The sequence below is a fragment of the Ruegeria sp. E8 genome (genome assembly GCF_056533985.1).
This window is the reverse complement of the sequence record NZ_JBQFOY010000003.1, coordinates 57,672-115,342: the sequence shown is the minus strand read 5'-3', so window position 1 is coordinate 115,342 and position 57,671 is coordinate 57,672. Positions and strand designations below refer to the sequence as shown.

Here is a 57,671-nt window from a genome sequence, read left to right as displayed (position 1 = left end):
GGTATTTCCGTTCCGAGTGAGCATGTGTCAGAAGCCCCTTACAGTGTCTCTCAGGCCAAGCAGGCAGCCTCATCTCTTTTGACTGCACACGCTCGTCCGACGGCTTTGCTTTGCGGAAATGACGTCATCGCACAGGGCGCATTATTCGCGGCCCAGAGCCTCAATTTGAAGGTTCCTGACGACTTGTCCATCATCGGCATAGGGGATTTCAAAGGATCAGCGGATGTTGAGCCCGCGCTTACAACCATTCGCATCCCGGCAGAAACCATCGGAAAACTCGCTGGTGAGATGTTCACCGACTACATTACCTCAGACGAGTCTGTACCCTTTAGAATTTGCTGTGAGTTAGAGCAAGTCGTTAGAGGTACAACAAGTCCGGCGACAATTCGTTAGGTCATGTCGACAAATGACGCAGCCAGAGGTGGATTGATATGATGTCAACGAAGCCGAGGGTTCGCCCTGCGCCAGAATTGGCGATAGACGCTGGACCATTTACCGAATTCATCGGGCAGGTCGCGCCGGGGCCCCAGTTCGGGCGATCCAGAAAACCCATCAAGGACAATGCAGTGTTTGGTGGGTTTGCGTCAATTCCTGCTCCGCCGGGGAAAAGCTGAGTTTACGGGCTGTGGCCTCGAAGGCATTGATCTGATGCAGGGGGATCGGGTGCGGCATTTTCATTCTTTTTTGATTGATTTCCTTTCACCATTTCCGCCTTTCTTCATTAGTTCAACTGCGCAACACTCGTTTTACGACGAATGGGGAATAATCTGTGAGAAAGCACATACTTGCATTGGGTGGAGACGGGATTGGCCCCGAAATCCTCGAACAAGGACTGCGTGTTGCCACCTGTCTGGCTGAGCGTGCCGGGTACGAGCTTTCGGTGAGGCAGGGCCTGCTGCATGGCGCGTCGTGGGATGTACATGGCACGTTTTGTACCGACGAGGTGCTGGAACAGGCGCGTGCTGCTGACGCTGTACTGGTCGGGGCGGTGGGCGGAGCGCAATGGCATAACATCCGCGTTCCCGGCGGGGCAGAACGCCAGGACGGGCTGATGTACCTGCGTCACCATTTGAAGACCTATCTGGGATTGCGACCGTCACGTGCATGGCGGCCACTGTTGGGCAAAACTCCGTTTCGGGCAGGTTTGGCAGACAAGGCCGATGTGCTGATTTTACGCGAGATGTGCGGCGGGGCGATGTTTACCACGACGCGCGGACAACGGGATGTAAACGGCATTCGGCAGGGTTACGATCTGATTGCTTACGATGAAGTCGAGATTGCCCGTTTTGCACATGGCGGCTTTCAACTCGCACGCAAGCGACGCGGACGGTTGGTCAGCTGTGACAAATCCAATGTAATGGAAAGTTACAAACTTTGGCGCACCGTGGTGACAGAGGTGGCGCAGGACTATCCAGACGTTGCTTTCGAAAACATGTTCGCAGACAACTGCGCCTATCAGTTGATGATGCGTCCCCATGACTTTGACGTGGTGATTGGCTGCAACCAGTTGGGCGATATTCTGAGTGATTTGACAGCAGTCTATGCGGGGTCGCTGGGTATGTTGCCGTCGGCCTGTCTGTCAGCAAGCCCTGATGAAGGGCCGGTTTTTGGCATGTATGAAAGTACCTCGGGCTCTGCGCCGGACATCGCAGGACAAGGGATCGCCAACCCGATCGGAACGATCCTGTCTGTGGGAATGATGTTCACCCATAGTTTTGGCCTGCCGCAATTCGAGGCGCAGATCGAATCCGCCGTTGAAGACGTTTTGCAAGGCGGCCTGTTGCCTCCTGATCTGGGGGGCACGGCGACAAGTGCAAATGTGACCGACGCCATTCTGGAAAAGCTCAGACCTTGACCGCCTATGATTATGTCATATCGGGCGGAGGTTCGGCGGGTTGTGCGTTGGCCGCGCGGTTGGCCGAAGATCCCTCGGTCTCTGTCTGTCTTGTGGAAGCGGGTGGCAAGGGGCGCGATCTTTTCATCAGGATGCCCGCAGGCAATGGTTTTGTCTTTGGCAATCCCCGGCTTGACTGGGGTTACACATCTGTTCCTCAACAAGGATTAAACGGGCGAACGATTTACTACCCGCGCGGCAAGGCTCTGGGCGGGTCGTCCATCGTCAACGGCATGATCTATATGCGCGGAGTAGCAGCCGACTATGACGGTTGGCAGGTGCCCGGCTGGTCCTATGCAGATGTGCTGCCCTATTTCCGCCGGTCCGAAGGATCGCGTGACCGGCAGGATGCCTGGCATGGAACTGACGGGCCGCTCAAGACCGAACCTGCACGGAATTTTGGGGAGGTTGAGCAAGCCTTTCTTGAGGCGGCCTTCAATGCTGGTCATGCGCGGATCGACGACTTCAACGGACCGGTGCGAACGGGTGCGGCCCGTAATGACAGCACTGTATCGAAGGGTGTTCGACAGTCGGCCGCGATCTCTTATCTGGCTCATCCGTCACGCAATCTGACGATCCGGACGCAAACACAGGTAGCGCGGATTGTGATCGACAATGGCAAGGCCGTCGGGGTGGAGACGCTTAACGGAGACGTCATTCATGCAGAACGCGAAGTGATCGTCTGCCAAGGGGCTTTCGGCACACCGCAATTGTTGATGCTGTCAGGCGTCGGACCAGCGGACCATCTGGCCAAGCATGGGATTGGCGTGGTCGCAGACCTGCCCTCGGTCGGGGCGCATCTGTCGGACCACCCGGATGTGCCTATGCAATGGGGATCGGATCGGCTGGACCTGAGCCATGCGAAGTACCAGCGGCTGGACCATGCGGCGCGGCTGATGGCGCACTGGCTGTTCAATGGCGGGGGGCCCGGAGGCGGGGCGCTCTTCTCGACCGTACTGTTCCACGCTTTCGACGATCCGGATCTTCCCGAGCTTGAGGTGTTCATGACTCCGATGGTGGTCGAAGAAAACCTTGGCGATGGCACGAATGAAGACGCGCCCTTGCTACAGCGCCTTGGGCGCAAGCTGTTGGTGCGGGGTCGCAAGATGGCCTGTCCCGGTGTGCAGATCGACATCAACCTCGAACGCCCTCACTCCGAAGGCTCTGTCCGGTTGGCCACCGCCGATCCGCGCGCACATCCGCTGATCGATCCGAACTACTTTGCCGACCCTCGCGACCTGTGCGTGCTGAAACGCGGTGTTACGGTAATGCGCGAGGTCATGGCGCAGGACCCGATCAGCCGGATTGTGACAGGTGAGATGGGTCTATGGAAAGACGCGCATTCCGACGAGGAGATCACGTCAGCCATCCGCAGCACCGCCTATACAGGCCACCATCCCGCCTGCACGGCCCGCATGGGCGATGTGCTGGACAACGAGCTTCGCGTGCATGGGGTGGAAGGCCTGCGCGTCTGTGATGCGTCGGCGATCCCCAGGCAAATCACTGGAAACCTTTATGTAACGGTGATCATGATGGCGGAAAAAGCAGCTGATATGATCCTGGGCCGCCCACCCCTGACACCCGAATACCCAACGGAGCCACTGACATGAGCAAGATCGCCACCTACAGGTACTTCGCTGACAACGAATGGTTCGAGCCCGTCGAGGGCGGCTATATCGATAGCGAAAACCCCGCCAACGGGCGGGTTTGGGCACGTGTCCCGAATTGTGGTCAGGCGGATGTGGACCGTGCCGTAGCTGCGGCGAAGTCGGCGTTCTACGAAGGCCCCTGGGGGCGGATGCAACCGGCGGAACGTGGCCGGTATCTGCGGCGGATCGGGGACGTGATCTCGAAACATGCCGATCGGTTGGGTGAGATCGAGACACAGGACAACGGAAAGCTGCCTTCGATGATCACCCCAGGTTTGCGGGAAGGTGCGTGGCTGGTGGACAGTTGGCATTACTACGCGGGGCTTTGTGACAAGTTTGAGGGCCGCCTGATCCCCGCCGAAGCGCCAGACATCCACAACTACGTCAAATGGCAGCCCTTTGGTGTTGTGGCGCAGGTGTTGCCGTGGAATTCACCGCTCGGCACGTTGTTCGTCAAGCTCGCCCCCTGCCTGGCAGCTGGCAATACTGTCGTTATGAAGCCCTCGGAGCAGTCCAGTTGTTCGACGCTGGAACTGATGGAGGTGCTGCTCGAGGCCGACCTCCCCCCAGGGGTGTTGAACGTGGTCACGGGCTATGGGGAAACCACTGCCGCGCCGATGATCGAACACCCCGACGTGCGCATGGTCAGCTTTACTGGGGGCACAGGCGGTGGACGTGCGGCTGCCATCACGGCTGCAAAGGGCGTGAAGCCGGTTGTAATGGAGTTGGGTGGCAAGTCCCCGCAGATAATCCTGCCGGATGCGGATCTCGATCTGGCGGTGAATGGCGTAGCAGCGGGCATATTCCCTCCTGGAGGGCAAAGCTGCATTTCTGGCTCTCGCATTCTGGTACATCGCGATGTCAGCCAGGCGTTCACGGATCGTCTGGTCGAGGTGGTGAAAAATGCCCGCGTGGGTGATCCAATTGACCCGTATACCCAGATTGGCCCCATCGCCAATCGCCCGCACTATGAAAGCATCCTTGCCAAGATCGACGCCGCCGAAAAAGCGGGCCACAAGATGCTGCTGGACGGTCGCAAGGCATGCCGCGACGAGGGCTATTACATTGGCCCCACCATCTTTGCCGATGTACCCAACAGCGCCGATCTGGCCCAGAATGAGGTCTTCGGCCCCGTCGCAAGCACCGAAATCTGGGACGACGAAGATCGGGTGATCCAAATCGCCAATGACACAGTCTATGGCCTCGCCGCCGGTATCTGGACGCGCGACGTGGCCCGCGCCATGCGCATGGCTGACCGGATCGAGGCGGGCACCGTCTACATCAACAACTACTTCAACGCCGCCACTCAGTCACCTGTCGGAGGGTACAAGCAATCCGGCTATGGCCGCGAAAATGGATGGGAAGGAATGCGCTGTTTCCTCCAGACCAAATCTGTCTGGCTGAGCACAAATCCGCGTCAACCCAACCCGTTTGCCAATTGAAGAGGAAGCTCATTCGGAATGAAACCGTCCGCAACGCTCGACGGAGCCGAAATAGCGCACATAATCTGCAAAGCCCAATTGTCGCCCGGAATCTACCGATTTCGTCAATTCTCGCGGTTGGCAATCTGAGCTTGAAGCGATCGCACTTCCAATTGGCCGACCCAAAACTTCGAAACAGAGCCCGATGCCTTTATGTCTCCTGAACCTCGGTCAATTGTTTGGGGCTAACCTTACTGGGTGATCCGGAAACATACACTTCCTCGACAGCGCGGTCGTCTCCCATCATCTGCAGAACAAACAACTCTTCTGCAAGACACCCCACACGGTCCATGCGCAATGCCATGGCAGGCGTGCTTCGCGCGTTAAGAACGACGATATCCGCCTCGGTTCCGGGTTCGAGATTTCCAATTTTATCTTCCAGCCCAAGAACGCGCGCATTTCCGAGCGTTGCCCAGTGGAAGGCTTGTAGGGGATGCAGGGCCAACCCTTGTAATTGCAGGATTTTGTAACCTTCGTTGAGGGTCTGGAGCATCGAATAACTTGTGCCTGCACCAACATCTGTCGCGATCCCGTTTGTGATCCCGCGTGCACTCAGACCTCCGTGATCAAACAGACCGCTGCCAAGGAACAGGTTGGAGGTTGGGCAGAATACGGGATGTGCGCCGGTTTCCGCCAGAGCGTCGATTTCACGCGGCTCCAGGTGAATGGAGTGCCCAAGCAATGTATTGCGACCCAAAAGGCCGTAAGACTGGTAGACGTCAAGATAGTCGCGCGCCTGCGGGTAAAGCTGTTTGGTGAAGGCAATTTCATCTTTGTTTTCCGACAGATGCGTCTGGACGTGGCAGTCGGGATGTTCCTGCACGAGGGCTTGCGCCATCGCCATCTGTTCCGGCGTGGACGTGATCGCGAACCGAGGCGTGATGACGTAGCCGTTGCGGCCCTTACCATGCCAGTCGGCGATCAGAGCCTTGGTGTGATCATATCCGGATTTCGGTGTGTCCTGCAGACCCTCGGGTGCATTGCGGTCCATCAGAACCTTGCCGCCAAGCATGCGCATGTTTCGCCGGGTCGCTTCGGTAAAGAAGGCGTCCGCCGACGTCTTGTGGACCGAGCAATAGGCAACTGCGGTCGTGGTGCCGTGTGTGACAAGCTGATCGAAAAACGCCCGCGCCATGTACGCGCTGTGTGCTTCCGAGGCAAACCGGGTTTCTTCCGGGAAAGTATAGTTGTTGAGCCAGTCCAGCAGCTGTGCCCCCCACGAGGCGATAACCTGCACTTGCGGGAAGTGAATGTGTGTGTCGATGAAACCAGCCATCATCAGGTGCGGGCGATGGTCCGTTACTGGAACATTCCCGGCTTTTGCGCTGATCTCGGTAAAGGGGCCGGTATCCTGGATGATCCCGTCCTGAATCAGCAGGGCACCGTCTTCAAGATAGGTATATGCATTGGAATCTTCGCCGCTCTGGGGTTCATGATGAAAGGTCAGCAGACGACCGCGCAGCAATCTCTGGGTCATGAAGGGTCTCGTTTCTACGGTTGGGGCAGGGAGGGGCAGCCATGGGACTGCCCCTCTGAGGTTCAGGCCTGTTGTGCAGGTGAATCGTCGTCGATCAGATCAGGCTCATCCGGTACGATGACACGGTGTTCGAGATCTTCTTTGGGTGCGAACATCGGGTAGATGTAAAGGAACGCGCCGACGATTAGGTAGCCTATGGTGATCCCGTCGAACTGAGGCAGCTGCAGCGTGTAGGAATGGATGATCCCTACGGACGACATCAGCCCGCCTGCGACCGCAAAAGCCCCAGCTGTCCGAAAGCGCCCATCGATCACGTCGGCCACGATGGCGCCCCAGACCAGACCGGTGATGATGGCCCCCTGGCTCAGGGCAAGGTGGCCTTCGTAATGGGCCCCCTCCATGAGAAGGGCTGCGGTCAGACCGTCATCCCCAAGTGAGGGCAAACCTTCGACACCGCTGCTGCGCAGTGCGTTCATCAGCGACCCCCATTTGACCATCAGGAAGGCCGAGATATGAGGCAGGATCGCAAAGGATACCGCAGCCATATGCATGGGCTTGACGGCCCAGGCGGTATTGGTGATCAGGCTGACGGCAACGAAAACCAGTACGGGCGCGGCGGCGGCGATCGGGATCAGGCCAGCAAGGAAGGACAGGAACCCAAGGAAGGCGGCAGCAGCGATCACGACGGCTACGCCGACGATGTAGCCTGCATGTGCATCCAGCCGCTTGTAGGCCGGATGGCCGATGTAAACGGTCGTTGGGAAAGGTGAGCCAAACAGCGCGCCCAGCATCGTGCCTGCACCATCCGTCACCTGACACAGTCCAACCGGGTAACGGTCACCCGCCGCTTCGGCTGATTCCACGTTGTTCATCGTTTCGATGAAGTTGTAAATCTGCACCGGGATCAGCACCAGAAACAGCTCGGGATTTGCGAACAGGTACTGCACGCCAGCGATAAGGTCACCGAAATAGGGGATCGGCGGGTAGAAGCCGATTCCGCTCACGTCGATTTTGGACTCGCCAAGGACAAGGGCAATCACGGTACCGGCAGCAATTGCGACCAGACCTGCAGGGACGTTGCCCGGCAGGCGGAAGCGACCGATCAGGCCCCAGAGGATAAACAGCAGCGACGTAAACCCGATGATGGGGTGCTCGAATATTTCGGCCAGCGGCACGGAGCCAATAAAGACCAGGGCGATGCCGCAGAGCGTACCCAGCATCCCGGCGCGGGGGGTGATCCGCTTGAGGTAGGGTCCTACAATGGCCCCCAAGGCCGCGACGATGCCGCCTATGAACCCAGCCCCGATGCCGACCTGCCAAGCAAGCATGGGATCGTTGGTTGCCCAATAGATGGGGCCGATCACGCCGAACAGGTAGACGAACATAACCGGCGTCGAGATGCCGTAGGGCAGGGCGGTTACATCTTTGCCCTGTTTGTTAGCCAACCATTTGGCGAGATATGCGTAAACAGCGACACCGGCCAGAATAGCGATGGCAGCGCCGGGGACAATGCGGCCAAAGACGATTTCGGCAGGCATCTGAAACACGAACTGGCAGACCCCGGACAGGATCAGCAAATTTACAAGGTTGTCCGTAAACAGCGCCCAGAAAGCGCTGAAATCGCTGCGGCTAAACAGCTTGTAGTCGTAGGTCCTCCCGTCCATGACGGTCTCCTCCTCTGATGTGACCGGAATTGCCCGACAGATGTCAGGCCGTTCTCCCTTTCCGGTCGTGGTGTTGGCCCAACTGGGGCGCCTGGTTTGCCCCGGTCGGGGCGGTCGCGGCAGTTTCAGAGGTCAATTCAGCCATCACCTCGGCCACCACGAAGGCGGCGATGACGCTGGGCCGCTTGTCGCGGCTACCGCTAGCCCCGATGGGGCATTTCAAATGTTCGATAGACTGTCCGTCACAGTGTTTGTGTGCCCAGTTCCTGAGCTTTACCCGCTTGGTGGCGGATCCGATCATTCCCACATAGGCGGCGTCCTGACGTTCCAGTGCAGCGGATGTCAGCAGGAAATCCAGCCCGTGATCATGGGTGTGGATGATAAAGGCACTGCCCGCAGGCGCGTGCCAGATTTCGGATTCCGGGATGGCACTGACCCGGGTTTCAACATGCGCCGTGCAAAGCTCGACCTCTTCGGGCCGGGTGTCGACGAGGATGCAGCGCACCGGCAGGTGCTGAAGCTGATTGGCCAGGGCGCGCCCCACGTGACCCGCGCCCATGACATAGACATGGGGCAAAGCCTCTTCGCGCTGGGCTGCACGTTCTGATGCGGCCCACTTGTCGGAGGCCCGCATACGGGTCAGTTTCAATTCGACCCGTCCACCGCAACACTGCCCGATTTCCGGGCCAAGCGGCACATCCAGATCCTGATGCAATACCCCGTCGCGCAGCATGTCACGCGCAGCGTTGATTGCCATGAACTCCAACTGGCCGCCGCCGATGGTTCCCCACAGCGCTCCGGCTGCCACGAACATTTCTGTCCCCTCATTGCGCGGCGAGGATCCACGCACGCGGGTAAGTGCGACGCGGATCACGCTGTGCTGCGCGGACAGGAATTCGCTCAGAGACGCCGGGGCAGCCATGGCTCAGGGACCCTCTTGCAAGCGCGCAACAGCCATCAGGACACGCTCGGGCGTGGCCGGGGCGTCAAGACGGGGGCATTCCCTGTAGTCAGCGACAGAGGCTACGGCCATCGACAGGGCCTCGAACACCGAAATCCCCAGCATGAAGGGCGGTTCGCCAACTGCCTTGGAGCGTTTGATGGTCAACTCGCGGTTTTCCGACCAATCGGCAAGGTTCACGTTGAAGATGCGCGGGCGGTCTGACGCGAGCGGGATTTTGTATGTCGAAGGAGCGTGCGTGCGCAGACGACCCGCATCGTCCCACCAAAGCTCTTCAGTGGTTAGCCATCCCATACCCTGAATAAAGGCACCTTCGACCTGACCCTTGTCGAGAACGGGGTTCAGCGACCGGCCAACGTCGTGCAAAATATCGGTGCGTTCAACCTGATATTCGCCCGTCAGAGTGTCAATCGTTACCTCGGAACACGACGCGCCATAGGCGTAGTAATAGAACGGACGCCCTTGGCCTTTGGCCCGGTCCCAGTGGATTTTCGGGGTTTTGTAGAAGCCGGCAGCCGACAGCTGCACCCTCGCCAGATAAGCCTGCTTGATGAACGCATCGAAGGGCAGCACCTCTTGGCCGATATGTACCTGATTGGCATGGAAAGTCACTTCCTCGGGTGCGGTATTCCAGTTCTCAGCCGCGAATTTCACCAGACGCTCTTTGATCTGCTCGACAGCGTTCAGCGCCGCCATGCCGTTCAGATCCGTGCCGCTGGAGGCCGCAGTGGCCGAGGTATTGGGAACCTTCTCGGTCGTTGTTTTGGTAATCTTGATCCGGCTGAAATCGACCTGGAAAGCCTCGGCCACGACCTGCGCGACCTTGGTATTCAGGCCTTGCCCCATTTCGGTGCCGCCGTGGTTCAGGTGTATCGAGCCGTCATTGTAGACATGCACCAACGCGCCAGCCTGATTGTACCAGGTCGCTGTGAAGGAAATACCGAATTTGACAGGCGTGAGGGCGATCCCCTTTTTCAAGATCGGTGACGTCTTGTTGAACGCGATGATGTCCTGACGGCGTCGACGGTATTCCGAGGTCTCTTCCAGCTCTCCGACCAGTCGATCGAGGATGCTGTCTTCGACCTCTTGATGATACGGGGTAATGTTGCGGTCTTCGGTGCCGTAGAAATTGGCTTTACGCACATCCAGCGGGTCTTGTCCCGTGGCATAAGCAATTTCTTCGATTATCCGTTCCGCGGCGATCACGCCTTGCGGGCCGCCAAACCCGCGGAAAGCAGTGTTCGAAACAGTGTTGGTTTTCATCGGGAGGCTGTTCAGGCGCACATTGGGATAGAAATAGGCGTTGTCAGCGTGGAACAGCGCGCGGTCGGTCACAGGACCGGAGAGATCCGCCGAGAACCCGCAGCGTGCGGCAAAGTTCCCCTCAACCGCCTGAATACGGCCCTCGTCGTCAAAGGCGACATCGTAGTCGATCACGAAGTCATGGCGTTTACCGGTGGCCGTCATGTCCTGATCCCGGTCGGGGCGGATTTTCACAGCGCGGTTCCACTTTTTGGCAGCCATGGCGGCGACGGCGCAGAACAGGTTCATCTGGCTTTCCTTGCCGCCAAACCCACCACCCATACGACGTACATTGACCACAACGGCGTTGGACGGCACCCCAAGGACATGCGCGACCATATGCTGGGCTTCAGATGGGTGCTGGGTCGAGCAATGCACGATCACATCATCGTCTTCGCCAGGAACGGCAAAGGCGATATGCCCTTCGAGGTACATATGATCTTGACCGCCAACGCTCATGCGCCCCTTGATCCGGTTGGATGCGGCCGCCTGAGCAGGGGCGACGTCACCGCGCTCCAGCTTAAGTGGTGCTGTAACGTACGGGTACCCGGCGTCCTGCGCGGCAATCGGATCCAGCGCATGGGGGAGGGGTTCGTATTCGATCTTTGCCAGCTCCGCAGCGCGACGTGCAACATCGCGGGTTTCGGCAATCACGGCAAACAGGGGCTGGCCGTGAAACTGAATGGCATCGGTCGGGAAAACCGGCTCGTCATTCAGATGTGTTGGGCTGATATCATTTGCCCCCGGAACATCGTCTGCAGTCAGAACCCCGACAACTCCGGGCGTTTTCAGCACCTCGGTGAAATCGATGCCCGCAAGCTTGGCGTGCGCTACGTCAGAGACACCGAGATAGGCGTGTAGCGCGCCTTCCGGCAGTGCAATGTCGTCGGTATAATCGGCCTGCCCCGAGACGTGCTTGATCGCACTGTCATGGTTTACGTTGGTGTGGGCCGATCCAATGATGGAAACGTTGTCTTTCATCTTGTCGTCTCCTGATTAAGCGCAAGCCAGTTGAACGGGGGTGTCGGTCTGGGCGTCGTTTTCAAGGAAGAACCGGCGCAGCAGGTTTTGTGCGGTCAGCATTCGGTAGTCAGACGAGGCGCGCCAATCGGTCAGAGGAGAGAAATCCTGCGCCAGCGCCGCAGCGGCGGCTTCAAAGCTCTCGCGTGCCCAGGGCTGACCGTTCAGCACCGCCTCGGCAGACGATGCACGCTTGGGCGTGGCGGCCATGCCACCGAATGCGATGCGCGCATCGCTGATGGTGCCGTCCGTGACCGTCATGTGGATGCCGGCCGCCACTGAGGAGATATCTTCGTCTCGACGCTTGGAAATCTTGTAAGCCGCGTCAAGATCGTTCGGCCCGGGCAGCGGCACACGGATACTTGCGACAAACTCATCAGGTTGGCGGTCCTGTTTGCCATAGTCGATGAAGAAATCACTCAAAGGCAGCGTCCGGCTTTCGGAACCGCGCCGCAGCGTGAGTTCTGCGCCAAGCGCGATCAGAACCGGCGGCGTATCCCCGATGGGGGAGCCGTTTGCGATGTTCCCGCCAACAGTTCCCATATTCCGCACCTGCCACCCTGCGATGCGATCCCAGTAGGAGGACAGGTGTGGCAGGTGTTCCGACAGGAGTTCCTGGCAATCGGTGTAGCTGGCACCAGCACCGATCAGGAGGAGGGAACCCTGTCTTTCGACTGTTTTCAGGCCTTCGAGATGACCGGTGAAAATGGCAGGCCCGATGTTGCGCAGGAATTTGGTGACCCAAAGACCCACATCCGTTGCCCCGGCCACAATTGTGGCATTCGGGTAGGCTTGCAGGCACTCGGCAAGATCATCAACGCTGGAGGGGATAATGCTCAGGTTGTCCTCAGGGCCGGACACGACGCGACGCCCATCCTTAAGCGCGGCCAGACGTGTGGTCATGGTTTCGCGTTCGGTATTCAGGTGATCCGACGCAGGCGTGCCATAGCGGCTGACGGCAACGGCGGCGCGGATGATCGGCTCATACCCGGTGCAGCGGCACAGGTTGCCCTGCAAAGCGGTTTCAACCTGCGTTTCGGTCGGTTCGGGTGTCCGCATCCAAAGGGCGTAAAGTGCCATGACGAAGCCCGGCGTGCAGAACCCGCACTGGCTGCCGTGATGATCGACCATGGCTTGTTGAACCGGGTGCAAACGGCCGTTGGGACCAGAGAGGTGTTCGACTGTCACGACATGACATCCGTCGACGGAGGCAAGAAACCGGATGCACGCGTTTACCGGGCTATAAGTCAGACCAGCGTCGCCAAGTCGACCGACCAACACGGTGCAAGCCCCGCAGTCACCTTCAGCGCAGCCTTCCTTTGTGCCGGTCAGTCGGCGCTCCAGCCGCAAAAAGTCCAAGAGCGTTTGGTCTGCTGATACGTTCGGGACGGACACATCCTTGCCATTGAGGATAAACTGGATGTTGGTGCGATGCGTCATGGAATTCTCCCTCTGCCCTGCCTTCCGGTGGGTGATCGGGGGAACCATAGAAACTGGAATTGAGTCTGAAAATCGTCGGAAACGGCAAATACTTTCAACAAAACGTTGAAAAAGAAACTGTCGTAGCGCAGTCTTTCCGTATCAGGAGGATCGAATGTCGTATATCGAAAGCCTGCGTGTCTTTGTCCGGGTTATGGAGCTGGGCAGTATCACCTCCGGCGGGCGGGACCTGCGGTTAACGCCTGCGGTGGCAAGCAAACGTCTGAAAGAGCTTGAGAACCATCTGGGCGTGCGGCTGTTCAACAGAACAACCCGGTCGATGACTCCGACCGAAGTGGGAACAATTTTCTACGATGAAGCCAAGGCCGTTCTGGTGGCACTGGATCATGCCGAAGCGCGTGTCGCCAGTTTTTCAGATGCCCCCCGTGGTGCCATCCGCATTACCGCACCACTGGGTGTCGGACGGAGAATCGTTGCACCATTGGTCCCGGAGTTTTCGGATCTCTACCCTGAGACAGAGATTCGCATGCGTTTGTCCGACCGGAAAGTGGACATTCTGGCCGACGGGCTGGACATCGCATTTTTTATTGGTGAGCCCGGCGACTCCACGATGAAGCTGCGTAAGTTCGCGGATTGCGATCGTGTCTTGTGTGCTTCTCCGCAGTACCTATCGCAAGTTGGTATGCCCAAGACACCCGACGACTTGCTGTACACGCCCCACAACTGCCTTTTGTTGCGGTATCCGAGATCTCCCGAATACTATTGGACGCTCCGTACGGACATGGGCCCGCGAAAGCTTGAAGTTCGCGGCAAATACGATGCAGATGATGGTGATGTGCTGACGGATTGGGCCCTGGCGGGCAGGGGGATCGTCAACAAACCGCGCTTTGATGTGCGCGAGTATCTCGAAGATGGTCGTTTGGTCGAGGTGCTGCCCCAGACGCCTCCTTTGCCAACGATTTTCGGATGCCTTTACCCGCACAAAAAGCTTCAGGACCCTAAGGTGCGTTTGTTTGTCGAACATATTGCGCAACACAGCAAACGGTTTTTTCTTAAGCACAAAGCAAAAAACCGGGCGTCATAACCCGGTTTGCAGCCATCAGTTCGGCGATCGCGCGTATCTATTGGTCCCTGACTTCACGCACCCATGCAATGATGGTTTGACGCGCTTCTTCATCCATTTGAACCGCAGCTGGCGGCGGCATTGCATGGCTGATCCCGGCTTGCAGATAAATCTGATCGGCATTGCGGGCAACGTCGCCGGGGGTTTCAAGATACACCTTCTTGGGGGCCCATTTCATAGTGCCATATACGGGCTCTCGTGCATGGCACATCGAACAGTTTCCAATAACCGTGTCATATGCTTCTTCGAAACCGGCAGCCGAGGCAAATTTTTCCTCATACGGCGTAAGTTCTCGCGCTTCGGCATCCTCCCAGGTTTCCGTGGGCCTCACCGAAGAAAGCCAGGCGATCACAACCATGAGAACAACGGTAACCCCCCAAGTCCAGTGCGGGCCGGTTCCTGTCGCGTGCATCGTGTTGAAGTAGTGGCGGATGGTGACGCCTGTCAGGAAGATCAGGCTGGCGATGATCCACGAATATTCAGTGCCAAAGGCCAGAGGATAGTGGTTTGCGAGCATCAGGAACACGACCGGCAAAGTCAGATAATTGTTATGCGTGGAGCGTACCTTGGCGATCTTGCCGTATTTGGCGTCAGGCGTGCGACCAGCCTTGAGGTCCTCGACCACGATCCGCTGGTTCGGCATGATCTGAAAGAACACATTGGCCGTCATGATCGTCGCGGTAAACGCGCCAAGATGCAAAAGTGCTGCGCGGCCCGTGAAGATCTGGTTATAGCCCCAGGACATGATCACGAGGATCACAAACAATAGCAGCATCAGAACGGTTGGGTGATCGCTGAGCTTGGATTTACACATCTGATCGTACAGCAGCCAACCAATGGTCAACGATCCGCCAGAGATCAGAATACCCTGCCACAGCGTCAGGTCCGCTTTGGTTGGATCAAGCAGGAACAGCTCACCACCGACCCAGTAGATGATCATCAGCAGCGCCGCACCCGAAAGCCAGGTCGTGTAGCTCTGCCATTTGTGCCAGGTCAGATGCTCGGGCATCCGCGCGGGCGCGACCAAGTACTTAACGGTGTGATAGAACCCGCCGCCATGTACTTCCCATTCCTCGCCATAAGCCCCGTCCGGCAGGGCAGGGTTCGGCTTAAGCATGAGGTCCAGCGCGATAAAATAGAAGGACGCCCCAATCCACGCCATCGCGGTGATCACATGCAGCCAGCGGACGGAAAAGGCGATCCACTCCCACATTACGGCCAGGTCATACATGGCTTTGCTCCTGAGATTCTTTAGTTCCGGCATACTCTATGCGAGACTGTTTTATTCTGGTATTGCTGGTAAAGACCAAGCAGTATCAAAAAATGCAAAAAAATGTCCTATTTTGATAACATCAGAACCTTTGTCCGGGTCTACGAATTGGGCAGCATGTCTGCTGCGGGTCGTGACTTGCGGGTTTCACCGGCGGTAACGTCGGCGCGCATATCGCAATTGGAAGAACATCTTGGTGTGCGCTTGTTTCAGCGCACGACACGCAGCCTGACGCCGACCGAGCAGGGAAAGTCATTTTATCGCGGCGCGGCAGAGATACTTGAAGCGGTTGATCGCGCCGAAGCTCAGATTGTCAACATTACGGAGAACCTGAAAGGGTCGCTTTACGTCGCAGCGCCATTGGGTGTCGGTCGACGATTGATAGCACCGCAGGTGCCAAAGTTCCTTGCCGAGTACCCTGAGGTAAATGTCAGGCTAAGGCTGACGGACCGAAAGGTGGATCTGACCACTGAAGGTCTGGATCTGGCATTCTTTCTTGGTCAGCCAGAGGATAGCAACTTGCGTATTCGCAAGATCGCGGATGTTGAAAGAGTGCTTTGCGCGTCGCCTAAATACATCAAAAAACATGGGATGCCGGAAAGCGGCGATGATATTATCGCCGACCAGCACGAGTGTCTCAATTTGCGGTTTCCGGGTGCGACCGAATTTCAATGGTTGTTGAAAACCGATACGGGACCAAGGCGGTTCCGTGTCGCTGGGCGATATGAGTCAGATGACGGCGATGTGTTGACGGATTGGGCGCTGGGCGGTCATGGTATCGCTTTGAAACCGATATTTGAGATTGCGCAGCATCTTAGGGCCGGAAATCTGGTTCCAGTGGCAGAAAAAACGCCACCAGAACCAATTCAGATGGCGTGCCTGTTTACACACCGCCGGATGCAGGACCCCAAAACGCGGCTGTTCATGGATTTCATCATCGAACGCATTCGATCATCGATTGTCGCATCAAATACGCCTTGATGGGCCACTCAGCTGCCGCGATAGGTCGAGTACCCAAAGGGTGAAAGAAGCAGCGGTACGTGGTAATGCGAGTGCTCCGACATCCCAAAGCGGATGGAGATGACGTTCAGAAAACGTGGGTCTTCAGGTGGGGTGCCAGAGGCATCGAGGTATTCTCCGGCATGGAAGATCAGTTCGTACTCGCCCGTTGAAAACTCAGCTTTGGGCAGAATCTGTTCGTCGGTCCTGCCGTCGTCATTTGTGACCAGAGTTTTCAGCAATGTCCGTTCTGAACCTTCAATGCGAAACAGCTCGATTTTCAATCCCTCGGCAGGGCATCCCCGCGCGGTATCTAGAACATGGGTTGTAAGGTAACCGGTCATTTGCGCTACTCCTCAAGTTATTCAGGTTCTAATCTGTTTTCTTCCCAGGGGGCAAAGACTGTCTATTCGAAGCTGTTTTTTGTATTTTTTGAAAAACATCTCAGATTGTCTGGGGTATTGATTAAAAGAAGAAGAAGGAAATAGATGTGACGCGCTATCCACGAGACATGACCGGCTATGGTGGGCAAGTGCCTAAAGCCAACTGGCCAAATGATGCCAAGATCGCGGTTCAGATTGTATTGAACTATGAAGAAGGCGGCGAAAATAACGTTTTGCACGGCGATGCCGCGTCCGAGGCGTTTTTATCCGAGATCACTGGTGCCGCCCCGTGGCCGGGGCAGAGGCACTGGAATATGGAGTCGATCTACGAATATGGCAGCCGCGCCGGGTTCTGGCGCGTGCATCACCTTTTGCAAGATCTACCAATTACCGTTTACGGCGTTGCCACGGCTTTGGCCCGTGCACCTGCACAAGTTGCCGCGATGAAGCACGCAGGATGGGAGATTGCCAGCCACGGTCTGAAATGGATTGAACACAAGGACATGGACGCAGAAGAAGAGCGCGCCCAAGTCCGGGAAGCGATCCGGCTGCACACCGAGGTCACGGGGCAGCCGCCGCGCGGTTGGTACACGGGTCGCTGTTCGATGAATACGGTCGATCTGGCCGCTGAGGAAGGTGACTTTGCCTACATCGCTGACGACTACGCCGACGATTTGCCGTACTGGACCAAGGCTGGCGGCAAGGATCAATTGATCATGCCCTACACGCTGGACTGCAACGACATGCGCTTTGCGATCCAGGCGGGTTTCACCAACGGAGAACAATTCGAAAGCTATCTGAAGGACAGCTTTGACATGCTCTATGCCGAGGGTGAGGCTGGCGCGCCAAAAATGCTCTCAATCGGATTGCATTGCCGTTTGATTGGTCGACCGGGTCGCGCCATGGCGCTGAAACGGGCGCTGGATTACTTCAGGAAACACGATGGCGTCTGGTTTGCGACGCGCGAACAAATTGCCGATCACTGGGCGAAGGAGCACCCTCCGATGCAAGGTCTAACCCCGTCTGAAATGGACCGGTCGACATTTGTGTCCGAATTCGGCGGTGTGTTTGAACACAGCCCATGGATTGCCGAAGGTGCATATGATCTGGAGCTGGGCCCGACGCATGACAATGCCGCTGGTGTTCACAACGCGCTGGCGCGGATGTTCCGCTCGGCCTCTGACGAACAACGCCTTGGTGTTCTGACCGCCCACCCGGATTTGGCGGGCAAGCTAGCCGCGGCTGGACGTCTGACCAAGGAAAGCACAGCTGAACAGGCCGGTGCAGGTCTGGACATGCTGACCGATGAAGAGCGCGCAACATTCACAGCGTTGAACGATGCCTACACAACCAAGTTCGGCTTTCCCTTCATCATAGCCGTCAAGGACAATACCAAAGCCAGTATTCTGGACGCTTTTCACCGTCGCATCGACAGCGATCGCGAAACGGAATTTGCCGAGGCCTGCCGCCAGGTCGAGCGGATTGCTGAATTGCGTCTGGTTGAGAAGTTCGCTGAATGACAGCCGTACTGAAACTCCGGCCCCTGACCGCTGAGGCATTTGTGCCGTTTGGCGATGTGATCGAAGTGGCCGGTCGGGTGGATAAACTCATTAATCAGGGTAAGTGCGCTCGGTATCATGATCGCGCAGCGCTGGATTTCCATGACGGACGCGCCGGAATTAGTGTGTTTCAGTCCGAGGCGTTCAGTCTGCCGATCAAACTGGAAATGGTCGAACGCCACCCGGATGGCAGTCAGGCCTTTCTGCCTTTGTCCGATAAGCCTTTTGTTGTGGTTGTCGCCCCGGACCAAGACGGCAGGCCCGGGCAGCCCATCGCCTTCAAAACATCGCCCGGACAGGGCGTGAATTATCACCGCAACACGTGGCATGGCGTACTGACCCCACTTCATGCGCCCGGACTTTTTGCGGTGGTCGACCGAATTGGAATCGGGCCCAACCTCGAAGAGCATTGGTTCGAAGAGGCTTTTATAATCACGGAATGAGGTACGTGGCCGGAAGAGGAGCCGGTTCGCGACCTACTAGGGAGGAAAAACTAAATGTCAGATGCATCCATCGGAACGCCGGAACAACTCCGCGATCCGAATTACACTCCGCCACTCATAAAGGCGGTGCCACTTGGAATTCAGCATGTGCTGGCGATGTTCGTGTCCAACGTCACGCCAGCCATTATCGTTTGTGGCGCGGCAGGGTTTGGGTTCGGTTCGAACAGCCCGGATTTTCCGCAGATGATCTACATGATCCAGATGTCGATGTTCTTTGCGGGCGTCGCCACGCTGTTTCAGTCCATTGGCGTGGGTCCTATTGGCGCGCGGTTGCCGATCGTGCAGGGGACGTCGTTTGCCTTCATCCCGATCATGATCCCGCTGGTGGTGGGAAAGGGCGTTGATGCCATCGCCGTCCTGATGGGCGGTGTTGTCGTCGGCGGCTTGTTCCACGCTTTCCTGGGGCTGTTCATCGGGCGTATTCGCTTTGCGCTTCCGCCTCTGGTTACGGGTCTTGTGGTGACCATGATCGGTCTGGCGCTGGTTAAGGTCGGCGTCCAATACGCCGCCGGTGGTGTGCCTGCTATTGGCACCGAGGAATATGGCTCGGGCCTCAACTGGTTCATGGCAGGCATCGTGATTGTCGTAACGCTTGGGCTGAAGTTCTTTGCGCGGGGAATGCTGTCGGTGTCGGCTGTTCTGATCGGCCTGCTCGTCGGTTATGCTGTGGCGTTTGCTCTTGGTCAGGTCAATTTGGGCAACGTTGGTCGTGCTGCCTCGTTCGCGCTGCCGAACCCACTGCATTTTGGCATCGAGTTCTCGGTAGCGGCCATCATTGGTTTCTGTGCGATGTCCTTTGTTTCCGCTGTCGAAACCGTTGGCGACGTATCCGGTATCACTAAAGGCGGTGCGGGACGCGAGGCGACCGACAAGGAGATTCAGGGCGCGACCTACGCCGATGGTGTCGGCACCGCGATCTCTGGTCTCTTTGGTGCATTGCCAAACACTTCGTTCAGTCAGAACGTCGGCTTGATCGCCATGACCGGTGTCATGAGCCGAATGGTCGTTACCATCGGGGCGCTCTTCCTGATCGTGTGCGGCCTTGTTCCGAAAATTGGCGCGATTATTTCGTCGATCCCGATCGAGGTTCTTGGTGGCGGTGTCATCGTGATGTTCGGAATGGTGGTTGCGGCAGGTGTCTCGATGCTTTCGGACGTAAACTGGAACCGCCGAAACATGGTGATCTTTGCAATTTCCCTGAGCCTTGGTTTGGGGTTGCAGCTGGAACCTGGTGCTCTTCAGTATCTACCCGGTACATTTAAGGTTCTGGCGACTTCGGGTATTCTACCTGCTGCAGTCATCGCCATTATCCTGAACTTGGTGCTTCCCGAAGAGCTTTCTGACGAAGCCACGGAAGAGGTTTCAGGCGGTATGGCAGGGCATGGCTTGGGCTCCATTGGAAAAGACGATCACGTCTGATGAAACATGGCCGGTCCCTCGCAAGGGCCGCTGCAAAAGATTCAAAGCGGCGCGCTTTTGCGCGCCGCTTTTTTTGTTACAGAACTTTTTCGCCGGGGTTTAATCTGCAGCCGTACGTGTCGGTTCGAAACAGGCTCGGTTGTCACTGTTCTCCGCTAAAAGTCGACCTTGATTGCGATCCCTTTCTGAACGGCAAGGTCGACCACGGAGGCAGCGACCGCAAGATCCTGAAGACCTACCCCCGTACCATCGAACAGGGTGATCAGATCGTTCGATGTCCGGCCCGGGTTTGTGCCGTTAATGACCGCGCCAAGCTGGGCCACATCGCTTTCCTTAATCAGGCCTTGTGCCACAGCGTGCTGTGCTTCGCCAATGGTAACGGATTGCGCCACTTCGTCAGTAAAGACACTTGCCTTGGCCAGCAGCGCTGCTTCCACCTCTTGCTTGCCCTTTGTGTCTGTACCCATACAGGCGACATGCGTTCCCGGGCTGACATGATCCGCCATCAGTGACGGTGCAAATGCTGAGGTGATTGAGATGATCACATCGGCCTCTTTCATCCCATCCAGCGCAACCGCTTCAAAGGGAACGCCGGATTCATTGGCGACCTTCTCGATATTCGGCAGCATCTCGGGGTGGTAGTTCCAGCCGATGACCTTTTCCAAGGCCCGCTGCTCCAGCGCCGCGCGCAGCTGAAAGGCGGCCTGATGGCCCGCTCCGATCATGCCGATAACCTTGGCGTCCGCACGGGCGAGGTGCTTGATCGAAACGGACGATGCCGCTGCGGTGCGCAAGGCCGTCAGAAGATTGCCGCCGACCATCGCCGAAGGTTTGCCGGTGTCGGGATCGAAAAGAAATACGGTGGACTGGTGATTGATCAGCCCGCGTTTTTCCAGATTGTTCGGCCAATAGCCACCCGCTTTCAGGCCAAGCGTCAGCCCCGCGCGGTCAAACCCGCCCTTGAAGCCGTATAGAGCGTCTTCATGCCCGATGGCTTCGCGCACGACGGGAAAGTTGTAGGCGTCGCCGGACGCCATTGCGGCAAAGACCTTTTCAACGGCATCAAAGGCCGCTTTACGGGTCATGAGGTCAGCGATTTCACGCTCGGGTACGATCAACATGTATTGCTCCGTTCAGAATTCGTGCGCCCGTGTGTCTTCCCGAAGGGAGGGAATACACACGGGCGGCTATCCGGCTACGTTCGTGCCGAACCTTCCTGTTTTGTGTTCGTCGGGATCAGTATGCGCGGCCACGCGCGGACACGGGCCAGACGGCTTCGACCTTGCCATTGCGGACGCCAACATACCAATCGTGCACGTTTGCCGTCGGGTCGCAGTGCCCTGGCACCAGCTTGAGCTTGTCGTTGACCTTGAGCGCACCGTCCGGGTCCATGACGACGCCATGCTCGTCGGAACATTTGATGTACTCGACATCATCGCGCCCGAAGACAACCGGCAATCCGCTGTCGACCGATTGCGCCTTGAGGCCCGCATCGACGATGGCCTTGTCCGCCTTGGCGTGGCTCATGACGCTGGTCAGGATGAAGAAGGCGTTTTCCCACTCGCCCTGATCGATCCGATTGCCGTCTTTGTCCAGGATGCGGCCGTAGTCGGCATCCATGAAGGCGTAGGACCCGCACTGAAGTTCATTATACACGCCCGAGTTGGACTCGAAGTAATAGGAGCCGGTGCCACCGCCCGAGACCAGCTCGCACTCGATGCCTTCGGCCCTCAGGCCCTCAACGGCGTCCTTTACCATCGCGATCGCGGTGTCGAGCTTTTCCTTGCGCGCCTCGTAGCTGTCGAGGTGCTGCATCGCACCCTGATAGGCCTGGATGCCGGTGAATTTCAGGTTTTCGGCAGCTTCGACCGCCTTGGCGATTTCAACTACGTCCTGCGTCGTCGTCACACCGCAGCGACCGGCGCCACAGTCGATTTCGATGAAAACTTCCAGCTGCGTTCCGTGATCGACGGCCGCGCCCGAAAGGTCCGCGACATTGTCCAGATCATCAACACAAACGATGATGCGGCTGCCCAGTTTCGGCAGGCTGGCAAGACGGTCGATCTTGGCCGGGTCACGCACCTGGTTCGACACCAGAACATCCTTGATGCCGCCGCGCACAAAGACCTCGGCCTCCGAGACTTTCTGGCAGCAGACACCGACGGCACCGCCGATTTTCTCCTGCAGTTTAGCCACGTCCACCGACTTGTGCATTTTCCCATGCACACGGTGACGCATGCCATGGGCTTTGGCATAATCGCCCATCTTCTTGATGTTGCGCTCAAGCGCGTCGAGATCCAGGATCAGGCTGGGGGTCTGGATATCTGCTTCATCCATTCCGGGCTTGGCCGGAATGTCATAGCCTACTTCGAATTGGTCGAGATTGGTCATATCTTTCATTTCCGTCTTCCTATGTCGGGATTGATGTCTGTTGGTTTGCGGTCAGGCGTTCAGCCAGGGCAGCTTGTCCAGATCGACATTGCCCCCGGTTATGATCAGACCGACCCGCTTGCCTTTGAACGCGTCCGGGTTCTTCAGAACCGTGGCCAGCGGTACGGCCGAGGATGGCTCCATCACGATCCGCAGGTGTTTCCACGTCAGCTTCATCGCATCGATGATCTCTTGTTCTGAGGCGGTGTAGATTTCCGATACGTGGTTAGACACGAAGTGCCAGGTGAGGTCTTTCAGCGGAACCAGCAGCCCGTCGGCAATGGTCTTTGGCGCATCGTCGGCTATGATGTGACCTGCCTTGAAACTGCGATAGGCGTCGTCAGCCTGTTCGGGCTCAGCTGCGATAATCGCGGTTTCCGGGGCCAGTGTGGAGAGGGTCAGGCAGGTGCCGGACACCATGCCGCCGCCACCGATAGGGGCGACAACCGCATCCAGACCGTCGGTCTGTTCAATGAACTCGCGCGAACAGGTGCCCTGTCCGGCGATCACGCGCGGATCGTTGTAGGGGTGGACGAAATCCCCACCCGTGGCGGCCTGAACCTCGGCAAATGTTGCTTCGCGGGATGAGGTGGAAGGTTCACATTCGGTGATCTTCCCACCATAGCGACGAACCGTGTCTTTCTTGGCCTGCGGTGCCGTGCGCGGCATCACCACGTTACAGGGAATTCCACGTTTCATCGCCGCATAGGACAGGCACGAGGCATGGTTGCCCGAAGAATGGGTCGCGACGCCTTTTTTTGCCTGTTCTTCGTCGAGGCCGAAGACAGCGTTGGTAGCGCCGCGAACCTTGAAAGCACCCGGTTCCTGAAAGTTCTCGCATTTGAAGAACAGTTGTGCCCCGGTCAGCTCATTCAGGTAGTCCGAAGTTCGGACCGGTGTGCGGCGGATAAATGGTTCAATCCTTTCATGCGCCGCGAGCATGTCCTCGTACGTTGGGATGTACATGTTGCAATCCTTCATCATGCAGCGTCCTTCTGAACGGCAGCTGGATGACCGCGATAGTATTCCTGTGCAGCAGCCACACCGGAGCCGAGTTGGATATTCAGACCCAGGTCGGCCATGCACATTTCCGCGGTGGCGATCCCGGACAGAGCCATGACATCCGTCAGGCTGCCAAGGTGTCCGATCCGGAAGACTTTGCCTGCGACTTCGCCGAGGCCGACACCAAACGCGACGCCGTACTTATCTGCCGCATGCGTAACGATATCGGTTGCATTGAAACCGTTGGGCGTGCGGATCGCGCTGACAGTGTCAGAATACACCGACGGGTTGGTCGCGCAAAGCTCCAGCCCCCAGGCACCTACGGCGGCGCGAACACCTTCGGCAATCCGATGATGCCGGGCAAAGACGTTTTCCAGACCTTCACTCAGCAGCATATCACAGGCCTGGTTGAGGCCATTCATCAAGCCAACTGCGGGCGTATAGGGATAAGCGTTGTTGGCATAGCCCTTCGCCATGTCATGCACATCAAAGAATGTGCGGGACAGAGTGCCTGTCTTGGTCGCCTCCATCGCCTTCTGGCTAAAGCCGACAATGGCCAGACCCGCAGTCAGCATGAACCCTTTTTGCGAACCCGTGACGGCAACATCGACCCCCCATTCGTCAAAACGGAAATCCATGGACGCGATCGACGACACGCCGTCAACAAACAGAAGCGCCGGGTGCTGGGCCGCATTAAGAGCCCTGCGCACGGCAGCAATATCAGACTTCACGCCAGTCGCCGTCTCGTTATGCGTGGCAAGAACAACCTTGATTTCATGGTTTGTGTCGGCGGCCAGAATCTCTTCGTAACGATCGGCTGGCAGCCCTTCGCCCCAAGGGGTTTCGACGATTTCGACATTCAGACCGTGGCGCTGGCACATATCGATCCAGCGGTGGCTGAACATGCCATTGCGCGCCGCCAACACCTTGTCACCAGGGGACAATGTGTTGGTCAGTGTGGTTTCCCAACCGCCGGTTCCGGTCGAAGGAAAGATGAAAACCTCGGCGCTGTCGCTTTTCAGAATTTTCTGCACACCCGCGCGCGCAGGATGCAGGATCTGCCCGAACAGCGGCGAACGGTGGTCGATCGTGGGCATATCGCAGGCCTTGCGCAGGCTTTCAGGGATATTGGTCGGGCCCGGGATGAAAACAGGATTTTGAAAGCTCATGGATGGTCTCCTTCCGTCGTTGACCACACAATAAGTTCCAGCCGCCCTGCCCGATATATTTTTGAAAAAGGCTTTCAAAACACTTGGGTTGATATTTAATTTATAGTTGTCAGTAGGTTATATTTTTCATATGATGAATTAGTCTTTCACGAATGATCAAAGGGTTTTTATGGATTCTCAAGAAAATACTTCCGAAGTCCGCCGAAAAGCCCGTGGAAGACCACGGGGATGGGACGACAAAACCGCACAAAACACGATCAAATCACTCGACCGCGCGATGGAAGTTTTCGAGTATTTGAGCGAGGCGCAGGGCAAGGCGTTAACCGCGTTGTCCGACGAAATGGGCCAGTCACCGGCCACGGTTTACCGTATTCTCGTGACACTTGAGGGCAGGGGGCTTGTCGAATTCGATCACGATGAGCAAGTCTGGCACATTGGTCCGCGCGCGTTCGTCATTGGCTCACGCTTCCTGCGCCGCACCAGCCTCGTGGACCGGGCCAGACCGGTGATGCGAAAACTTATGGAGGCCACTGGCGAGACCGCAAATCTGGGGGTCGAGAAAGAAGGTTCTGTATTGTTCCTGAGCCAGGTGGAAACCCACGCCAGCATCCGCGCGTTCTTTCCACCCGGCACGCTGTCGCCAATGCATGCATCGGGAATTGGAAAAGCGCTGTTGGCTTTTATGGACGAAGAAAGGTTGAACCGGTTGTTGGCCAACGTAGAGCTTCAAGCATTTACAGGTAGGTCGATTACCAATCCGACAGCGTTGAAAGAAGACCTTGCAGCGGTCAGGGCGCAGGGCTTCTCAGTCGACAATGAGGAAAAGAACGCGGGCATGAGATGCATTGCGGCGCCGGTTTTCGATATCAACAGAGAAGCGGTTGCAGGGATTTCAGTGTCCGGACCGACAAGCCGGGTCAGCGAGGCTGAAATTGAAAGGCTAAGCCGCCCCGTTATGGAGGCGGCTCATCAATTGACGCTGGCCATCGGTGGAACGGTTACTCCGCCGCAGCCCTGAGACACCGGTGTTGCGGCTAGGCAGCGGGTCCTGGTCGCAGCGCCATATGCCGGTTTACGTCCTTATAAAGCAGGTAACGGAACTTTCCGGGCCCACCTGCATAACATGCTTGCGGGCAAAACGCGCGTAACCACATGTAATCGCCCGCCTCAACTTCGACCCAGTCATTGTTCAACCGGTAGACCGCCTTTCCTTCCAGAACATAGAGACCGTGCTCCATGACATGGGTCTCAAGGAAAGGGATGACCGCGCCGGGCTCAAACGTCACCACGGTGACATGCATGTCGTGGCGCAGATCGCTTGGGTCGACAAATCGGGTTGTGGCCCACTTGCCATCCGTCCCGGGCATAGGCGTTGGTGCGATGTCGTTTTCGTTGAGGACAAGAACGTCCGGGCGATCAAGGCCTTTTACGACTTCATAAGCCTTTCGGATCCAATGAAAACGCAGGGTTTCATCCCCATGGTTTCGCAGGGTCCAATCTGTTTCCGGGGGCAGGTAGGCGTAGCCTCCGGGCGTCAGTTCATAGGTTTTGCCTTCGGCGACCAAGGTCGCAATGCCTTCGACCACAAACAAAACGCCTTCGGCCTCGGGATCGTTTTCTGGCCGGTCAGAGCCACCTCCGGGCTGAACTTCCATTATGTATTGAGAAAAGGTTTCGGCGAAGCCGCTCAAGGGTCGTGAGATCACCCACAACCGTGTGTCGTCCCAAAACGGCAGGAAACTGGTCACAATATCCCGCATCGTACCCTTCGGGATCACGGCATAAGCGTCAGTGAAAACAGCTCGGTCAGTCAACAATTGTTCTTGCCCGGGGTGTCCACCATACGGTGCGAAATACTTGTTGCCCATGTATGCTCCTGAAGAAATGCAGTGTGTTCCAAAATATGCGCCGGGCGAATTGCACGGGCCACCCGCAAAAATGCAACAACACTATTCGAAAAGATTTGAAAAATCCGCCTTCTCAAACGACTTGATTACGCGAAGCACCCATTCTGCAATCAGACTGTCGACATCATGCATGTGCCAGCCCTCCTGCCGGATCGGCTCACCCTGCCGAGCGCGCCGTTCCTTGTGTGGGGCACCATAGTCGTCGCTCAGACGCGGAAACTCGGGGTATTCGATGCGGGTCCGGCTACCCTCTCATTAGGCGACGGAATGATGCTAATAGACCCGCGATCTTGGAGACGGGTCTGTTGCAATCTTCCGACTATTGACCTTTCTGGAACTGGCACCTGCGTGGCGACGGGCATAATCCGGTTGAAGGGTGGCTCATGATTTATTTCAAAACCGCAGCACCTGTTCATGCGACAACCTCCTTGTATCCTTCAGTCTGTCGACGTGAATTTGGTTTGGATGACGAACGTGGCGTGCAAGTAGGTTATGTCTCTTGCGCCGGACTCTTTCCGATCAAACAAATCGCGGCTTGGCTGCTTGGTTTCGGTGCAATCGCCAAGGCAGTTCCGCCAGATCGAAACTTTGCAACAGATTTCGCGCGTTGAAGGATAGCGATACGACACGCAATCGGAGGAGGGCTTGTCGGGAACAAGTTGTTTTAGAATGGAAATTATTGTATAAATACACACGAAGTTAGTGCCAATTCTCTCATGTAACTCGTTACAATCAGTAGATGTTCGGAACTACTCCGCTGATCAAACCGCATTTGCGCAAGACCCTTTGAAAGGGAATGTTAAACTACAATTTCTGCATTGCTTTCCTCTCTCGGCTGCCAACTGAGCCTTCGGAAAAATTTCGACATCTTCATAGTAAACAGCCCTTGGCCATTGATCCCAACGAGACAGCTTGGTCGTGGCAGAGGGCAATTTCGTTTTAAGGCCGCAACACATGCGGCGTCGGAATTCTATGCAAAGGAGCGATACGATGCCTTGGTCGAAGATCGGAGGACCCGCTCACAGTTTGGCCGTTTTCGGCGGCAGGCTTGCAGCGCTTACGCCGGACAGACAGGCGGTGTTCACCCGGAACCCTCGCACCGGCGACTGGTCGCAGATCGGCGGACCGGCCGAGGCCCTCATTGGCGGTGGATGGGATCTCTACGCAACCTCACCTGGCGGCGGTGGTGTTTTCCGCTTCAATGGGGTCGGCTGGAGTGCCGTCGGCGGACCGGGTGCCCAATTCACCGGCGTTTGCAATGCGCTCTATGCCTTGTCGCCCAACCGCGACCGTCTTCTACGCTATGATCGGTTTGCAAACGACTGGACAGTCATCGGCCCGTCCCCTGCTGAAAACATAGTGGAGGGGGGTTCGCGCATTTGGGCCTCGGCACCGGGCGACGCTGCGATTTGGGCCTGGACGCGGTACGACGGAAGCTGGCAGCGTATCGGCGGTGCCGGTGCAGAGTGGGTCGGGGTGGGTGCTCGGATCTACGGCCTCACGCCGGACCGGCAGGCGGTCTATGAATATGATGAGCGCGCCGACCGTTGGAACAGGGTTGGCGGACCCGCACAATCATTGATCGGCGGGGGAAACCGTCTTTGTGCCGTCCAGCCTGGCACAGGCGACATCTGGCGCTATTTCCGGGAAGAAACCCGATGGGAGCGGATCGGCGGTCCCGGCGCGCAGTTCGTTGCAGCGGACGAATTTGTTTACGGCCTCACACCCGATCGGCAGGAAGTCTGGCTTTTCGAGGATGACCTGGCCGAAACAAGCCGCATCCGCGCGTTCATGCTGCGGTGCTACGATCATCCCGATTACGGCCTGAGCGTTCGGCGCGGTTTCCTTGTAAAGCAAGCCTCTGGCCGCGTTCTTGCCGAACACGCGGCGGACACCTGTTTTCAACCGCTGAGCGTGCTGAAACTGCTGCCTTATCTGCATGCGCTAATCGATGTCGACCGCGACCCGAATACCTCGATGTCGACACGCGTGTCATGGTTCGAACCCGCAGGTGCCACAGGCGCTGCGCGGGCGGATACCGTCTGCCTTACGGCGGGGCCTGGGACGGTCGCGGGCTCGGCGCCGCTGACAGATGCGTTGCCGACGATGATGTGGGAATCCCACAACCGGTCGCTCGACGCGGTCATGGATCTTTTTGGAACGACGGTCATAACACGACGGGCTCAGCAGGAGCTCGGGTTTTCGCAAACGGAGATGTATCCGGGTTGCCCGACGGCAGACCGGCCCTGGGCGGACAACATTACCACACTTCAGGACATGGCACGTCTCTATGAAGGTGTGGATGCCATGCACTTTTTTGACTTCGGAATCTCGCGGCGGCTGTTCGAGGGGAACATGATCGTCGCAGACGCTTCCGACCCGACCTATAGCAGCCCGATCACGGGCCGGGATTCAGGACCCGCTAGTGCTTCGGATCTGCTCAGCGTACTAGAGGAAGAGGCATTGGCTGCTGGAAAGTCCGGAATCGTTCAGAACTTCATGCAATTTGTGGTTCTCCGCAGAAAGGGCGGCTCGGGCGGGCCTTCCGGCGATGACGTCGGCTATGCGGACGCTGCCGAACTGAGCCTGCCTTTCCGGCGCGGTGGCGGCAGACCTGTAATTGAAAAATACGTGCTTGGCTGGTTCCTCAATCAGATCCGCGACCCGGAACGCGACATCCCGCCTGACGCCGATCTTCAGATGCTCGACATTAATGACAACTGGAGTATCGTTGGTGGTCCCGGCAGCCAATGGGTCGGGATCGGAGCGACGGCGTACGGCCTGACGCCGGATCGACAGGCAGTGTTCCGCCACGACGGGTCTGCGGGTCAATGGACACAAATCGGTGGTCCGGCTGAGACGCTGATTGACGGCGGCAACGACCTGTACGCTACCGAGCCCGGGACTGAAGACATTTGGCGCTTTACCGGGGCACCCATGGCATGGGAGCGGATAGGGGGGCCTGGGGCCGCATTTGCGGGCGTTGGCGCGACAGTCTACGGAATATCCCCTTCTGGGAACCGGCTGTTCCGATGGAACGGCACACCGAATGATTGGACGCGGGTGCGCGATAACGTTGTTTCGATAATCGGCGGTGGCGATGAAGCCTATGCCATTGACGGTTCGACCGGCGACATCCTCTCCCATGATGCAAGCGCAAATTCCTGGACGCGGATTGGCGGGCCGGGCATCGGCTTTGTCGCCGGTCAGGGCGGCTTGCTGTTCGGTATGACAACGGACCGCCAAGAGGTTTGGTCCTATAACGGTACCCCGGAATCGTGGACGCGAATTGGCAATGCAGCAGACAGCCTCGCAGTGGCCGGTGGCAGACTCTATGGTCTCACGCAGGGTAAAGGTGCGATCTTCCGTTACGATGGCATGCCCTTCTCATGGACGAAGGTTGGGGATGCGGTCGGTAGCGTGATCGGCGGAAGCAGGTTGCTTTACGCACCGAGTTCACCGGTGACAACACAACGCGCATTTGCCCGCGAACTCTACCGCGGGCCCGTGCGGGAGGCACTCGCCACCTGGTGAGTGTAACAGCTGCACCGCCCCAAAGCGCTGCATAACCGCTACTGAAGTCAGATCGAAGGGGTTTGGCGCCCTCAGCCAGCTTGCTCAATTTGTTCGCGAGTACGATCTGTCTGCAGGGTTCGCATTTCGGTTTTGTACATGAATGTCGGTGATGCGAAGCACAGCACCAAACTCAGCCGTCGTCCCACGGGGCGGTCGTTGAGAATTTGTCTCGAAGAATTTTTGCAAACTCGCCGGCTCTGCGAGAAAGGGGCCGGATGCTGGGTCGTACAAGTTCAACCATTCGGTCGTGGATTCGATGATCATTTAGGACGACTTCGAGCGTTCCGTCTCGGATAGCATCGCTACAGGCATATTTGGGCTCCAGACAAACACCCAACCCCGCCTTGGCAGCTTCGATCAATACTTCTCCGTTGTTGGCGATGAAGCGTGGCAACAGGCGCACTTCGACAGAGCGATCATCGGGACAGGTGATGCGCCAGCGCGCTGGATCGTTACCAATCTTGTAGGTCACGGCCGGTAAACCCTGCAGGTCTTCCGGCTTGTCCGGCCGACCGTGTATATCCCAAAATCCGGGACTTGCGCTTATCACATAGTGTACAGGGAACAATGGCTCGGAGGTTAGAGCGGGATCATCTGTATTTTCTATGCGGATCGCAAAGTCGAAGCCGTCTTCGACGAGATTGACAGGTCGATCCCCCATATCGATGTCAAACTGAATTCCAGGGTTCGAAGCAGCGTAGGCATTGGCAAGAGGTCCAAGATAACGCAGCCCGAACGCGGGTGGGCAGGCGATGCGTATTGGTCCGGAGGCTGAACCTGCGAGACCGGAAACTTCATCGTCCGCTTCGGTCAAATCCGATAGAAGACGGAGGCAACGATCATAATATGCGCGCCCCTCTTCAGTGGCTTTGACACCGCGCGTTGAGCGCTGTGTGAGTTTGACACCAAGTCGCGCCTCCATCTCATCAACCCTGCGGCTGACAGCCGACACCGCCACCCCTTGCCTTGATGCGGCAGCTGAAAACGATCCGGTTTCGATGACTGCAACGAACGCTTCTATCTCTGCAATTCGGTTCATTTATTTCTAATTATTAGATATCTGCAGTCTATTTTATACAACTACCGTGAAAAATTAGAAAGACTATAATCACGAAAATCCGTCCACATTTTAAGTTAGGGTTTGCTCGTGAATCACTGCATTGCGCAACGTTCTCAGTCGCTTCCAATAACCATGTTAGCCATTTTGTGGCTCGTGGGTTGGACATTGCGTGTTCCGGTTCTGGCAGCACCGCCATTGGCGACACGCATTGGCGAAACCTACGGTCTGGAAACAGCGGGTATTGGCGCGCTCACCATGCTGCCTGTGGTCGCCATTGCCTTCGGAGCCCTTCCGGCAGCGATGATCATTGCCCGATACGGGTTGAAAGCAACCATTGCGGGCGGTCTTCTTTTGATGGCAGCGGCTTCAAGCGCACGAGGCTACGCGCCTTCCGGTACGATGCTGTTTTTGGTTTCGGTTCTCATGGGGCTGGGCGTTGCTGTGTTCCAGACAGCTTTACCTGTTGCCACACGTGTTTGGACACCGAACCACATCGCGCTGGGGAGCGCTGTTTACCTGAATGGCATGATGGTTGGCGAGATGTCTGGTGCCGGTCTGACCCTTCCTGTCGTGTTGCCAATGGCCGGCGACGATTGGCGTACCGCGCTTGTGCTCTGGTCCGTACCGATTGTTCTCATTGCCTTGGTGACGCTACTCGCCCGTACGCCGAAAGCTGAGATTGATCTGTCCGGGTATGCAGCAAACGACGCGGTCCCAGAGACATCACTGCCACGCTGGAATGACCGTCATGTTTGGAGGTATGGGGTGCTTCTGGCCGGTTCAGTCGTCGCATTCTACGTGATCAATTCCTATGTCGGAACAATCTTGAAAGACCGCGGCGAGGCCGACGTTTTGGCAGGATTGCTCTTGGCCTATAACGCAACCCCGCTCATGGCTTCCTTCGCGGTACTTGCCGCTCCGAGATGGATTGGCAGACAGAGACCTATTGCAGCGTCTGCAGCGCTGTCCGTGGCGGGGCTTGCCGGGTTTACTTTCCTTTCCGGGTGGTCGTCGTGGGTGGCAGCACTGATCACTGGATTTGCTGCGTCAATCGAGTTGATCCTGTTGGTGTCATTGCCAGCGGTCATAGCCAAAGGGCATGCCGTCACCCGGCTAAGCGCGGGTATGACACTGATTGGTTATGGCATTGCATTCGTATTGCCGCTGACAGGGGGATGGCTCGCCAAACGCCTGGATTGGTTGGAATTCGCGCTTATTCCCTCTCTGGTATTCATGGTCGCTGCACTTTTTGTCATCGGAAAAGAGCGCCATCTTCCGGCATATGAGTAAGTCTCTCGGGGGCAACTGTTTGTCTTCAACTGCCGAAGGGCAGGCCTAGGCTATCCCTGTTTGCGTTCCCGGAGTTCTTGATGTTTTCACGTCGTCTCGCGGGTCAAGCGCGCTCTGATCAAGCGTGTCGGTGGTCTCAGTTCGGATTTCCAGATCCGCCATTGCACGTTCAACCAGGGCTCTTGGCAACTCTGCTAGGCAAGGTCGCGCGCCTGCATTTATGCTGTCGTGCTCTCGAAGGATCGCGCGACACATGATGCCGGGTACAAAGGGGCCGTGGCCTTTTTCAGCGATCAGTCGCCATCTCCGGATTACGCCATGCCCGCTTGATTTCCCCGAAACGCTCACCACCATACCGCCGCGGTCGCTTCCGAAGGGATAAAGCGCTTTCGAAAGAATGTAGAGCACAGAGTACACCAAGTCCGGCATTTCGAAACGCCCGTACTGTCGCATTTTGGCCAGCAGTTGTAAGGCCCAATTCATTAATGGAAGCTCCAGGCCCGCACGAAACATGACGCTTTTCGCGCCTGTCTTTTCCGGAAGAAGCGCGGTGTCAGGAACGGCGACGCTGTATCCTGCGCGTATCATACCAGGCTCCAGTTCATACAATTTGCGATCCGTCCATCCCGTGGTGGTCTGCCAAGCGCCGTCTCGCCAAACTTGATACGGCCTTCCGACCCCGCTCACGATACTCTTGATAACGGACATTCCTCTCGGCGCCCGATTGCCCGGCAGGATTGCGATGTCGATAGTGTCGACTTCATCCAGAGGCTCGATCAATGCCTCAACGATACTGGAGGATAGGCCGGGCACGCTGGATGCACCGGAAAGCACGCATACACCTGCGGCCATCGCTTTGGCGTTCAAGGCTGCAATACCTTTGGTGAATTCGGCACTGTCCGACAGGTCAAGATAGTGACAACGATGCGCGATACAGAGCCTCGGAATCCTATAGGGGTCGTTGCCATAATGCTGGAACGGCCCTGCTGCATCGATAACAACATCCGGGGCAGCCTCGAAGAGCGCCTCTGGTGCGTTTCGGATATCCAGCTTCATAGTCTGTGCCCCGAGTTCCCGGGCCAAAGCCTGACCCTGTTCAGGGTGCCGCCCCGCCAGCCAAAGCTGGTGCTCATCCCGCGCCAGTAGCCGGGCTGTCAGGGATCCGAAAACACCATATCCTCCAATAATCACGACTTTCATGATGGGGTGTTCCCTACGATTTCGGCATCGTGGAAGGTTGCGTCCTGCCAGATCAGCTCGCCAAAAAGTGGATGCGCCAACTCCAAGGTGAACCGAAACTGGCCGCCTCCGAGTTCTTCGTGGCCAACCACCAACCCCCCGGGACCGGCCCACCGCGGTAGAGGCAGCCTTCGTTGCCCCAGCTTCAGGAAATACCTGTCGCTGACGAAATAGAGACCGTTCGTTGTGCTTTCGAGCTTCAGCGAGATGCCGATCCCGAAACCGATGTATTCTTCCAGTCCCGTTGGTCCGGCGAACCTTTTGGAACTACCGACCATCTGTGGAAACCCGGCGGCCCGGCCGTATTGCCGGATCCAAAACTGTCCACCCGTTGCCGCATCTTCGGTGACCGTGACCACGGCAGATCGACCGACAGAAGTAGGATCAAATGGCAGCGGTGCCCCTATGACGCGCAATGCAAAGGCCAGCGCGCGCCCGACGGGGTTCATGCGCATCTGAGTCACGCGACCCTGATAGGCAAGACTGGCATCACCCAGAAGCCGTTTGCTGAACCGGCGCTGAACGGCTTTGGGCAGGCGGGTCCATGCTGCCGCTCCCAGCAGGTTTTTGAACCTGTCATCCCGGCAGCTGACCGTATCCGCTTGCATTTGAATGTGTTTCTTGCCGGGCGGGGCGGATTTATCACTGTTTTCGAACATTCTGTTATTTCCGTCGTAAGAGAAATTGGAGGTCAAAAATTTTTAACTACTCGTTTTACCTCCGGCGAATTTGAGAAGAGAGGCAACTTTGGTGCCCATTTTCATCAACATCACCAGTTTAGGGCGGGGCACCGTGAGCATGTCGCGGAACCATGTGTCGGCCGTAATCAGGAACTCCTGCATATCCTGCATCCGCCGCAGCGCCGTTGGGTCCAGACCGCTGTCGTTTTCAGCTTGCGCCACGCAGGCACGCAGGGCTTGTGTTGCCGGATCAATCTCGCGTTCTTTGCGCCCCTGAGCGATACGGATCCCCATTTCCCAGACATCCACTTCGGCTTCATAGTGCTCGCGCCGATCCCCTGGAAGAGGTACACGGCGAATAAGCCGCCAGCTCACCAGTTCTTTGAGAGAGTTGGACACATTGGACCGCGCAATGCCCAGAGACTCAGCGATTTGCTCAGCGTTAAGAGGGCTGGAACTGAGATACAGCAGCGCATGAATCTGCGCTACTGAGCGATTGACGCCCCATTGGTTGCCCATGTCACCCCAGTACAGAATAAACTGGGTTGCCGCGTTTGATTTCGTTATGTCTCTTGTTTCTGTCATGACAGAAATATCAGATAAAGCGCGATTGAAATCAAGCCCAAAAGGTGCGATTCTTACAATTGGCCGCTCGCGGAGGCGTCGAACCTACATCTTATAGTCTTCAAAGGTCTGATTTCGGCGGTTGTTTGATGCCCGCTTTGACTGACTCTTTCAGGGCGAAAGTACCCCTTGGTCAATGGCAGGTAAGGGTCGTCGCGTCCTGTACAGACGCAACTGATGCAAATATTCTTCGTAAGCCCGCTTGACCGGCCCCCCTGCTGCCGAAGACCCGATCCTAGCTGCCGAGGCGTGGTCGAAAAACTGCACAGTGTCTGCAAGCTCAAAGCCTTCATTTTACTGCCAATCGCATCCCACAGCAGTTTCACCGTTTTTGAGCGGTCATAGACCGTCCTGCCATTGCTGTCGCGCAGGTATTTTTCCAGATGCGGCGTGATCTCCGGGTTCACCAGATCAACGGCATGGCTTTTCAGTTAGATCACCGCTCATGGTCGGATCGCCCCGATCCTTCGCCACAATCACGATCCGACGCTTTTAGCAGGTGGGCGGATTACTACGCGGAGATGGCCGTCTGATCAAACTTTCAAGGGTTTGCGCGGCGGGCATTCACCAAATTGGTGATACCCGCCAACAATTTCAGTCCACCGCAAGTTCTGTGATTTCGCGGCGGAAGGGCAGATCGTCACCAATATCCTTGCCATCGAGTTCGCGGGCATAGCGGTGACCGGCATAGGTGGCCCATGCGATCGGCCCCGGAGCGTTGGCGTCGCCGATCAGTTTAACCGACTTGATGCCTGCATCCGCCCATTCGGCCTCTCGGGCTTTCAGGTCATTGAAGATGGCGTTGTTTTCCAGACGTGAAGCAACCATCACAACCGCATCTGCCTCGATCTTCCAAGTCCGGTCGGTGTAGACGCAGTTCGAGACCACGTGATCGGGATGGATTTCGGTGACACCTTGGTTGAGCACAATCTCGACACCCGCCTCGACCAGCCGTGGATGGATGGCGATCTGCTCCAAAGTGTTGTTGGTCCAGTCACTGACATAAGCCGATGGTGTGACTAACGTCACCTGTGCGCCGTTCTTGGCAAGCAGTTCGGCCAGCACGCCGCCCATGTAATAGTGGTCATCGTCGTACACCACCACGCGGCCCGATGGGATGGTGCCATCCATCAGATCGTCCGGTGTATAAACCTTGGCCCCTTCGGCAATCGGCATCGGCACAACGTGCTGACGGGCAACACCGTCACGACGCCAGGTCGCGCCCGTGGCGATGCAGACGTTTTCGAAGCCGAACTCCAGAATGCTTTCGGCATCCAACTCGCTTTCGCGATAGATTTCGACATTGGGACGCTGGCTGAGCTGATAATCGCGGTAATCCACAACACGACCCCAGGCTGACAGACCTGGCAGCAGGCGTTCCCGTGCCACGCGACCGCCGATCACGTCACGTGCCTCGGCCACAGCGACATCGTAACCCCGGCGGCACAGCGCCCAGGCGGCCTCGAGACCGGCAGGGCCCGAACCAACGATCAGCACGTTCGAGCTATCGCCCTTGTCGTTCATCTTTTCTGGATGCCAGCCCTTACGCCATTCTTCCATGAATGTCGGGTTTTGGGTGCAGCGGCTGATCGACATGGTCATGTCGCCGGTAATACAGATGTTGCAGCCGATACATTCGCGGATGTCTTCGATGCGGCCTTCCTCGATCTTCTTGGGCAGGAACGGGTCGGCAATCGACGGGCGCGCGCAGCCGATGAAATCCAATGTACCGGACTTGACCATCTTGGCCATCACATCGGGTGAGGTGAACCGCCCAACCCCGACAATGGGCTTGTCGGTCAATTCATGAATGCCCCGCACCAGCTGTTCCTGCGCGGCCTCTTCCTTAAACCGCGAGGGGCCGGAACAGTCTTCCCACGTGCCCTGCGCCAAATCCCATAGGTCGGGCAGATCCTTGTTCATTTCGATATAGTCGCGCACCTCGGCGTTCGAGAATCCCAGATCCCCAATTGTTTCGTCCAGCGATACCCGAAGCGTGATCGCCATTGTGTCACCCACGGCGTCGCGCATGTCGGCGATGACCTCCTGGCTAAACCGGGCGCGGTTTTCCAGCGAACCGCCGTATTCGTCACTGCGCTGGTTGGTCGCTCGGCTCAGGAAATGCTGGAAGATGCCAAAACCATGTGCGCCATAAAGGCAGATCAGGTCAAAGCCCGCCTCTTTCGAGCGTTTTGCGGCGTTCACGAACCAGCGGCGCAGGTCCTTGATGTCCTGTTTGTCCAGTGCGCGCGCCTGAACCGGATCATTTGTGAAAGTCCGGATGGGCAGAGCCGAAGGGGCCAGTGGCACTTCCTTGGTATAAAGGTTCGGCCCGTTGATGCCGGAATAGGCCAGCTGAATGCCCGCCAGCGCGCCGTGGGTTTTCATCCGCTCAGACATTTTGCGCAGTTGCGGAATGTCCTTGTCCTCCCACAAGCGCAGTTCGATGAAGGGGGTGATTTCCGAGGTATGGTGCATCTCGCACTGTTCGGTGAAGATCACGCCCCAGCCGCCTTCGGCCTTGATCCCACGCATCGCCGCCGCCGCCGAGGGGTCGCGATAGCCGCCACCGTTGCAATGCGGCACTTGATAAAACCGGTTCTTGGCGGTCAGCGGACCGATCTTCATCGGTTCGAACAGAATGTCATAACGTGGGTCGCGCATAGCGGGCTCCTTTTAGCTGGCTAACAGATATCAGGGGCCATGGACCCCCGCGGTGTAAGATTTACAGTCCGGCGGCGACTTCGGTGATTGCGTCGCGCAGGATGGCTTCGATACGGTCAATCATGGGTGCGTCCATGATCAGCGTCGGGGACAGGATCAGGACGTTACCGAGCGGGCGGGCAATGAGGCCCCGTTTCTGGCAGGCACGCGCAACCTTGAGGCCGACCTGAGCCTCTGCAGGGTGGCTTTCCTTGGTGACCCGGTCTTTGACGAATTCGATCCCCATCATGAAGTGGCTGCCGCGCACTTCGCCGACCAGTTCGATGTCGGTCAGGCCACGCAGATTGGCTTCAAACCGGGCACCGGTCGTGCGTACCCGTTGCGGGATCTGCTCGCGCTCCATGATGGCGATATTGGTCAGACCTGCCGCCGCTGCAGCAGGGTGGCCAGAATATGTCATGCCATGCAGGAATATACCTTCGGGGCCTGAGATCACCTCGTGAATATCGTCCGAGACAATGGTGGCCGAAAGCGGCTGATAGCCGGAGGTCAGACCTTTGGCGGTAGTGATGATGTCGGGAACCATGTCAAACACGTCTTCTGATGCAAAGAAATGCCCGAGACGGCCAAAGGCGGTAACGACCTCGTCAGCGACATATTTGATATCGTTGGCTTTACAGATCTCCCACGCGTGTTTGTGATACCCCATGGGCGCGGTCACAACACCGCCTGCGCCCTGGATAGGCTCAGCAATGAAGGCACAGATGTTTTCAGCGCCGATCCGTTCGATGCTTTGTTTCAGATCGTCGATCAGGGCGTCGAGGAACTCGGCCTCGGACATTTCACCGCCTTCGCGCCAGTAATGGGGCGAGCGCAGGTGATGCACCAGATCATTAGCTGTGTGCCAGCCCTCGGAATAACCGGGCGTGGTCATCGCCATCGCCAGATGGGTTGAACCGTGATAGGCCCCGTGTCGCGACAGGACCATTTTCTTTTCCGGCTTCCCTTTGCGGATATTGTAATGGTGCAGCATCCGAATGGCGCTGTCATTGGCGACCGAACCTGAATTGCCGAAATACACGGCGTTCAGATGACCCGGTGCAAGCTGCGCAATCTTTTCGGCCAGCGCTGCTGCCGCCGGATGAGTGAAGTTGTAGAAGGTCGAATAATAGTCCAGCGTTTTCAGCTGATCCGAGATCGCGGCAATCATCTCATCATTGCCGTGGCCGATATTGACGCACCATAAGCCACCGATCCCGTCGATCAGCTCGGTTCCGTCGCTGTCATAGACATAAGCGCCCTTCGCGCGTGAGATCACGGTGCGTGCACCTTGCTGTTTCAGCGCATTCAGATCTGCAAAGGACTGAATCAGATGCTCATCCTGTGCAAGAACGTCGAGTGTATCTTTGGCCATCATCAACCCCTTCGTTTCCCAATGCAATTTTCACTGATCTTTCGAAGCCCCCCGAAAGGACTGCGATTACGCCAGGTAGTGCATACCACCCAATTTTAGGAAACAGGTTACTTTGACGAAATTGAGGGGTATATACCCCCAGAGGGGTACTTGAAAATGTCATCGATTCCAGCACCAGACGCTCTGTCGGCCGCAATTCGGGCGATTGGATCAGAGGATTTCGGTCACGCGCTCCAAACCTGGTTGGATGCGACATGTTCATTCGACAATTTCGCGATCATCGCCTTTTTTCGAAACAGCAGCCCCCAAGTTTTGATGACCCATGCCCGCGACAGTCGCGTTTTCGAGCGTATCGACAGCCATTATGTCAAAGGCGCCTATCTACTGGATCCGTTTTATGGGCTGCATCAAAGCTGCGCGGCAGATGGGCTTTACAGATTAACAGACGTCGCCCCCGATCAGTTTCAACGCAATGAATACTTCAAGTCCTATTACACAAACACGACACTGACGGATGAACTGGCGTTTTTCGCTGCTCTCAGCGCCGTAAATTCGATCACTGTTTGTATCGGCAGGGACGCAACCACCGCGTCGCGATTTTCACCCCGGGATTACAGCACCGCCAAACATGTCGCGCCAGTCGTCAATGCGCTGGTCAGAATGAACTGGCCCGACCTGAAGCCACCGACTGATAACGAGCCGGAAGATATCGTAGAGCAACTGCGTCAGCGCCTGTCAGTTGAACAAAACATTGGCCTCAGCCCACGGCAGGCCCAGGTGGCGCTGTTGATCCTGCAAGGGCATTCGTCGATTTCCATTGGCCTGACGTTGGGTATCAGTCCCCAAACCGTAAAGGTTTTGCGCAAGCAACTTTATCGGAAATGCCACATCTCTTCACAGGGTGAGTTGTATTATCTGATTGCTCCCTATCTTTCGGAGAGTGGGCAACTGGCCGGGAAACAAGCGTAATTCCGGCGGATTAGCCAAAGCCTAATTAAGAGTAAGTTAGACAGTAATTTCACACGTTCCCAACTTGTGAAACCTTATCCCGGAAACGTGCACAGCGTAATGGAGTGGTGCAGAAAACGGCACACCGAGGCGGCCATTTCACCTGCCGGACCAGACGCAAAACGCACAAGGCTAATGACCTTTTCGGGTCAATTCGAGACGCAGGAATAGGGAACCGACACATGTCCATTGAAAAGACGGATACGCTGGTTGTTGGCGGCGGACAGGCCGGCATCGCGCTGAGCGAGCATTTGGGCAACAACAACGTGCCCCACATCATTCTGGAAAAGAACCGGACTGCAGAAGCATGGCGCACCGGTCGCTGGGATGCGCTGGTTGCCAACGGCCCGGCCTGGCATGACCGTTTTCCCAGCTTGCTGTTCAATGGGGATGATCCCGATGCGTTCGTGTCCAAGAACCGCGTTGCCGAATATCTAGTCGAATACGCGGAAATGGTGAATGCGCCGATCCGCGAGGGCGTTGAGGCGCTCAAGGCTGAGCGTCTGCCGGGCAAAGGTGGTTTCCGCGTCGAAACCTCGGCCGGTGAAATTCATGCCAAGCGTATTGTCGCCGCCACCGGCGCGTTCCAGCATCCGGTCATTCCGCCTATCGTGTCGGAAACGGCTGGCGTCGAACAAATCCACTCTTTCTACTACAAGAACCCTGATCAACTGGCCGATGGTGCAGTGATGGTTGTAGGTGCCGGGTCATCCGGCGCGCAGATCGCGGATGAGCTGAATCGCGCGGGGCGTAAGGTGTTCCTGTCGGTCGGTCCGCACGACCGCCCGCCGCGCCGCTACCGTGGCCGCGACTTTGTTTGGTGGCTGGGTGTTTTGGGCCTGTGGGACGTGGCCGCGCTGAAACCGGGCACCGAGCATGTGACCATCTCGGTCAGCGGCGCCTATGGCGGGCACACGATGGATTTCCGCCGTTTGGGGAATGAGGGTGTGAACCTTGTCGGCATGACTCAGGGCTTCGACAACGGCGTGCTCAGCTTTGCTGACGATCTGCAGCGCAACGTGGCCGCAGGCGATGCCAACTATCTCGAAATGCTGGATCTGGCGGATGCATATGTCGTACGCACCGGCCTGAACCTGCCGGAAGAACCCGAGGCACGTCAGGCGTTTGCCGATCCCGATTGCCTGACCAACCCGCTCAGCTCGATCGATTTTGCCAAGGAAGGCATCACCACGATCATCTGGGCCACTGGATTCCGTCAGGATTTCAGCTGGATCAAGGCCGATGCCTTCGACGAAAAAGGCGCGCCGATCCATCAGCGTGGGGTTTCGGTTGAGCCGGATGTGTATTTCCTTGGCTTGCCCTGGCAGTCGCGCCGCGGCTCGACCTTCCTGTGGGGCGTCTGGCACGATGCGAAATACATTGCCGATCAGATCGCAATCCAACGGGCCTATGCCGAGTATGACGGCGAAGCCGCCATCATCGCTCCCGCAGCAGAGTAAGAAGACAGGAACCAGAAATGGCGCATACACGCATTCGCAAATTCAATACCTCGGACACCTACCCCGAACAAAATCTGGACAATGATCTGTGTCAGGCAGTCGTCACACAGGGTGGCAAAACCGTCTATCTGCGCGGCCAGTGTCCGCAGAATCTGGACGATGCGGTCAATATCGACAGCCACGATCCTGTCGAACAGACCCATAAAGTCATGCAGAACATCCGGCAGCTGATCGAAGAGGCCGGCGGCTCGATGGAGCATCTGGTCAAGGTCGTCGTCTACATCACCGATGTGCGCCACCGCGAGGCCGTCTATCGCACCATGGGCAAATACATCAAAGGCGTGCATCCGGTTTCGACCGGTCTGGTCGTACAGGCGCTGGCCCGCCCTGAATGGCTGGTCGAGATCGACGGCACCGCCGTCATTCCCGATTGATCGGTCAGATCAATCAAACAGACCGGGCCGCGCACCCTTCTTGCTCTCACGCGCGGTCCGGTTGTTGTGTTTCAAGGAGACCCGGATGACATTCTCATTAGTTGCCAGATGTGCTGAGACCGGCATGTTCGGTCTGGCGATCTCATCGTCCTCTCCCGCCGTTGCCGCGCGCTGCGCCTTTGCCCGCGCCGGTGTCGGGGCTGTATCCTCACAGAACGTGACCGATCCCAGCCTTGGCCCGCTGACGCTGGACCTGATGGAGCAGGGAAAATCCGCGTCTGACGCCATCGAAGGGATGAAGGCCGCCGCGCGGTTTATCGAATACCGTCAGGTTCTGGCGGTCGACACGGCGGGCCGCACAGCCATTCATTCGGGTCCCAATTCGCTGGGTATCTGGACGCAGGCGCAGGCCGAAAATGTCGCCTCGGGCGGGAACATGTTGGACAACGATGGTGTGCCTCAGGCGATTGTGGACGGGTTTCTGTCGGCATCGGGGCATATCGGGGACCGCCTGATCGCCGCCATGCGCGCCGGACTTGCTGCTGGGGGCGAGGCCGGGCCGGTGCATTCGGCGGGTATGAAAATCGTCGACAAGGTCAGCTGGCCGGTGGCCGATCTGCGTTGCGACTGGAGCGAAGACTGCCCCATCGAGAACATCGCAAGCCTTTGGGATATCTACAAACCGCAGCTGGACGCCTACATCCAGCGCGCGCTCGACCCGCGTGAAGCGCCGTCTTACGGCGTTCCGGGTGACGAGTAAGCAGGGAGAAAGAACATGCTAGATTATTCACACGAAGACTGGAAAAGCCGCGCCGCCGGTTTGTCCTTCCGGGGGCAGGCGTTCATCGATGGCAAGTTCGTCGATGCCGCTTCGGGCAAAACCTTTGACAGCATCAACCCTGCTACCGGCGCGGTTCTGACCCTAGTTGCAGAATGCGACGAGGAAGACGTCAATCGTGCCGTCGCCGCAGGCCGCGCCGCGTTCGAGGATGGCCGATGGTCCCGCATGGCACCAGGCGACCGCAAAGCGGTGATGCTGAAACTGGCCGACCTGATCCGGGACAATCTGGAAGAGATGGCGCTGCTGGACAGTCTGGACATGGGCAAGCTTGTAACTGACGCCGTCACCGTCGATGCGCCCGGTTCGGCTCATTTCTTCCAGTGGTACGCAGAGGCCATCGACAAGGTCTATGACGAGGTCGCGCCGACAGGCCCCGGCGATCTGGCGCTGGTCAGCCGCGTGCCTCTGGGTGTTGTCGGCGCAGTGACGCCGTGGAACTTCCCGCTGGATATGGCGACCTGGAAAGCCGCCGCTGCGCTGGCCGCCGGAAACTCGGTTGTGCTGAAACCGGCCGAACAATCGCCCCTGTCGGCCCTGCGTCTGGCAGAGCTTGCGGCCGAGGCCGGTGTCCCGGACGGTGTTTTCAACGTGGTGCCCGGATTCGGTGCGACAGCGGGCAAGGCGCTGGGTCTGCATATGGATGTCGATTGTCTGGCCTTCACCGGCTCGACAGGTATCGGCAAGATGTTCATGCAGTATTCGGGCCAGTCGAACCTGAAACAGGTCTGGCCGGAAACCGGCGGCAAAAGCCCCAATCTGGTCTTCGCCGATTGCGAGGACCTGGACGCTGCTGCCGACATGGCTGCCTTTGGCATTTTCTTCAATCAGGGTGAGGTTTGCTCAGCCAACTCGCGGCTGTATGTGGAACGCTCTATCAAGGATGCGTTTGTCGAAAAGCTGATTGCCCGCGCACAGGCGATGCAACCGGGCGACCCGCTGGATCCGGCCTCAAAAATGGGGGCGATCGTCGACGCCAAACAGACCGAAGGTATCATGCGTTTTGTCGAAGCGGGTAAAAAGTCAGCCAGTCTGGTGACTGGTGGTGAACAGGTGACCGTTGACGGAAAAGGCTGTTTTGTGCAACCGACCATCTTTGACGATGTCACCCATGACAACCCGTTGGCCCGTGACGAAATCTTTGGCCCCGTCCTGTCGGTCATCCCCTTCGATAGCGAGGACGAAGCGGTCGCAATGGCCAATGACTCGATCTACGGTCTGGCGGCCTCGGTTTGGACCGACAACCTGAGCCGTGCCTGCCGCGTGTCGGACAAGCTGATGGTCGGAACGGTTTCGGTGAACACGGTCGACGCCCTGTCTGCGCAAACCCCGTTCGGCGGTATGAAACAGTCCGGCTTTGGAAGGGATTTGTCATTGCACTCGCTTGAAAAGTATACTGCTTTGAAGACCACGTGGATCAAGTACAAGGCTTGATCCGCGATCAAGCGGAGATGCGCCATTGCCTTTCAGATACACGCTGCGGCAACTTGAGTATTTTGTAGCGGTCGGAAAGGCGGGCAGCATCGCTGCTGCCAGCGACAAGCTGAACGTGTCGTCGCCGTCCATCTCGGCGGCGATCACCCAGCTTGAGGTGGAATTCGGCGTAAACCTGTTTGTGCGCGAACACGCGCGTGGTCTGTCCCTGACCAAGGCCGGGCACAAATTCATGGAGCGCACCGAGTTTGTCCTGCGCGAGGCCGAATTGCTGGCTACGCTTGCCGGAGAAATCACAGGCAAGGTTCAGGGCATTCTGTCTGTTGGTTGTCTGGTGACATTCGCCCAGATTGTCTTGCCGGGGCTACGGCGAGATTTCGAGGATACCTATCCCGATGTACGTATCGAACAGCGTGAATTGAATCAGGCCGAGATTTTCAGCCAGTTGCGGCGGGCCGAGTTGGACATCGCCCTGACTTACGATCTGGACATTCCCGCCGATCTCGAGTTTCAGGCCCTTCACGAGCTTCCGCCTTATGTGGTTCTGGGCGAAGATCACGCGTTGGCCAACCGCACCGAGTTGGCGATCCCGGACCTGCAAAACAGTCCCATGGTCCTGCTGGATTTGCCATTCAGCGGCGAGTATTTCCTGTCGTTCTTCCGCGAGGCCAATATCAAGCCAAATATTGCGGAACGCACTGCGGACATGTCGGTCATGCGCTCACTGGTTGCAAACGGATTCGGGTTCTCGATTGCCAATATCCGCCCTCTCAACACCCTGTCACCAGACGGAAAGAAATTGATCTTTGTGCCTTTGGCCGGAGATGTACGCCCAATGCGCCTTGGGCTGCTGCGTGCACGGGCTGAGAATGAGACGAATACTTCAAAGGCGTTTATCGAACACTGTGCGCAGGCCGTGAAATCTGGAACGCTTCCGGGGCTTTATGCGCTGGGTCAAGAGTGAACGCGAGCTCTTAGAAATCTCCTAACCTCTGCTTCGCCATTACCAGATTTAAGTATTCTGCCCGTCGTATAGGCTTGGGCAAAAGCCCTCGTGAAACCGACGCCACTGCGTCGGGCAACCCGAAGTACAGGTCCAGTTCGCATGACGTCTACGCTTGATATTCTCGATAAACTGGTTGGGTTCGATACGGTCAGCAAGAACTCGAACCTCGAACTGGCCGCTTACGTCGAAAAGTTTCTGGAGGCCCGCGGTTTTAGCGTGCATCGCATCACCGATCCGGGCGGCGAGAAAACCGGGCTATACGCGGAAATAGGTCCCGAGGGTGATGGCGTCTTGCTGTCGGCCCATACCGATGTGGTCCCGGTTGAAGGTCAAAGCTGGACCAAGGATCCGTTTCGCCTGACCTGCGAGGGCAATCGCGTCTTTGGGCGCGGTACCACGGATATGAAGGGATACGTAGCCTCGGTCATGGCGCTGGCGGATCGAACGGCGGGGGCTGATCTGCGCGAACCGCTGAAAATCGCGCTGTCTTATGACGAAGAGGTGGGCTGCGTCGGAATTCAGCATATGCTGGACCGGCTTGCCCCGATGCTGGGCCAGCCCCGCGCCTGTTTCGTGGGTGAACCCACCGAAATGCAAGTGGCTGTGGGTCACAAGGGCAAGGCCGCGCTGCGAGCCGTCTGCTACGGTCAAAGCGGACATTCGGCACTGGCCCCGAAATTCGTCAACGCGTTGCATCTGGCAACCGATTTCGTGGCTGAATTGCGTGCCCTGCAGGAAACCTACGCCAAAAACGGTAAATGCGATCCGGCCTATTCGGTGCCCTATACGACATTTCATGTTGGCGTGATGTCCGGCGGCAGGGCGCTGAACATCGTGCCGGACCGCGCCGAGTTGACCTTTGAATACCGTCACCTTGCCTCGGATCTGGGGAAAGACATCCTGTGCCAGATACAGGGCGCGGCGGGCAGGGTAGGCGCTAGGTATCAGACCCTTTGCCCTGAGGCGCGTATCGAGGTCGAACAGTACAATGCCTATCCCGGACTGGATGTCGCCGAAACCGATGCGGTGATCGGATACGCGCAGAAATTGGCGCAGAGCAACGTGACCACCAAAGTTGCCTTTGGCACCGAGGCCGGATTTTTCAGCGAACTGGGCATACCCACCGTGGTCTGCGGCCCCGGTTCGATGGAAAAACAGGGACATAAACCAGACGAGTATCTGGAGCTCGACCAGCTGGAATTATGCGATGCGATGATGGACCGCATCCTTGAAGACCTCAGCCACTGAGGCTGACCAGAGGCCTTTTCAGGATTTTACGTTGGCAGACGGGCTCGTTCAGGTTGGATCAGAAAAACCTCCCCGGCGCGAACAGACCCGCACAGGGGCGTTGTCAGGCAGAGATCATATAGAATTTCCGCAGGGTCCGCGTGATCTCCCATGTGCAAGGGGTGCCTTTGGGGATGAAGAACGTGTCACCTTCGGAAAACTCCTGCACGGTGCCGTCCGGACTGCTCAACGTGACCGAGCCTGAAATGACTGTCATCATCTCATCCACAGGGTAGGCATCCATTTTTTCCAGGCTGGGGGCACATTCCCAGACACCGGCCAATGTCTTGCCATCGGCGCTTTCGTAAAACCCGCTGATGCGTTCGGTCCGGTCAGCGGTGGTAAAATCATCACCTGCAACAGCGGAGGACGGAACAAAGCCGTGTTCGGGGTGTCCGTTGGCGAGCAGGCGAATGGGTTTGGTCATGGTCTGATCTCCTTTCGGCAAAAGCGACTGTCGTTTGAAAGAAAAAGCCCCCCGATTTAGCCGGGGCTGAAACGGGGGGCTGATCTCAAAGGTTTTGAGGCCTTACTTTTTCAGGTTGGTCCAGATCTGATCGTAAACCGCCTGAACTTCTTCCGAGCAAACCTCGATAAAGACGCCGGGACCGGCATTGTCATGCGGATTCTTTTCAGGCTGTGCCGCCAGTGCCGGATCCAGGAACTCGCCCACGCCGTTCACACCTGCGTTGTACTGTGCGAAATTGGTCACGGCTGCGATGTTCTCGGGCTCTAGCAGGAAGTCCATGAAGATCAGCGCGTTGTCACGGTTGGGAGCGTCTTTCAGAAGAACGACATTGTCCATCCACGCAATGTAGCCCTGCGTCGGATAGGCGTACTCCACATTGGCCCCTTCCTCGCGCGCCTTGGCGGCAAAACCGTCATAGATTTGGCCAACGGCTGCGTCCCCCGAGACCAGAACCTCTTTCGCGGTGTCCGAGTTGAACGAGGCCCAGTGCTGCTTGGCCTCTTGCAGCATGGCGTTAAGCGCCTTCAGCTGTTCACGGTCGGTCGAACACTGCGGGATGCCCATATGCAGTGCAGCCATGGCCATCACTTCGCCCTGGCTGTCCAGCATGTTGATGCGGCCCTGCAGTTCGGCTGGCGGGTTGAACAGGATGTCGGTGGTTTGAATGTCGCCTTCATAGGCATCGCGGCTGACCGCAAAGCTGGTGGAACCCCACTGATAGGGAATGGAAGACTGTCGGCCCGGGTCAAAGCTGGGGTCGGCCCATTCTTCCGCGATGTTGCCTTTGTTTTTCAGTTCACCGTCGGCGATTGTGTCCAGCATTCCTTCGCCGGCCATGATCGACACCATGTAGTCGCCGGGCACCGATACGTCATAGGTACCGATCCCGCCGGCCTTGAGCGAGGCCAGCATCGCCTCATTCGAGTCGTAGGTGTCCATGGTCACGGTGATGCCGGTTTCTTCGGTAAACTTGTCCAGCAATTCCTGTGGGATGTATTCAAACCAGTGATACAGAACCAGCTCACCCTCGGCTGCGGCGGCGTTCGCGCCAATGGCCAGAGCAAGGGCGGCGACGCCGCTTTTCATCATATGTTTCATATCTCTCTCCATCTGTTGGTTATTTGGTGTTGTCAGACTTGCTGACGAAATAGCTGATCGTGACCATGACGATGGACACACTCAGCAACATGGTCGAAATCGCCATGATGTTTGGTTTGATCCCCTGCTTGACCGATCCAAAGATCGCGGTGGGCAAGGTTTCAACACCTGCGCCTTTCACGAAGTTGGTGATGATGAAGTCGTCCAGGCTGACGATGAAGGCCAGAAGGAAGCCCGAGATGATGCCGGGCATCATCAGCGGCAGCAGGATCTTGGTGAACGCCTGCCGTTTGGTGGCATAAAGGTCCAGAGCGGCCTGCTCATAGCTGTCCTCGATCCCTTGCATCCGGGCTGAGATCGGCAGGTAGGCAAAGGGAATGCAGAAGGCGATATGGGCCAGCAGGATGGTCAAAAGCCCGCGCTCGAACCCGATCGAGTTGAAAAAGATCAGGGTCGCGACGGCCAGAACGATCTCCGGTACCATCAGCGGCAGGCTGATCAAACCGAAGGACAACGTGCGAAAGCGGAACTTGCCGCCTCGAACCATGCCTGTTGCGGCCAGCGTGGCGATGGCCGTCGCCGTGGTCGCGGCGATGATCGCGATGATAAAGCTGTTCTTGGCTGCTGTTTTGAATTTACCGCTTTCAGGGCCAGTGAAGACGTCCGCATACCAGCGCAAAGAGATACCTTCCCAGTTGGTCAGCGATTGCGAGGCATTGAAGCTGTAGATCGTGACCACGATGAGCGGGGCGTAGAGAATGACCAAGCATAGAAGGGTGATCCCCTTGAAGCCCGTGTATGTCTTGATGTCGAATTGCTTGCTTGCCATCGGTCAGCCCCCCGCCTTGTCGGCTTTGGCCTGCTGTCGGGCAGAGAACATCAGGATGATCAAAACCATTGTCAGCAAGATCATCGAGGCGGCTGCGCCAAACGGCCAGTTGCCTGCATTGCCCTTGAACTGCTCTTCAATCAGTGAGCCGATCATGAAGTTCTTGGCTCCGCCCAAAAGGTCGGGCGCAAGGAACGACCCCATCGAAGGAACAAAGACCAGAATACAGCCTGCAAATACGCCCGGTTTGACCGCAGGAAGCAGCACGCGGCGCAGCGTGGTCCATTTTGACGCGTAAAGGTCTGCCGCCGCTTCGGACAGGGCGAAATTGTAACGCTCAACCGCTGCATAGATCGGCAGCACCATGAAGGGCAGGTAGGAATAGAACAGGCCCAGTTGCACTGCGAAATTGGTGTTGACGATATGCAGCGGGCTGTCGATCAGGCCGATATTCATCAGAAAATCGTTCAGCGGCCCCTGGTCGCGCAGAAGGAATTTCATCGACACGGTTCGGATCAACAGGTTCACCCAATAGGGGATGGTGATCAGGAAAACCCAAACCGGGCGCATGCTTTCGGACCGGGTCGCGATGAAATAGGCTGTTGGAAACCCGATCACAAGGCTCAGCAGCGTCGCGGCCCCGGCCTGCCAGATTGAGCGCCAGAAGATTGTGATATAGGTCCATTCAATCTTGGGTGGCTCGTCCCCAAACAGGCCACGATCAAAGAAGAACTGATCATAAGCCGCCAGCGAGAACTCCCAGATGACGCCACCGCGAAACTCTTTCGTCAGGAAAGAATAGATCAGCATCATGATGACAGGCGCCAACACCAGAATGGCCAGCGTTACCCATGCGGGCAACAGGAGCCAGGTCCGCGCCTCTTTGTAAGTATCCGTCGTTGCGCTGCCGCCGCTTGCCGCACCCGCCGCCATCAGTCCACCAGGAGGCGCCCGGCCCCCAGCTCCATGTTGACGAACATCTCGGTGCCCGGCTCAAAAATACGTTTGTTTCCGCGGTCGGAGTTGGATGTGCGGACCACAAAATCCGGACCATCCTGCAGGTCTACGATTGTGGTGATATCTGTTCCGACAAAGATATTCTCTTTGATGCGCCCTTTCAGGCTTTCGGTTTCCGTGGGAGTATCGGACATGTAAAGCCGCTCTGGCCGGATCGACAGGTGAACCTTAGCGCCGACGTCGACCCCTTCAACCGCATTGCAGGTCAGCTCATGCCCACCGCCAAGGTGGCAGGTCGCCCGGCCATTTGCGATCCCGTCAACGGAGACTTCCAACAGGTTTGTCTCGCCGATGAAATCCGCCACGAACATGTTGTGCGGGCGCTCGTAAATGTCTGTAGGTGCACCCAATTGCTGCATCTCACCGGCCGACATGACGGCGATGCGGTCCGACATGGTCAGAGCCTCTTCCTGATCGTGGGTCACGAAGATAAAGGTGATCCCGGTTTCGCGTTGCAGATGCTTCAGCTCAAGCTGCATCGCTTTGCGGAGCTTCAGATCCAACGCGGACAGTGGTTCGTCCAACAACAGAACCTTGGGCTGAGGCGCCAGCGCGCGGGCCAGCGCCACACGCTGTTGCTGACCGCCTGACAACTGGCTGGGCTTGCGGGCGGAGAACTGCGAAAGCTGCACCAGTTCCAGCATCTCACCGGCTTTCTTGCGCGCGTCGGATTTCGATGTCCCGCGCATTTCCAGCCCGAAGGCCACATTGTCCAGAATGGTCATGTGCGGAAACAAAGCGTAGTTCTGGAAAACCGTGTTCACCGGGCGCTTGTTGGGCGGCAGGTTCTCGATCTCATCGCCATAAAGGTAGATCGCGCCTTCGGTTACGGCTTCGAACCCGGCAATCATTCTGAGCAGTGTGGTCTTGCCGCAGCCCGAGGGGCCCAAAAGAGTAAAGAACTCATTGTCCATGATCGACAGCGAGATCTTCTTGAGCGCGGTGAAGTCGCCGTAGCGTTTCACCGCATCCCGCACGTCAATCGCGATATTTTCCTTGTCAGACAATTGCGCCTCCCTGAGCATCGCGAAATTCAACTCAGGTATATACGGGCTGGCCGGTCTTCCTAAGAACTGACTTCCTCACTAAATATTAGGTTTAGCCTAATCATTTTATTTTTTGTTAGAAATCAGCGCCGTATGGTGAAGGCGCTGCCTTTTTGGCAAAAAGCTAACACCGGCGTACAGGTGGAAAGAACGGCCTATTTTCCGACAGCGATCTTCATGTGTGAGACGTATCCAGTTCAGAACACCCAAACAAGCTGATCAGGCGTATGAAACAATTTTAAACCCATCCCTTCAATGTGGCGTGGTCAACAGAAACACACCGTTACCCGTAGACCAGATTGGGCAGCCAGGTGATGACCTGAGGGAACAGCATGCAGATTGCCAGCCCCACAATCTGCAGGAACAGAAAGGGCAGGGCAGCCTTGAAGATATCCGTCATCGGGATCGACGGCGGTGCAACCCCTCGCAGGTAGAACAGCGCATAGCCGAACGGTGGCGACAGAAAGCTCATCTGCATGTTCACGAGGTAAAGTACCCCGAACCACAGCACCAGATCGTCTGGGTCGTCAAATCCGAAAGCCGCAGCCCCCAGCGCCTTGATGATTGGCACGAAGATCGGCACGCACAGTAGCAGGATGCCAACCCAGTCGAGGAACATCCCAAGCACCACCAGCAAAATCTGCATCACGATCAGGATGCCCCAAGGGCCGAGACCGGCGTTCTGCATCGTCTCCTGCACGAATTGCTGACCGCCTTCCAACACGTAGAGACCCACGAAGATGGTCGCGCCGAACATGATCCAGATCACCATGGCCGAGGCCTTGAGTGTGGTCAGGCAGGCCTCGCGCACAGTGGGCCAGTCCAGCTTGTTGTGGATCGCAGCCACGATGAAGGCGCCGAAGGTGCCGATACCGGCAGCCTCGACCGGGGTTGCCACACCCGAGAAGATCACGCCCAGAACGATGATGATCAGCGCGATCGGGGCCGACATCTTGCCCAGCAGGCGCAGCTTTTCGCGGTTTGAAATCCGCTCGTTGACCGGGATCGGCGGCCCCAGAACGGGGTTGATATAGGACCGGACCACCACATAGAGGATATACATCCCCGACAGCATCAGACCGGGAATGACCGCTCCGATGAACAGTTCGCCCACCGATTGCTCGGCGACGACGGCATAGATGATGGCCAGGATCGACGGCGGGATCAGGATGCCCAGTGTGCCCCCGGCCATAATCGAGCCCATGGCGATCTTGGGGTCATAGCCGCGCTTGAGCATGGCGGGCAGGGCGATGATCCCCATCGTCACCACCGCCGCACCGATCACGCCGACCATGGCCGCCAGAACGGTCGAAGCCAGAATGGTCGCTGCCGCAAGCCCGCCCTTCAGCCCGCCAAGCACCTTGTAGATCACGTCGAACATGTCGTTGATGATCCCGGCTCGTTCCAGCATCGCAGCCATGAAAATGAACAGCGGAATCGCCGACAATTGATAGTTTGTCATCAGCGGGAAAATCCGGCTGGGCACGATATTCAGCGCCCGTGCATCCCCCAGAAGGAACAGGAAGACACAGGCCAGTCCGCCCGTGACGAAGGCCAGCGGCAAACCGGCCATCAACAAGGCCAGCAGCGACCCGAACATTACGAGCGTCAGCAGCTCGATGGACATTTCCAGACCCATCGGTCAGTACCCCCGTGCAATCGTTCGGATGTCTTTGGACAGTTTCGACACCCCCTGCAAAATCAACAGAACCGCGCCCACGACCATCATCCATTTCATCGGCCAAAGCGGGATTTCCCATTCATTGAAGCTGATCTCGCCCCATCTGATATTCGGATCGGTCCAGTCGCCGAAGGTCAGCGCACCGAACATCTCGAAGAAGCCGAGATTGCCGCGCGCCCAGTCCGAGACGACCGAATTGCCCGCCGGCACCGCGATCGCGTCCATCGCAAAGATGTAGGATGTCACCAGCAGCGTTCCGGCAAAAATGAAGAAGAAGATCGATGTGAACAGATCGGCCCAGGCCCGTTTGGGCTTGGTCAGCGGGGCATAGAAGATGTCCACCCGCACGTGACTTTCCGTCAGCATCGCATAAGAGCCGGCGATCAGATATTGCATGCCAAACATCAGATACATCGACTCATGCGCCCAATTGGTCGGCGCGTTGAAGACATAGCGGACGATCACCTCGTAATAGTAGACAAAGACCGCGATCACCGCCCAATAGCTGACGAATTCCCCGGCATAGAGCGACAGGCGATCGATCCAGTTCTCGGCATATTCGTGATCCGCCTTGCGTGCGCCGGGATCCATCTCGGCGGCGCGTGCCGCGGTTTCCTCGTCGATTTCCATCTCTGGCTCGTCAGGATCAGCCGCAGCTTTCTCTCGTGCGCGGCTGACGAGGCGCGGCAGCAACAAGGCATCCACAGCCAGAAATACAAGTATCGTGTAGAATGCGTAACGTGCGACCGAGCTCCACATTGCTCGGGTCGCTCTGGTCGTTTCGGCGACAGGTTGCGCTTCTGCCAGTTCGGCATTCGCTTCGTCCAGTCGTTCGCGGCCTGTGTTGATGGCCTTTTCCGCCCGATCCAGCGCCCGTTCTGCACGCCTTTTTTGCAGGGCTGTGCCGTCCTGCGCGGCTTCGGCAGCGGCGCGCAAATCGTCGAGCTCGGCTTCGGCAGCCTCGACCCGACCGGCTTCGCGTTCGATCACCCGCTCGGCCTGACGCACCACGTTGATTGCGTTGGAGAATTCGTTGCGTGCCTCACGCTCTTGCCCGTTGGCATAGAGGATCATCAGGAAGACTGGCAGATACACCAGACCCAGAAGGCTGCGCAGGTAGAACCGATGAAGGCCCAGCATCCCGCCGGTTATCAGGATCAGATATCCCAGTGGCAACCCATAGGTGCGGGTTTGGGGTTGCGTACGGCGCGCCAGCACCATGGCCAGGGCAGGGAAGGCGATCAACCCGACCCAATAGAGCCAGTGCGGCAGCGTGAAATCGACGCTTGGCATGTTATGTTCCGAATTCCAAAGGAAAGTCAGGCCCGCGCAGAACCTGCGCGGACCGAGGGGCTCACGGCCCGAAACTTACAGGTCCAGAGTCTGGCCTTCGATCATATCCGGGGTGACATAGCCCAGCGAGCCGGACATCATGTAATCCAGCTGGATTTTGAACACGCGCGCCGCGTCCTTGTCGCGGTTGGCATATTTGAACCAGATCGGCACGGCGATTTCAGTCAACAGCTCGACATCGTCCTGCGACAGGCGTGTGATCTCGGTGCCTTCTGCCTCGAACTTTTTCCAGGCTTCCTGGTCGGCGGCCTGAATCGCGGCGTGGTGCAGGTCAGAATAGACATGGGTCTCCATTTCGACGAATTCCTGCATCTGTGGGCTCAGCTTGTCCCACGCGGCCTTGCCGACGGTGATGTCCATGATATCGACCGGCTGATAGACCGACATGAAGCCCGGAGGGCCCATCACAATGTAATCGGTGACCTGGCTGAAGCCGAGGGCGTGGTTCACTGCGGGACCCACGAAATCGGCCACGTCGATGGTCCCTTTTTCCAGAGCCGGGAAGATTTCCGAGCCGGGCAGAACCGTTGTTTCAGCCCCAAGTTCCGAGAACACCTCGGCCACCATGCCGCCAGGCAGGCGCATCTTGCGGCCCTCGAAATCGTCGATCGAGCGGATCGGCACTTTCGAGTGGATGATGTTCGGCCCGTGATGCACCGGCCCTACGAAATGCAGACCCTGCCGGCCCAGCAGCTCGCGCGCAATTTCGAGGCCGCCCAGACCGTAATAGAACGTGTCATATTCATGCGGCTGACGCAAACCCAGCGGATACGAGCTGAGGAACACAGCCGCCGGGATGATGCCTTGATAGTAGATAGTGAACGGGTTGATGGCGTCCAGCACGCCGTTCTTCACCGCATCGGCCAACTGGAAGTCACCGACAACGTCATTGGCGCCGAAAGCCTGAAAGGCCAGCTCGCCACCGGTTTTTTCCTGAATCGTCGCACACCAGTCTTTGAACGTCTGCAAACCGATCCCGCCCGGCCAGGATGTCTGGATCTTCCAGGTGGTTCCTTCCCCGGCCGCCGTTGCGATATGAGGGGCGGCCAAAGCTGCGGCTCCGGCACCAGCAAGGCTTCTGAACGCGCCGCGACGCGTGATGAGCTTTTTGGTCATTTTTTCCTCCCTATGCGAACCGACACCCCGTCATGAAAAGAAGGCCAGTTCGAATTCAGCATGATCCAAAACTTCTAAATTGGTAAAATAACTTTTCCAATATTGTGAATTTCACGTTCCCGTGACTGCTGGCACTTAGAAGAGTTTTCGAGGGAATTAGAAGAACGCGAGATTCCCTCGGAAGGCGTTGCCAAAGTGGGCGTGCTGATGGGATCACGCCTCAGACTTGAAGGCACCGCTGAAAACACTGCGCCTGTAAGGTTTTCAAATCGTGCGTGAAGCCACCGCTTCTGCGGTGGTCAGGGAGGCATCTTTCATGATGCGCGAACCGCACCGGGCACTATGAAGCCCGGCGTGATAGGGTAAGAACATTCAGCCGGAAACGCCGCTATGGTCGATCCGGGTGGGTCAGGAACTCAATTCGCAGCAGATTTTTTCAGAACCAGAAATGTCATCATCCCAAGCGGGGGGATCGTCTTTTGCTCTTCGATTTGCAGTGACGGTTCCTGCAAGACCGTCTCAAGCTCGAAATCCGAGTGCCAGCCGATGACATTGGCAAAGGGTGCAGAAATACGTTCGAGAAATGCCAACACCCCGTGTTTACGAACAAAGTGGTTGGTGATCACCACGCGCCCACCGGGTTTCAGAACCCGCGCAATCTCGGCCATCACCTTTTCGGGCTCGGGAACAACGGATAACACGTGCATCGCAGCGACTGTATCAAAACTGCTGTCCGGGAAATCAAGCACCCGGGCATCCATCTGGCGAAGATCGACCACATTTTTCAGGTTCAGATGCTGTACTCTGGCTTTTGCCTTTGCCAGCATGTCGGGGCTGAAATCAATTCCGGTGATCTGTAAATCCGGTTTGTAATGTTGCAGCGACAGCCCGGTTCCGACACCGACCTCAAGCACGGAGCCCTCCAGACCGCTCATGAATTCGACGGCCCGGCGTCGGCCGACATTGGTCACGGCCCCAAAGGTTTTATCATAGACCGGAGCCCAGCGGGCATAGGACGTCTGAACGGCTTCGATTTCCAATTTACTTCCCCATGTTGGATTTGGCAGGCGAGCCCGCGACAAGACACCAGATAACCATGGCTACGTAACCAAAACAGATCACCACCAGAGTGACCCACGCAAATGTCATCACGGCGGCTCCGACGATCGCGAACCCAAGCAAAAAGAACTTCACGTTGCCTCGTGATATCCTGACGCTTTTGAAGGACCATGTGGGGATGCGGCTGATCATGGCCAGGCCGACCACGACCATGTGAACGCAAATCAGCGTATCCGGCAGGAGCGGCGTGTTGGCAAAGGCGAAAGACACCGACATCGGCAGCAGGACCAGCAAAGCGCCGGCGGGTGACGGGATGCCGACAAAGCCGTCGTCCGGCGCGGTCTGCTCGTTTTCGTCTTCGGCTTTGTTTGCGACGTTGAAACGGGCCAGCCGCAGGACGCAGCAAATCGCGTAGATCAGGACAGAGATCCATGCGGCGCTGCGCATGTCCTGCAAGGCCCAGAAATAGAGGACCAATGCCGGGGCGACGCCAAAATTGACGAAATCCGCCAATGAATCCAGTTCGGCCCCCATTTTGCTGTCACTGCTCAGCAGACGCGCGATCTTTCCGTCCAGACCGTCGAGAACGCAGGCTGCCACGATCAATTGAACCGCCAGCACATAGTTGCCCTGCACACCAAAGCGGATCGCCGACAACCCGGCGCAGATCGCCGCAATGGTCAGCATGTTCGGGATCAGCTGGATCAGGGCAAGATCGGTGATCGTCTTGTCGGACTTTTCAGTCATGCGTTGTCAGAGACCTCGCTATGGGATCGCTGTCGTCCAATGCGGCAAGAACAGTTTCGCCCGCCACCATCGTCTGACCGATGCTGACCAGCGGCTCGACCCCGGGGGGCAGATACACATCAAGCCGTGAACCGAACCGGATCAGGCCAAACCTTTCACCGGTTTGCATCTGCGCGCCGGGCTTGGTGAAACAAACGATGCGTCGCGCAACCAATCCCGCAATCTGCACAACGGCCAGCTCCTGCCCGTCGGCCAGACGCAGACAGAGGCTGTTGCGCTCATTGTCGGCGCTTGCCTTATCCAGAGAGGCATTGAAAAATTTTCCCGGACGATAAGCAACAGAAGTGATTTCGCCGGCGATTGGGGTTCGGTTTACATGGCAATTAAATACGCTCATGAACACGCTGACACGGGTCAGCGGGGTATCTGCCATGCCCAACTCGGACGGCGGAACTGCCGGTTCGATCAAAGATACGACGCCATCCGCCGGGCTGACGATAAGCCCCGGTCGGTTTGGGCTCACCCGTTCGGGATCGCGAAAGAAGTAGTAACACCAGATCGTCAGGCCGACGCCGATCCAACCCAGAATG

50 protein-coding genes and 1 pseudogene (2 of these 51 cut by a window edge) are annotated in these 57,671 nt (G+C 57.3%); 20 read left to right on the top strand and 31 right to left on the bottom strand.

Annotated features, from left to right (window positions below):
- On the top strand, window positions 1-393 hold the final stretch of the coding sequence (locus ACR0LF_RS05825; RefSeq protein WP_480580217.1) for a LacI family DNA-binding transcriptional regulator. It extends 639 nt beyond the left edge of the window; 393 of the gene's 1,032 nt are visible here — the last part of the coding sequence; the start codon falls outside the window, past its left edge; the stop codon is at window positions 391-393.
- A 68-nt stretch (window positions 394-461) separates the two neighbouring features.
- On the opposite strand, the pseudogene ACR0LF_RS05820 reads toward ACR0LF_RS05825, so the two are convergent.
- Window positions 462-584, bottom strand: a pseudogene (locus tag ACR0LF_RS05820) (transposase); the annotation flags it as partial.
- 185 nt (window positions 585-769) lie between these two features.
- Here ACR0LF_RS05820 and leuB point away from each other — a divergent pair.
- The 3 genes from leuB to ACR0LF_RS05805 are packed head-to-tail and all read left to right on the top strand — an operon-like array spanning window position 770 to window position 4,985.
- Complete coding sequence (leuB, locus tag ACR0LF_RS05815) at window positions 770-1,855, top strand: 3-isopropylmalate dehydrogenase (RefSeq protein ID WP_480580214.1); 1,086 nt, start codon at window positions 770-772, stop codon at window positions 1,853-1,855.
- Window positions 1,852-3,504: a GMC family oxidoreductase gene (locus ACR0LF_RS05810; protein WP_480580211.1), complete on the top strand. Its 1,653-nt coding sequence runs from the start codon at window positions 1,852-1,854 to the stop codon at window positions 3,502-3,504. The genes leuB and ACR0LF_RS05810 overlap by 4 nt, the downstream gene beginning before the upstream one ends.
- The gene (locus tag ACR0LF_RS05805; RefSeq protein ID WP_480580208.1) at window positions 3,501-4,985 is read left to right on the top strand and encodes an aldehyde dehydrogenase family protein; all 1,485 of its coding nucleotides are present in this window, start codon (window positions 3,501-3,503) and stop codon (window positions 4,983-4,985) included. The genes ACR0LF_RS05810 and ACR0LF_RS05805 overlap by 4 nt, the downstream gene beginning before the upstream one ends.
- A gap of 190 nt (window positions 4,986-5,175) precedes the next feature.
- On the opposite strand, the gene guaD is transcribed toward ACR0LF_RS05805, so the two are convergent.
- The 5 genes from guaD to xdhA all read right to left on the bottom strand — a co-directional run bounded on the left by guaD (window position 5,176) and on the right by xdhA (window position 12,888).
- Window positions 5,176-6,501, bottom strand: a complete 1,326-nt coding sequence (gene guaD / locus ACR0LF_RS05800; RefSeq protein ID WP_480580206.1) for a guanine deaminase — start codon at window positions 6,499-6,501, stop codon at window positions 5,176-5,178.
- Between the two features lie 62 nt (window positions 6,502-6,563).
- Window positions 6,564-8,165 (bottom strand): xanthine/uracil/vitamin C permease, encoded by a 1,602-nt coding sequence (locus ACR0LF_RS05795; RefSeq protein ID WP_480580203.1) that lies wholly within the window; start codon window positions 8,163-8,165, stop codon window positions 6,564-6,566.
- Window positions 8,166-8,208: 43 nt separating this feature from the next.
- Window positions 8,209-9,087 (bottom strand): xanthine dehydrogenase accessory protein XdhC, encoded by an 879-nt coding sequence (gene xdhC, locus ACR0LF_RS05790; protein ID WP_480580200.1) that lies wholly within the window; start codon window positions 9,085-9,087, stop codon window positions 8,209-8,211.
- Between the two features lie 3 nt (window positions 9,088-9,090).
- Window positions 9,091-11,409 carry a xanthine dehydrogenase molybdopterin binding subunit gene (xdhB, locus tag ACR0LF_RS05785; RefSeq protein WP_480580197.1) on the bottom strand — a complete coding sequence of 773 codons (2,319 nt, stop codon included), beginning with the start codon at window positions 11,407-11,409 and terminating at the stop codon, window positions 9,091-9,093.
- Between the two features lie 15 nt (window positions 11,410-11,424).
- Window positions 11,425-12,888, bottom strand: coding sequence for a xanthine dehydrogenase small subunit (gene xdhA, locus ACR0LF_RS05780; protein WP_480580195.1), 1,464 nt, complete (start codon window positions 12,886-12,888; stop codon window positions 11,425-11,427).
- 154 nt (window positions 12,889-13,042) lie between these two features.
- On the opposite strand from xdhA, the gene ACR0LF_RS05775 reads away from it, so the two are divergent.
- Window positions 13,043-13,972: a LysR family transcriptional regulator gene (locus ACR0LF_RS05775; RefSeq protein ID WP_480580193.1), complete on the top strand. Its 930-nt coding sequence runs from the start codon at window positions 13,043-13,045 to the stop codon at window positions 13,970-13,972.
- A 37-nt stretch (window positions 13,973-14,009) separates the two neighbouring features.
- On the opposite strand, the gene ACR0LF_RS05770 is transcribed toward ACR0LF_RS05775, so the two are convergent.
- Window positions 14,010-15,242 (bottom strand): urate hydroxylase PuuD, encoded by a 1,233-nt coding sequence (locus ACR0LF_RS05770; RefSeq protein ID WP_480580190.1) that lies wholly within the window; start codon window positions 15,240-15,242, stop codon window positions 14,010-14,012.
- 102 nt (window positions 15,243-15,344) lie between these two features.
- Between ACR0LF_RS05770 and ACR0LF_RS05765 the strand changes: the two genes are divergently transcribed.
- A complete protein-coding gene (locus ACR0LF_RS05765) occupies window positions 15,345-16,262 on the top strand; it encodes a LysR family transcriptional regulator (RefSeq protein WP_480580188.1) in 918 nt (305 codons plus the stop codon).
- 8 nt (window positions 16,263-16,270) lie between these two features.
- Here ACR0LF_RS05765 and uraH read toward each other — a convergent pair whose 3' ends face one another.
- Window positions 16,271-16,624, bottom strand: a complete 354-nt coding sequence (gene uraH, locus ACR0LF_RS05760; RefSeq protein ID WP_480580185.1) for a hydroxyisourate hydrolase — start codon at window positions 16,622-16,624, stop codon at window positions 16,271-16,273.
- A gap of 146 nt (window positions 16,625-16,770) precedes the next feature.
- Between uraH and puuE the strand changes: the two genes are divergently transcribed.
- The 3 genes from puuE to ACR0LF_RS05745 are packed head-to-tail and all read left to right on the top strand — an operon-like array spanning window position 16,771 to window position 20,144.
- The gene (gene puuE / locus ACR0LF_RS05755; protein ID WP_480580182.1) at window positions 16,771-18,183 is read left to right on the top strand and encodes an allantoinase PuuE; all 1,413 of its coding nucleotides are present in this window, start codon (window positions 16,771-16,773) and stop codon (window positions 18,181-18,183) included.
- Window positions 18,180-18,665, top strand: coding sequence for an ureidoglycolate lyase (locus ACR0LF_RS05750; protein WP_480580179.1), 486 nt, complete (start codon window positions 18,180-18,182; stop codon window positions 18,663-18,665). The genes puuE and ACR0LF_RS05750 overlap by 4 nt, the downstream gene beginning before the upstream one ends.
- Before the next feature lie 54 nt (window positions 18,666-18,719).
- Window positions 18,720-20,144: a uracil-xanthine permease family protein gene (locus ACR0LF_RS05745; protein ID WP_480580176.1), complete on the top strand. Its 1,425-nt coding sequence runs from the start codon at window positions 18,720-18,722 to the stop codon at window positions 20,142-20,144.
- Window positions 20,145-20,299: 155 nt separating this feature from the next.
- On the opposite strand, the gene bhcD is transcribed toward ACR0LF_RS05745, so the two are convergent.
- The 4 genes from bhcD to bhcA all read right to left on the bottom strand — a co-directional run bounded on the left by bhcD (window position 20,300) and on the right by bhcA (window position 24,745).
- Entirely contained in the window at window positions 20,300-21,265 is a 966-nt protein-coding gene (gene bhcD / locus ACR0LF_RS05740; RefSeq protein ID WP_480580173.1) for an iminosuccinate reductase BhcD, read from the bottom strand.
- A gap of 115 nt (window positions 21,266-21,380) precedes the next feature.
- Complete coding sequence (bhcC, locus tag ACR0LF_RS05735) at window positions 21,381-22,544, bottom strand: 3-hydroxy-D-aspartate aldolase BhcC (protein WP_480580170.1); 1,164 nt, start codon at window positions 22,542-22,544, stop codon at window positions 21,381-21,383.
- 42 nt (window positions 22,545-22,586) lie between these two features.
- Window positions 22,587-23,555 (bottom strand): beta-hydroxyaspartate dehydratase BhcB, encoded by a 969-nt coding sequence (bhcB, locus tag ACR0LF_RS05730; protein WP_480580167.1) that lies wholly within the window; start codon window positions 23,553-23,555, stop codon window positions 22,587-22,589.
- Window positions 23,555-24,745, bottom strand: a complete 1,191-nt coding sequence (gene bhcA / locus ACR0LF_RS05725; protein WP_480580164.1) for an L-aspartate--glyoxylate aminotransferase BhcA — start codon at window positions 24,743-24,745, stop codon at window positions 23,555-23,557. Before bhcA ends, bhcB begins: the two co-directional genes overlap by 1 nt.
- A 169-nt stretch (window positions 24,746-24,914) precedes the next feature.
- Between bhcA and bhcR the strand changes: the two genes are divergently transcribed.
- Window positions 24,915-25,763 (top strand): HTH-type transcriptional regulator BhcR, encoded by an 849-nt coding sequence (bhcR, locus tag ACR0LF_RS05720; RefSeq protein ID WP_480580161.1) that lies wholly within the window; start codon window positions 24,915-24,917, stop codon window positions 25,761-25,763.
- 16 nt (window positions 25,764-25,779) lie between these two features.
- On the opposite strand, the gene ACR0LF_RS05715 is transcribed toward bhcR, so the two are convergent.
- Entirely contained in the window at window positions 25,780-26,613 is an 834-nt protein-coding gene (locus tag ACR0LF_RS05715) for a bifunctional allantoicase/(S)-ureidoglycine aminohydrolase (RefSeq protein WP_480580159.1), read from the bottom strand.
- A 422-nt stretch (window positions 26,614-27,035) separates the two neighbouring features.
- Between ACR0LF_RS05715 and ACR0LF_RS05710 the strand changes: the two genes are divergently transcribed.
- A complete protein-coding gene (locus ACR0LF_RS05710; protein ID WP_480580156.1) occupies window positions 27,036-27,263 on the top strand; it encodes a hypothetical protein in 228 nt (75 codons plus the stop codon).
- 379 nt (window positions 27,264-27,642) lie between these two features.
- Window positions 27,643-30,186 (top strand): serine hydrolase, encoded by a 2,544-nt coding sequence (locus ACR0LF_RS05705; protein ID WP_480580153.1) that lies wholly within the window; start codon window positions 27,643-27,645, stop codon window positions 30,184-30,186.
- Between the two features lie 172 nt (window positions 30,187-30,358).
- Here ACR0LF_RS05705 and ACR0LF_RS05700 read toward each other — a convergent pair whose 3' ends face one another.
- Window positions 30,359-31,267, bottom strand: a complete 909-nt coding sequence (locus tag ACR0LF_RS05700; protein WP_480580151.1) for a LysR family transcriptional regulator — start codon at window positions 31,265-31,267, stop codon at window positions 30,359-30,361.
- Between the two features lie 153 nt (window positions 31,268-31,420).
- Here ACR0LF_RS05700 and ACR0LF_RS05695 point away from each other — a divergent pair, with 153 nt between their 5' ends.
- Window positions 31,421-32,578, top strand: coding sequence for an MFS transporter (locus ACR0LF_RS05695; protein WP_480580148.1), 1,158 nt, complete (start codon window positions 31,421-31,423; stop codon window positions 32,576-32,578).
- Between the two features lie 45 nt (window positions 32,579-32,623).
- Here ACR0LF_RS05695 and ACR0LF_RS05690 read toward each other — a convergent pair whose 3' ends face one another.
- From ACR0LF_RS05690 to ACR0LF_RS05665, 6 genes are all read right to left on the bottom strand, one after another.
- Window positions 32,624-33,778, bottom strand: coding sequence for a saccharopine dehydrogenase family protein (locus ACR0LF_RS05690; protein WP_480580145.1), 1,155 nt, complete (start codon window positions 33,776-33,778; stop codon window positions 32,624-32,626).
- Window positions 33,775-34,476, bottom strand: coding sequence for a DUF4166 domain-containing protein (locus ACR0LF_RS05685; RefSeq protein ID WP_480580142.1), 702 nt, complete (start codon window positions 34,474-34,476; stop codon window positions 33,775-33,777). The genes ACR0LF_RS05690 and ACR0LF_RS05685 overlap by 4 nt, the downstream gene beginning before the upstream one ends.
- Before the next feature lie 42 nt (window positions 34,477-34,518).
- Complete coding sequence (locus ACR0LF_RS05680) at window positions 34,519-35,082, bottom strand: GbsR/MarR family transcriptional regulator (RefSeq protein WP_480580139.1); 564 nt, start codon at window positions 35,080-35,082, stop codon at window positions 34,519-34,521.
- A 53-nt stretch (window positions 35,083-35,135) separates the two neighbouring features.
- Window positions 35,136-35,528: a 4-hydroxyphenylacetate 3-hydroxylase C-terminal domain-containing protein gene (locus ACR0LF_RS05675; protein ID WP_480580136.1), complete on the bottom strand. Its 393-nt coding sequence runs from the start codon at window positions 35,526-35,528 to the stop codon at window positions 35,136-35,138.
- Between the two features lie 187 nt (window positions 35,529-35,715).
- The gene (locus tag ACR0LF_RS05670) at window positions 35,716-37,785 is read right to left on the bottom strand and encodes an oxidoreductase (RefSeq protein WP_480580133.1); all 2,070 of its coding nucleotides are present in this window, start codon (window positions 37,783-37,785) and stop codon (window positions 35,716-35,718) included.
- 61 nt (window positions 37,786-37,846) lie between these two features.
- Entirely contained in the window at window positions 37,847-39,199 is a 1,353-nt protein-coding gene (locus ACR0LF_RS05665) for an aminotransferase class III-fold pyridoxal phosphate-dependent enzyme (protein ID WP_480580130.1), read from the bottom strand.
- A 156-nt stretch (window positions 39,200-39,355) separates the two neighbouring features.
- Between ACR0LF_RS05665 and ACR0LF_RS05660 the strand changes: the two genes are divergently transcribed.
- The 7 genes from ACR0LF_RS05660 (at window position 39,356) to argE (ending at window position 46,627) form a co-directional block, all read left to right on the top strand.
- Window positions 39,356-40,168 carry a helix-turn-helix transcriptional regulator gene (locus tag ACR0LF_RS05660; protein WP_480580128.1) on the top strand — a complete coding sequence of 271 codons (813 nt, stop codon included), beginning with the start codon at window positions 39,356-39,358 and terminating at the stop codon, window positions 40,166-40,168.
- 221 nt (window positions 40,169-40,389) lie between these two features.
- On the top strand, window positions 40,390-41,667 hold the full coding sequence (locus tag ACR0LF_RS05655) for a flavin-containing monooxygenase (protein WP_480580125.1): 1,278 nt from the start codon (window positions 40,390-40,392) through the stop codon (window positions 41,665-41,667).
- Between the two features lie 17 nt (window positions 41,668-41,684).
- Window positions 41,685-42,101, top strand: coding sequence for a RidA family protein (locus ACR0LF_RS05650; protein WP_480580122.1), 417 nt, complete (start codon window positions 41,685-41,687; stop codon window positions 42,099-42,101).
- Between the two features lie 85 nt (window positions 42,102-42,186).
- A complete protein-coding gene (locus ACR0LF_RS05645) occupies window positions 42,187-42,861 on the top strand; it encodes a DUF1028 domain-containing protein (RefSeq protein ID WP_480580119.1) in 675 nt (224 codons plus the stop codon).
- A gap of 15 nt (window positions 42,862-42,876) precedes the next feature.
- Window positions 42,877-44,373: an aldehyde dehydrogenase gene (locus ACR0LF_RS05640; RefSeq protein WP_480580116.1), complete on the top strand. Its 1,497-nt coding sequence runs from the start codon at window positions 42,877-42,879 to the stop codon at window positions 44,371-44,373.
- A gap of 25 nt (window positions 44,374-44,398) precedes the next feature.
- On the top strand, window positions 44,399-45,337 hold the full coding sequence (locus ACR0LF_RS05635; protein WP_480580113.1) for a LysR substrate-binding domain-containing protein: 939 nt from the start codon (window positions 44,399-44,401) through the stop codon (window positions 45,335-45,337).
- 141 nt (window positions 45,338-45,478) lie between these two features.
- Entirely contained in the window at window positions 45,479-46,627 is a 1,149-nt protein-coding gene (argE, locus tag ACR0LF_RS05630) for an acetylornithine deacetylase (protein WP_480580110.1), read from the top strand.
- Between the two features lie 103 nt (window positions 46,628-46,730).
- On the opposite strand, the gene ACR0LF_RS05625 is transcribed toward argE, so the two are convergent.
- From ACR0LF_RS05625 to ACR0LF_RS05575, 11 genes are all read right to left on the bottom strand, one after another.
- A complete protein-coding gene (locus tag ACR0LF_RS05625; RefSeq protein WP_480580106.1) occupies window positions 46,731-47,093 on the bottom strand; it encodes a cupin domain-containing protein in 363 nt (120 codons plus the stop codon).
- A gap of 102 nt (window positions 47,094-47,195) precedes the next feature.
- Window positions 47,196-48,233 (bottom strand): extracellular solute-binding protein, encoded by a 1,038-nt coding sequence (locus ACR0LF_RS05620; protein WP_480580103.1) that lies wholly within the window; start codon window positions 48,231-48,233, stop codon window positions 47,196-47,198.
- Between the two features lie 19 nt (window positions 48,234-48,252).
- Window positions 48,253-49,062, bottom strand: coding sequence for an ABC transporter permease (locus ACR0LF_RS05615; RefSeq protein WP_480580100.1), 810 nt, complete (start codon window positions 49,060-49,062; stop codon window positions 48,253-48,255).
- 3 nt (window positions 49,063-49,065) lie between these two features.
- The gene (locus ACR0LF_RS05610) at window positions 49,066-49,995 is read right to left on the bottom strand and encodes an ABC transporter permease (RefSeq protein WP_480580097.1); all 930 of its coding nucleotides are present in this window, start codon (window positions 49,993-49,995) and stop codon (window positions 49,066-49,068) included.
- A complete protein-coding gene (locus ACR0LF_RS05605; RefSeq protein ID WP_480580094.1) occupies window positions 49,995-51,104 on the bottom strand; it encodes an ABC transporter ATP-binding protein in 1,110 nt (369 codons plus the stop codon). Before ACR0LF_RS05605 ends, ACR0LF_RS05610 begins: the two co-directional genes overlap by 1 nt.
- 304 nt (window positions 51,105-51,408) lie before the next feature.
- Window positions 51,409-52,752: a TRAP transporter large permease gene (locus ACR0LF_RS05600; protein ID WP_480856115.1), complete on the bottom strand. Its 1,344-nt coding sequence runs from the start codon at window positions 52,750-52,752 to the stop codon at window positions 51,409-51,411.
- Between the two features lie 15 nt (window positions 52,753-52,767).
- Window positions 52,768-54,099 (bottom strand): TRAP transporter small permease subunit, encoded by a 1,332-nt coding sequence (locus tag ACR0LF_RS05595; RefSeq protein WP_480580088.1) that lies wholly within the window; start codon window positions 54,097-54,099, stop codon window positions 52,768-52,770.
- A 75-nt stretch (window positions 54,100-54,174) separates the two neighbouring features.
- Complete coding sequence (gene dctP, locus ACR0LF_RS05590) at window positions 54,175-55,275, bottom strand: TRAP transporter substrate-binding protein DctP (protein WP_480580085.1); 1,101 nt, start codon at window positions 55,273-55,275, stop codon at window positions 54,175-54,177.
- A gap of 416 nt (window positions 55,276-55,691) precedes the next feature.
- Complete coding sequence (locus tag ACR0LF_RS05585) at window positions 55,692-56,315, bottom strand: class I SAM-dependent methyltransferase (protein WP_480580082.1); 624 nt, start codon at window positions 56,313-56,315, stop codon at window positions 55,692-55,694.
- Between the two features lies 1 nt (window position 56,316).
- Entirely contained in the window at window positions 56,317-57,081 is a 765-nt protein-coding gene (gene pssA, locus ACR0LF_RS05580; protein WP_480580079.1) for a CDP-diacylglycerol--serine O-phosphatidyltransferase, read from the bottom strand.
- Window positions 57,074-57,671, bottom strand: partial view of a phosphatidylserine decarboxylase gene (locus ACR0LF_RS05575; protein ID WP_480580076.1) — the 3' portion only. 101 nt of this gene lie beyond the right edge of the window; 598 of the gene's 699 nt are visible here — the last part of the coding sequence; its start codon lies beyond the right edge, outside the window; it ends in the stop codon at window positions 57,074-57,076. The genes pssA and ACR0LF_RS05575 overlap by 8 nt, the downstream gene beginning before the upstream one ends.

What these genes read in the sequence shown, in the direction of transcription:
- ACR0LF_RS05705 (WP_480580153.1), top strand. Translation starts at nt 27,643, where the DNA reads ATGCCTTGGTCGAAGATCGGAGGACCCGCTCACAGTTTGGCCGTTTTC.
- ACR0LF_RS05700 (WP_480580151.1), bottom strand. Translation starts at nt 31,267, where the DNA reads ATGAACCGAATTGCAGAGATAGAAGCGTTCGTTGCAGTCATCGAAACC.
- bhcC (WP_480580170.1), bottom strand. Translation starts at nt 22,544, where the DNA reads ATGAAAGATATGACCAATCTCGACCAATTCGAAGTAGGCTATGACATT.
- xdhC (WP_480580200.1), bottom strand. Translation starts at nt 9,087, where the DNA reads ATGGCTGCCCCGGCGTCTCTGAGCGAATTCCTGTCCGCGCAGCACAGC.
- xdhA (WP_480580195.1), bottom strand. Translation starts at nt 12,888, where the DNA reads ATGACGCATCGCACCAACATCCAGTTTATCCTCAATGGCAAGGATGTG.
- ACR0LF_RS05645 (WP_480580119.1), top strand. Translation starts at nt 42,187, where the DNA reads ATGACATTCTCATTAGTTGCCAGATGTGCTGAGACCGGCATGTTCGGT.
- ACR0LF_RS05690 (WP_480580145.1), bottom strand. Translation starts at nt 33,778, where the DNA reads ATGAAAGTCGTGATTATTGGAGGATATGGTGTTTTCGGATCCCTGACA.
- ACR0LF_RS05710 (WP_480580156.1), top strand. Translation starts at nt 27,036, where the DNA reads ATGATTTATTTCAAAACCGCAGCACCTGTTCATGCGACAACCTCCTTG.
- ACR0LF_RS05775 (WP_480580193.1), top strand. Translation starts at nt 13,043, where the DNA reads ATGTCGTATATCGAAAGCCTGCGTGTCTTTGTCCGGGTTATGGAGCTG.
- ACR0LF_RS05655 (WP_480580125.1), top strand. Translation starts at nt 40,390, where the DNA reads ATGTCCATTGAAAAGACGGATACGCTGGTTGTTGGCGGCGGACAGGCC.
- ACR0LF_RS05595 (WP_480580088.1), bottom strand. Translation starts at nt 54,099, where the DNA reads ATGCCAAGCGTCGATTTCACGCTGCCGCACTGGCTCTATTGGGTCGGG.
- ACR0LF_RS05615 (WP_480580100.1), bottom strand. Translation starts at nt 49,062, where the DNA reads ATGGCAAGCAAGCAATTCGACATCAAGACATACACGGGCTTCAAGGGG.
- ACR0LF_RS05625 (WP_480580106.1), bottom strand. Translation starts at nt 47,093, where the DNA reads ATGACCAAACCCATTCGCCTGCTCGCCAACGGACACCCCGAACACGGC.
- ACR0LF_RS05680 (WP_480580139.1), bottom strand. Translation starts at nt 35,082, where the DNA reads ATGACAGAAACAAGAGACATAACGAAATCAAACGCGGCAACCCAGTTT.
- ACR0LF_RS05715 (WP_480580159.1), bottom strand. Translation starts at nt 26,613, where the DNA reads ATGGGCAACAAGTATTTCGCACCGTATGGTGGACACCCCGGGCAAGAA.
- ACR0LF_RS05620 (WP_480580103.1), bottom strand. Translation starts at nt 48,233, where the DNA reads ATGAAACATATGATGAAAAGCGGCGTCGCCGCCCTTGCTCTGGCCATT.
- ACR0LF_RS05605 (WP_480580094.1), bottom strand. Translation starts at nt 51,104, where the DNA reads ATGCTCAGGGAGGCGCAATTGTCTGACAAGGAAAATATCGCGATTGAC.
- ACR0LF_RS05695 (WP_480580148.1), top strand. Translation starts at nt 31,421, where the DNA reads ATGTTAGCCATTTTGTGGCTCGTGGGTTGGACATTGCGTGTTCCGGTT.
- pssA (WP_480580079.1), bottom strand. Translation starts at nt 57,081, where the DNA reads ATGACTGAAAAGTCCGACAAGACGATCACCGATCTTGCCCTGATCCAG.
- ACR0LF_RS05750 (WP_480580179.1), top strand. Translation starts at nt 18,180, where the DNA reads ATGACAGCCGTACTGAAACTCCGGCCCCTGACCGCTGAGGCATTTGTG.
- xdhB (WP_480580197.1), bottom strand. Translation starts at nt 11,409, where the DNA reads ATGAAAGACAACGTTTCCATCATTGGATCGGCCCACACCAACGTAAAC.
- argE (WP_480580110.1), top strand. Translation starts at nt 45,479, where the DNA reads ATGACGTCTACGCTTGATATTCTCGATAAACTGGTTGGGTTCGATACG.
- bhcB (WP_480580167.1), bottom strand. Translation starts at nt 23,555, where the DNA reads ATGAAGGATTGCAACATGTACATCCCAACGTACGAGGACATGCTCGCG.
- bhcR (WP_480580161.1), top strand. Translation starts at nt 24,915, where the DNA reads ATGGATTCTCAAGAAAATACTTCCGAAGTCCGCCGAAAAGCCCGTGGA.
- ACR0LF_RS05660 (WP_480580128.1), top strand. Translation starts at nt 39,356, where the DNA reads ATGTCATCGATTCCAGCACCAGACGCTCTGTCGGCCGCAATTCGGGCG.
- uraH (WP_480580185.1), bottom strand. Translation starts at nt 16,624, where the DNA reads ATGACCGGTTACCTTACAACCCATGTTCTAGATACCGCGCGGGGATGC.
- ACR0LF_RS05640 (WP_480580116.1), top strand. Translation starts at nt 42,877, where the DNA reads ATGCTAGATTATTCACACGAAGACTGGAAAAGCCGCGCCGCCGGTTTG.
- ACR0LF_RS05685 (WP_480580142.1), bottom strand. Translation starts at nt 34,476, where the DNA reads ATGTTCGAAAACAGTGATAAATCCGCCCCGCCCGGCAAGAAACACATT.
- ACR0LF_RS05610 (WP_480580097.1), bottom strand. Translation starts at nt 49,995, where the DNA reads ATGGCGGCGGGTGCGGCAAGCGGCGGCAGCGCAACGACGGATACTTAC.
- ACR0LF_RS05770 (WP_480580190.1), bottom strand. Translation starts at nt 15,242, where the DNA reads ATGTATGACCTGGCCGTAATGTGGGAGTGGATCGCCTTTTCCGTCCGC.
- ACR0LF_RS05670 (WP_480580133.1), bottom strand. Translation starts at nt 37,785, where the DNA reads ATGCGCGACCCACGTTATGACATTCTGTTCGAACCGATGAAGATCGGT.
- guaD (WP_480580206.1), bottom strand. Translation starts at nt 6,501, where the DNA reads ATGACCCAGAGATTGCTGCGCGGTCGTCTGCTGACCTTTCATCATGAA.
- bhcA (WP_480580164.1), bottom strand. Translation starts at nt 24,745, where the DNA reads ATGAGCTTTCAAAATCCTGTTTTCATCCCGGGCCCGACCAATATCCCT.
- ACR0LF_RS05795 (WP_480580203.1), bottom strand. Translation starts at nt 8,165, where the DNA reads ATGGACGGGAGGACCTACGACTACAAGCTGTTTAGCCGCAGCGATTTC.
- ACR0LF_RS05665 (WP_480580130.1), bottom strand. Translation starts at nt 39,199, where the DNA reads ATGGCCAAAGATACACTCGACGTTCTTGCACAGGATGAGCATCTGATT.
- ACR0LF_RS05745 (WP_480580176.1), top strand. Translation starts at nt 18,720, where the DNA reads ATGTCAGATGCATCCATCGGAACGCCGGAACAACTCCGCGATCCGAAT.
- ACR0LF_RS05805 (WP_480580208.1), top strand. Translation starts at nt 3,501, where the DNA reads ATGAGCAAGATCGCCACCTACAGGTACTTCGCTGACAACGAATGGTTC.
- dctP (WP_480580085.1), bottom strand. Translation starts at nt 55,275, where the DNA reads ATGACCAAAAAGCTCATCACGCGTCGCGGCGCGTTCAGAAGCCTTGCT.
- ACR0LF_RS05765 (WP_480580188.1), top strand. Translation starts at nt 15,345, where the DNA reads ATGTCCTATTTTGATAACATCAGAACCTTTGTCCGGGTCTACGAATTG.
- bhcD (WP_480580173.1), bottom strand. Translation starts at nt 21,265, where the DNA reads ATGTTGATCGTACCCGAGCGTGAAATCGCTGACCTCATGACCCGTAAA.
- ACR0LF_RS05650 (WP_480580122.1), top strand. Translation starts at nt 41,685, where the DNA reads ATGGCGCATACACGCATTCGCAAATTCAATACCTCGGACACCTACCCC.
- ACR0LF_RS05600 (WP_480856115.1), bottom strand. Translation starts at nt 52,752, where the DNA reads ATGTCCATCGAGCTGCTGACGCTCGTAATGTTCGGGTCGCTGCTGGCC.